The sequence below is a fragment of the Streptomyces sp. NPDC107522 genome, assembly GCF_055657525.1.
The window spans coordinates 171,885-228,637 of record NZ_JBVKAU010000013.1 but is presented as its reverse complement, the minus strand read 5'-3'; the positions used below and the strand labels follow the sequence as shown (position 1 = coordinate 228,637).

Genomic DNA, 56,753 nt, shown 5'->3' with positions numbered 1-56,753 from the left:
TCGTCACGCCGGACAGGGCCATCCTGCAGCCGACGGCCCCGTACAACGGTCCCTGGAGGGCCTCCGGCACATCGGAGACCGTGCGGAGCGCGAGCACGACGCCGGCGTTCTGCGAGCGCAGCCGCTGAATCCGCCGAACCGACTCGGGAGTGACGGTGCCCGTGGCGTCGTCGAGGACGAGGCTGACGAAGTGGTCGCCTGATCGTTCCCGTACGACCTCGGCGAACTGGGCCAGCACAAGCCTGGCGATCAGGCGGGAGACCTCCCCGTGACCGCGCTCGGGCAGGTCGATACGGACACGCAAGGGGTGGTGGGCGAGAGCGCGCAGCGAGAACGGGCGGCTCGTGCTGCTGCCCGAACCGAAGAACTCGGCGAAGGCGGGCCGGTCCAGCAGGGCGAGCCGGTCGGCGAGAACCGGACCGGGATCACCGGGCGCGCCCGTCTGCCGCCGACGGGCCTCGAGTTCGCGGCGCATCACCGCGTGCTGGTCGTCGGCCAGTCGGGCACGCAGATCGGAGAGGGCCGACTCATCCCCTTCCAGCAGGTTCCGCAGCACGGGCAGGGCAGGGAAGCGGCCGTATCCGGCCTGGTAGGGGCCGAGCAGCTGAGCGAGCGCGGTGGTCGCGCGCTCGGTGCCGACGATGTCGAGGTCTCCGGCCAGCGCCTCGGCGAGGAATCCGGCTGCCTCGTCGGGGTCTTCGGTGCCCGCGTACGGGTCGAGGTCGTGCACGGAAGCGGGGTCCCCGATACGCACCACGACGTCGTACGACGAGTCCGACCCGACCGCCGTGCCCGCGCCGCACACCACGACGACTGCGCACGTGCCGGTGAGGGCCTGGAGCGCCAGGGACTCGGCCACCGGGGCGATCACATGCCGGGTCTTGCCGGCGCCCGAGGGTCCGACGACCAGAAGCGACGTGCCCAGCGTCTCCGGTCCGAGGGCGGCGCCCACGCCGCCGTATGCCAGCGGGGTGCGCTCGGCGGGGGCCCATCGTCCGATGCGCACCTGACCGGTGAGCAGGTCGTGCCGGGCGGTGCGGCCGGACAGGTCCCGGGCGCCGGAGGGATGTGTGAACGCGGCGGAACCCTGCCGCAGGACCGTGTCCGTGAAGGCGGCCACCCGGCCCTGGCTCCGGGCGCGGACCCAGCCGTACTCGATGCGGGCGCAGTCCACGTCGTTCATCCGCCCTGCGAGCACCTCGGCCGTGAGTAGGTCGGCAGCCTGGTGCTGGCCGGCTGACCGCAGCTCGGGCCAGTGGGCACGGGGCTGTTCGTCGACCACCGACGGGCCTTGGTACTGCGTGGCACCCCCACGGGCCGCGAGCCAGGCCCGGGCCAGGGTCCACCAGCCACCGAGCAGGGCGAAGGGCCACAGGACGAGGGCGGTGATGAGGGTGTGGATCGCGATGTCCCATGGCGGACTGTAGACCTCGTACCCACCGCTGATCAGCACGATGAGGGAGAACAACGGGCTCACGACGGGCAGCGGGTCCCAGCCGACGCCGGGGAAAGTGTCCGGGTAGACGAAAGCGAGGGTGACGAGGGCGCCCAGCGCGGCATACAGGCCACGGGTCGGCTGCGGTTTGCGGACCACAAGATGTCGGACGACAGCGGGCCAGCTCCCCAGCCGGCCCACCGTGAAGACCAGTACGGCGAAGAAGAGGCCGTTGTACACGTCCAGGGCCTCGATGCCCGGGTACTGGAGTGTCTGACCCTCCAACTGCTTGGGCCTGGCGAGAGTGCCGCCCCACCACCAGTCCTCCGGGGTGAACAGCCGCAGGACCGTGAACTGCTGCGGGATCGCTCCGCGCTGCCAGAAGGACCACACCACAAGCGCCACGACCAGCGGAAGCAGCATGCCGACGACGGTCGTGGGATTGAGCCGCTCCGTGTTGCGCGCGGCCTTGGGCATCCGGTATCCGAAGCGCCAGATGCCGGGCTCGGTCTCGGGGCGGGCTTCATTCAGCCAGTCGGCCACAGACGTGGCCGGAGCGTGCGTCGGCCGTGACGGCACCGCCTCCGCGGGCATCGCCGGCCGCGGCACAGGCGTCGCGTGTGTACCCCGCGCGTCCTGCGTCCCGTCGCTGTCCATCGCCCTTGCCCCCTGACCAGCCGTTCCGTCCACCATCAGCGAGCCAATCTAACGCCCTTGCATGGGGAGTTCACCGCTTACACGGCCGGGCGTCTTCGCGAACGCCATGTCCACCACGGACAACATGTCCTCCTGACAACGCCCACATGGAGCATGCCCACCCCCCACTCCCCGCCCTAGCCTGCGAGAAAAGACAAGACAAGCGTCCGCAAAACCCCCAGGAGCCCCTCATGAGCGCACTTCCGCAGGAGCGCCGCGTCGTCACCGCCATCCCCGGCCCGAAGTCGCAGGAGCTGCAGGCCCGCCGTACCGCCGCGGTCGCGCAGGGCGTGGGCTCCGTGCTGCCCGTGTTCACCGCGCGTGCGGGCGGCGGCATCATCGAGGACGTCGACGGGAACCGGCTCATCGACTTCGGCTCCGGCATCGCCGTGACGTCCGTCGGCGCGTCCGCCGAGGCCGTCGTGCGCCGGGCCTCCGCCCAGCTCGCCGACTTCACCCACACCTGTTTCATGGTCACCCCGTACGAGGGCTATGTGGAGGTCGCCGAGGCCCTCGCCGAGCTCACCCCGGGTGACCACGCCAAGAAGTCGGCGCTGTTCAACTCCGGCGCCGAGGCGGTCGAGAACGCCGTCAAGATCGCGCGGGCGTACACCAAGCGTCAGGCCGTCGTCGTCTTCGACCACGGCTACCACGGCCGCACCAACCTCACGATGGCGCTGACCGCGAAGAACATGCCGTACAAGCACGGCTTCGGCCCGTTCGCGCCCGAGGTGTACCGCGTGCCGGTGGCGTACGGCTACCGCTGGCCGACCGGCCCGGAGAACGCGGGCCCGGAGGCCGCCGCGCAGGCCATCGACCAGATCACCAAGCAGGTCGGACCGGACAACGTCGCCGCGATCATCATCGAGCCGGTGCTCGGCGAGGGCGGCTTCATCGAGCCGGCCAAGGGCTTCCTCCCGGCGATCCGCAAGTTCGCCTCCGACAACGGCATCGTCTTCGTCGCCGACGAGATCCAGTCCGGCTTCTGCCGTACGGGTCAGTGGTTCGCGTGCGAGGACGAGGGCATCGTGCCCGACCTGATCACGACCGCGAAGGGCATCGCCGGCGGTCTGCCGCTCGCCGCCGTGACCGGCCGCGCGGAGATCATGGACGCCGCCCACGCCGGTGGCCTCGGTGGCACCTACGGCGGTAACCCCGTGGCCTGTGCGGGTGCGCTCGGCTCGATCGAGACGATGAAGGAGCTCGACCTCAACGCCAAGGCGAAGAACATCGAGGCGATCATGAAGGCCCGCCTCACCGCCATGGCCGAGAAGTTCGACATCATCGGCGACGTCCGCGGCCGGGGCGCGATGATCGCGATCGAGCTGGTCAAGGACCGCGCCACCAAGGAGCCGAACCCGGAGGCGACCGCCGCGCTCGCCAAGGCCTGCCACGCCGAGGGCCTGCTGGTCCTGACCTGTGGCACCTACGGCAACGTGCTGCGCTTCCTGCCCCCGCTGGTCATCGGCGAGGACCTGCTGAACGAGGGTCTCGACATCATCGAGCAGGCCTTCGCCCGCATCTGAGGTCACAGCAAAACCACTGGTGAACGGCCGGTCTCCGGTCCCGCCAGCCCCATCCGCCCCAGCCCTGGCACCCTCCGGGATTCCGGGGCTGGGGCGGCTGTCGGCAGAGCGTGTGAAGAAGGTGTGCGAGGTGGATGGCAGGACGCGATTCCGTCTGTCTTACGCCGTCGCCCTGTCGTAGGTTTTAACCAGATGAGAGATACACCCCGCCCAGAGGGGACTCTGGGTGACATCAGGCCGAGGCCTCCCCAGCTTCGACCTGGTCGTGCCCTCGCGCACACAACCGGGGCCTCCGGCTCCGGATCTCCTCACCGATCGGACAGTCGCCCGCCCCAAACCCCCCGGGGCGGCCGACCATCCGATCCGGACGGCCGCCTCGGAACCACCCCCCCTGTTCCGGGGCGGCCGACCTCCCTCTTCCTCCTTCTCGGCCTCCCGGCCCTCCTCTTCGCCCTGATCACCTGGCAGGTCGTCGCGGAAGGGCCGCTCGTGCGTGTGGACGAGCGGGTCAGCCGGGCCCTCATCCAGCCGGACCACCTCTCCGGACTTCTGTCCGACCTGGGCAGTGTCCAGGTCGCGGTCCCGGTCCTCGCCGTGGTTCTCGTCCACACCGCCCGGCGCTCCCGCCGCACTGGTACAGACCGCTGGTGGCTCCCGGCCACCGCGGCGGCCGTCCTGATGGCACTGGTTCCGGCCTTGGTCGTGCCCCTCAAGGAACTCATCGACCGCCCGGGCACCCCCGCCGTGCCTCCGGCGACCGGCTACTTCCCTTCCGGCCACACCGCCACGGCCGCCGTCGCCTACGGCTCGGCGGCTCTGCTCCTCCTCCCCTGGCTCCGCACCGCCCGAGCCCGGGTGACACTCGTCATCACCTACGGCGTCCTCGTCCTCGGCGCCTCCTTCGGCCTGGTCCGCCGCGGCTACCACTGGCCACTGGACGTCGTGGCCAGTTGGTGCCTGTGCACGGTGCTCCTGGTCTCGCTGTGGCTCTTCCTCAGCCGAAGCAGCGTCAGCCGAAGTAGCCGTCGAACGTCCGCTGGAACGCCCAGCCGCCGTACCGGTCCCAGTTGACCGACCATGTCATCAGGCCGCGCAGCGCGGGCCAGGTGCCGTGGGTGGTGTACGAGCCGCAGTTCGTCTTCTTCGTCAGGCAGTCGAGGGTCTTGGTGACCTCGGCCGGGGGGACATGGCCGTTGCCCGCGTTGGTCGAGGCCGGCATGCCGATCGCCACCTGGTCGGGGCGCAGGGGCGGGAAGACGTTGTTCGGGTCGCCCGCGACCGGGAAGCCGGTCAGCAGCATGTCGGTCATGGCGATGTGGAAGTCGGCACCGCCCATGGAGTGGTACTGGTTGTCGAGGCCCATGACCGGACCCGAGTTGTAGTCCTGGACGTGCAGCAGCGTCAGGTCGTCGCGCATCGCGTGGATGACCGGGAGGTACGCCCCCGCCCTCGGGTCCTGGCCGCCCCACTTGCCGGTGCCGTAGTACTGGTAGCCGAGCTGGACGAAGAAGGTCTCCGGGGCCATCGTCAGGACGAAGTCGTCGCCGTACTTGGCCTTGAGGGTTTTCAGGGCCGCGATGAGGTTGACGATCACCGGAGTCTTGGGGTTCTTGAAGTCCGTGTCGTCGGCGTTCAGGGAGAGCGAGTGCCCCTCGAAGTCGATGTCGAGGCCGTCGAGGCCGTACTCGTCGATGATCCTCGAGACCGACGACACGAAGGTGTCCCGCGCCGCCGTGGTCGTCAGCTGCACCTGGCCGTTCTGCCCGCCGATGGAGATCAGCACCTTCTTGCCGGCCGCCTGCTTGGCCTTGATCGCCGCCTTGAAGTCGGCGTCCGACTCGACGCCCGGGCACTCCGTGACCGGGCAGCGGTTGAAGCGGATGTCGCCGGAGGTGACGGAGGTCGGTTCGCCGAAGGCCAGGTCGATGACGTCCCAGCTGTCGGGAACATCGGCCAGGCGGGTGTAGCCGGAGCCGTTGGCGAAGCTCGCGTGGAGGTAGCCGACCAGGGCGTGGGCCGGGAGGTCCGTGCCCCCGCCGCCCGGCCCGGCGGTGGTCGTGGCGGTCACCGTGGCCGAACGCGGTGACTCCCCCGCGTCGTTGACGGCCGCGACCTGGAAGCCGTACGCCGTCGACGGGGTCAGGCCGGTCACCGTGGCTGAAGTTCCGGTCACTGTCTGGACCTTGGTGCCGTCGCGGTAGACGGCGTAGCTCGTCGCACCGGTCACCGCGGACCAGGACAGCGCGACCGAGGACGAGGTGACCGTGCCTGCCTTGAGGCCGGCGGGCACGGCGGGCGGCTGTCCGGTGCTCGCGCCCGGGCCGACCAGGGAGATGTCGTCGGCGTAGTACGCGCCGGTGCCGTACCAACCGTGGGTGTAGATCGTGACCTTGGTGGTGGACGGGCCCGTACGGAAGGTCGTGGTGAGCTGCTGCCAGTCGGGGGCGGACTGGGTCCAGGTGGAGACATCGGTGCTGCCGGTGCCACTCGCGCCGAGGTAGACGTAGGCGCCGCGGACGTAACCGGACAGTGTGTACTGGGAGTCGGGTTTCACAGTCACGGTCTGCGCACACCGGGCGTTGTCACTGCCGGCCGGTGTCGCCCGCAGTGCGGAACCGCCACTGCGCACAGGGTTGTTGACCGTCGTACCCGCCGTACAGGTCCAGCCGTCGAGTCCCGCCTCGAATCCGCCGTTCTTCGCAAGATCCACGTCGGCCGCACGGGCGACCGACGAGAGCGCGGTGATGCCGGGCACGGCCAGGACGGTGGCCGCGAGCACGGCGACAAAGGGTCTGGAGCGATCCACAAGTACCTCCGGAGCTGGGGGAATTGGAGGGGTGGAGCGCGCCCAATTTGGTCCAGACCAATCAGCCTGTCAAGACATCCGACGGTTCGGCAGCACACCTAGGGGCGCGGGGAACTGCGCGACCAGCCACGACGCCGCCGCAGCCGACAGGCAACCCATCGCGGCACCCCATCAGTCGTCGGCCAAGCCGGCGGCAGCCTCATGCATCGCCAGCTCCAGCAACGCCGGATCGATGAGGGTCCCCGACCCGTCCGGCGGAACCAGCCAGCGGATGCCCCCGGCGGACCGCCCCGGGTACGGCACAACGATCCACGTACCGGCCCCGGCCGTACGGATCCCTGTACCGAGCCACCGGGCAGCCGTGCCGGGCGGCACGAAGAACCCCATGCGCGCGTCACCGAAGTCGACAAGCACCGGGCCCAGTTGATCGAGGATCCTGGTGAGGACGTCGAGCGTGGGATAGCCCAGCTCGCTCGGCAGGATGAGTACGTCCCAGGCCTTACCTGCGGGCAGCAGCGCGACCCCGAGGGGGTTGCGCTCCCACTCCCAGCGGCAGGCTTCGGGATCGGGAGCAACGGATGCCAGCCACTCGACCGCCGTCTTCGCCCCTGTCATGACGGTGACCTCCCTTTCTTTCGTCGACGCTGGTCGCGTCACGAGAGAGAGGGAGGCCCCCTGCCAGGCATTACGCGGGTTTTCGCCACCAATTACAGGTGACCTGGGTCACATTCGGCCATGAGCCGTCAGCTGTCGAAGCCGAGGCCCAGCCTGTCCATCGCCTTCAGCCACAGGTTGCGGCGGCCGCCGTGCGCGTCGGCGCGGGCCAGCGACCACTTGGTGAGCGCGATGCCGGTCCAGGCGAAGGGCTCCGGCGGGAAGGGCAGCGGCTTCTTGCGGACCATCTCGAGCTGCGTGCGTTCCGTGCGCTCCCCCGCCAGCAGGTCCAGCATCACGTCCGCGCCGAACCGGGTCGCGCCGACGCCGAGACCGGTGAAGCCCGCCGCGTACGCCACCTTGCCCTGATGGGCCGTCCCGAAGAACGCCGAGAAGCGGGAGCAGGTGTCGATCGCGCCGCCCCAGGCGTGGGTGAAGCGGATGCCCTCCAGCTGCGGGAAACAGGTGAAGAAGTGCCCGGCGAGCTTGGCGTACGTCTCCGGACGGTCGTCGTACTCGGCGCGCACCCGGCCGCCGTACGGGTAGATCGCGTCGTAACCGCCCCAGAGGATGCGGTTGTCGGCGGAGAGGCGGAAGTAGTGGAACTGGTTGGCGCTGTCGCCCAGCCCCTGCCGGTTCTTCCAGCCGATGGACGCCAGTTGGTCGGCGGTGAGCGGCTCGGTCATCAGGGCGTAGTCGTAGACCGGGACCGTGTAGGCGCGGACGCGCTTGACCAGGTTCGGGAAGATGTTCGTGCCGAGGGCGACCTTGCGGGCGCGGACCTGGCCGTAGGGGGTGCGTACGGCCATGCCGGCGCCGTAGGGCTTCAGGGTGAGGGCGGGGGTGTGCTCGTGGATGCGGACGCCGAGCTCCAGGCACGCCCGCTTCAGGCCCCAGGTCAGCTTGGCGGGGTTGACCATGGCCACGCCCCGGCGGTCGTAGAGGCCCGCCTGGAATGTCGGTGAGTCGACTTGTTCCCGCACCGCTTCGGCGTCGAGGAACTCCACGCCGTCGGCCAGGCCCTGGCGTTCGATCTCCTCGTACCAGTCCCTCAGTTCCCAGGCCTGGTACGTCTCGGTGGCGACGTCGATCTCGCCGGTGCGCTCGAAGTCGCAGTCGAGGGAGTAGCGGGCGACCGCCTTCTCGATCTCGTCGAGGTTGCGGGCGCCCAGCTCCTGGAGCTTGTGGATCTCGTCCGGCCAGCGGGTGAGCCCGTTGGGCAGGCCGTGGGTGAGGGAGGCGGCGCAGAAGCCGCCGTTGCGGCCGGAGGCGGCCCAGCCCACCTCGCGGCCTTCGAGCAGGACCACGTCCCGCTGCGGGTCGCGCTCCTTGGCGAGGAGCGCGGTCCACAGTCCGCTGTAGCCGCCGCCGACGACCAGCAGGTCGCAGGTCTCGGCGGTGGTGAGGGCGGGTTCGGGGTGGGGCCTGCCGGGGTCGTCCAGCCAGTACGGGACCGGCTGGGCTTCAGAGAGTGCCTTTGTCCATCTATTGCCATGACTCATGGCGCTTGGGGCCATGATTTCAACTCCCTACAGGGGTTTATGCCTTTTGTTTGTTACGGCGATTGCTTACGGCCATGGAGGCCAGGACGAACAGTACGGCGACGACGAACATGGCCGTACCGATGACATTGATCTGAACGGGCGTTCCGCGCTGGGCCGAGCCCCAGACGAACATCGGGAAGGTGACGGTGGAGCCCGCGTTGAAATTGGTGATGATGAAGTCGTCGAAGGAAAGGGCGAAGGCGAGCATTGCGCCCGCCGCGATTCCGGGGGCGGCGATCGGCAGAGTGACCCTGATGAACGTCTGGAACGGGCCGGCGTACAGGTCCTGGGCCGCCTGCTCCAGCCTCGGGTCCATCGACATGACACGGGCCTTCACGGCCGTCACGACGAAGCTGAGGCAGAACATGATGTGGGCGATCAGGATCGTCCAGAAGCCGAGCTGGGCGCCCATGTTGAGGAACAGGGTGAGCAGCGAGGCCGCCATGACGACCTCGGGCATCGCCATCGGCAGGAAGATCAGCGAGTTGACGGCGCCCCGCGCGCGGAAGCGGTAGCGGACCAGCGCGAAGGCGATCATCGTGCCCAGCAGCGTGGCGCCGAGCGTCGCCCAGAACGCGATCTGGAGGCTGACCGACAGCGAGCCGCACAGATCGGAGACGCCGCACGGGTCCTTCCAGGCGGCCGTGGAGAACTCCTGCCACTCGTAATTGAAGCGTCCCTTCGGTTTGTTGAAGGAGAACACCGTCACGACGATGTTCGGCAGGAGCAGATAAGCGAGCGTCAGCAGTCCCGCGATGACGACGAGATGGCGCTTGAGCCAGTTGACGAAGGTCATTTAAACCAGATCCTCCGTTCCCGACCTGCGGATGTAGAACGTCACCATGACGAGGATGGCGGCCATCAGGATGAAGGAAAGGGCCGCAGCCGTCGGATAGTCCAGGATCCGCAGGAACTGCGACTGGATGACATTGCCGACCATGCGGGTGTCGGTGGAGCCGAGCAGGTCGGCGTTGACGTAGTCACCGGCGGCCGGGATGAAGGTCAGCAGGGTGCCGGAGACGACGCCCGGCATCGACAGCGGGAAGGTGACCTTGCGGAAGGTGGTGGTGGGCTTGGCGTACAGGTCGTGCGCCGCCTCGTGGAGCCGTGGGTCGATGCGCTCCAGCGAGGTGTAGAGCGGCAGGATCATGAACGGCAGGAAGTTGTACGTCAGACCGCACACCACCGCGAGCGGCGTGGCCAGCACACGGTCGCCCTCGGTCATGCCGAGCCAGCTGGTGACGTCCAGGACGTGCAGCGTGTTGAGGGCGCCGACGACCGGACCGCCGTCCGCGAGGATCGTCTTCCAGGCGAGGGTGCGGATCAGGAAGCTGGTGAAGAACGGCGCGATCACCAGGATCATGATCAGGTTCCGCCAGCGGCCCGCACGGAAGGCGATCAGGTAGGCGAGCGGGTAGCCGAGGACCAGGCACAGGATCGTCGCCGAGCCCGCGTAGAGCACCGAGCGCAGGAACTGCGGGTAGTACTCGGACAGGGCGTCCCAGTAGGTGGCGAAGTGCCAGGTGACCTTGTAGCCCTCCTCCAGGGAGCCCGTCTGCACGGACGTGGAGGCCTGGTAGATCATCGGCAGCGCGAAGAAGACCAGCAGCCACAGGATGCCGGGGAGCAGGAGCCAGTACGGGACGAGACGGCCGCGCTTGCGGGGCGGCTTCTTCTCCGGTGCCGTAGGGGAGAGAGGCGGTGGCGCCTCGGTGAGGGTCGCCATCAGACCGCCGCCTCTTCCTCGGTGCCCGCGTCGATGTCCTGGGCGGCGTCGAGGCCGAAGGTGTGCGCCGGGTTCCAGTGCAGGACGACGTCCGCGCCGGGCACCAGCCGGGGGTCGCGGTCGATGTTCTGGGCGTAGACCTCGAACTCGGGGCAGACGGGGCTGTCGACGACGTACTGCGTGGAGACGCCGATGAACGAGGAGTCCGCGATCTTCCCGGTGATCCGGTTGCGGCCCTCGGGGATCTCGCCCGCCTCGTCGGCGTGGGTGAGGGAGATCTTCTCGGGGCGTACGCCGACCAGCACCTTCCCGCCGGTCGACGTGGGTGCGGAACATCGCGCCTCGGGTAGCAGGAGCTTGCCGCCGCCCGCCTTCAGCACGATGTCGTCGCCGCTCTTGGAGTCGACCTCTGCCTCGATGAAGTTCGAGGTGCCGAGGAAGTTGGCGACGAACGTCGTGCGCGGGTTCTCGTACAGGTCGGTCGGCGAGCCGAGCTGCTCGACACGGCCCGCGTTCATCACGGCGACCGTGTCGGCCATCGTCATGGCCTCCTCCTGGTCGTGCGTGACATGGATGAAGGTGATGCCGACCTCGGTCTGGATGCGCTTGAGCTCCAGCTGCATCTGGCGGCGCAGCTTCAGGTCGAGGGCGCCGAGGGGCTCGTCGAGGAGGAGCACCTTGGGGTGGTTGATCAGCGCGCGGGCGACGGCGACGCGCTGCTGCTGGCCACCGGAGAGCTGGTGCGGCTTCTTGCGGGCCTGCTCGCCGAGCTGCACGAGGTCGAGCATCTCCTCGACCTGCTTCTTCACCGACTTGATGCCGCGCCGGCGCAGGCCGAAGGCGACGTTCTCGAATATGTCGAGGTGCGGGAAGAGGGCGTAGGACTGGAAGACCGTGTTCACCGGCCGCTTGTACGGCGGAAGCGCGGTCACGTCCTGCTCGCCGAGGTGGACGGTGCCGGAGGAAGGTTCCTCCAGACCGGCGATCATGCGCAGGGTGGTGGTCTTGCCGCAGCCGGAGGCGCCGAGCAGGGCGAAGAAGGAGCCCTGCGGGACGGTCAGGTCGAGCGGCTGGACGGCGGTGAAGCCGTTGTCGTACGTCTTGCTGATGCCCGAGAGGCGGACGTCCCCGCCGGTTTCGTTCTTGTTCGTCACGGTGGTCACGCCCCAGTCAGCTTCGCGAACTTCTCTTCGAACTCGGTCTCTTCCTTCGAGCTCAGCGAGCGGAAGGCGTGGGACTTCGCGGCCATGGCCTTGTCCGGGATGATCAGCGGGTTGTTCGCCGCATCCGCGTCGATCTTCTCCAGCTCGGCCTTCACACCGTCGACCGGTGTCACGTAGTTGATGTACGCGGCGAGCTCGGCGGCCGGCTTCGGCTCGTAGTAGAAGTCGATCAGCTTCTCGGCGTTCGTCTTGTGCCGGGCCTTGTTCGGGATGAGGAAGTTGTCGGTCGACGTGATGTAGCCGCTGTCCGGGATCAGGAAGTCGATGTCCGGGCTGTCCGCCTTCAGCTGGACGACGTCACCGGCCCAGGCGATACACGCGGCGAAGTCGCCGCTGCTCAGGTCGGAGGTGTAGTCGTTGCCGGTGAAGCGGCGGATCTGGCCCTTGTCCACGGCCTTCTGGATGCGGGCGACGGCCGCGTCGTAGTCGTCGGCGCTGAAGTTCCCCGGGTCCTTGCCCATGTCGAGCAGGGTCATGCCGATGCTGTCGCGCATCTCCGACAGGAAGCCGACGCGCCCCTTGAGCTTGGGGTTGTCGAGCAGGTCGGAGAGGGTCTTCACCTCGACACCGTCGAGCGCCTTCTTGTTGTAGGCGATGACGGTCGAGATGCCCTGGAAGACGTACGAGTGGGCGCGGCCGGGGTCCCAGTCGGGGTTGCGGAACTGTGCCGACAGGTTGGCGTAGGCGTGCGGCAGGTTGGCCGGGTCCAGTTTCTGGACCCACCCGAGGCGGATGAGGCGGGCGGCGAGCCAGTCGGTGAGGACGATGATGTCCCGGCCGGTGTCCTGGCCCGCGGCGAGCTGCGGCTTGATCTTGCCGAAGAACTCGACGTTGTCGTTGATGTCCTCGGTGTACTTGACCGAGATGCCGGTCCGCCGCTTGAACTGGTCGAGCGTGGGGTGGTGCTTCTCGCTCTCGTCCACGTCCATGTACTCGGTCCAGTTGGAGAAGTTGACCACCTTCTCCTTGGCCGAGTGGTCCTCGGCCGAGACGCCGCCCTCGGTGTTGCCGGCCGCGGGGATGCCGCAGCCGGTCAGCGCCCCCAGGCCGCCGACCGCGAGTGCGCCGCCCGCTGAGGCGCGCAACAGTGACCGCCGTGTCATGGCGGCCCGGCCGTTGCGGAAGCTGCGCCGCATGGCGGCCACTTGGGCCGGGCTCAGGCGGTCGGGCTCGTACTGCTCCATGCGCATGGTGCCCTTTCGGAGGGGGAACGGCCGGACGTGGTCGGGCGGCCGGCCGCGCCCGCTGATCTGGCTATCGGTCCCCGAAGATGGTGCGGTGCCAGTCCTTCCTGGCGACCGCCGTGTTGTCGAACATGACGTGCTTGATCTGCGTGTACTCCTCGAAGGAGTAGGCTGACATGTCCTTGCCGAAGCCGGACGCCTTGTAGCCGCCGTGCGGCATCTCGCTGATGATCGGGATGTGGTCGTTGACCCACACACAGCCCGCCTTGATCTCACGGGTGGCGCGGTTCGCCCGGTAGACGTCGCGGCTCCAGGCGGAGGCGGCGAGCCCGTACGGGGTGTCGTTGGCGAGCCGGATCCCCTCGTCGTCGCTGTCGAACGGCAGGACGACCAGGACCGGACCGAAGATCTCGGACTGGACGATCTCACTGTCCTGGGGCGCGTCGGCGACGAGGGTGGGACGGTAGTACGCGCCGTCCTTGAGGTCGCCCTGCGGCACCTCGCCACCGGTCACCACGCGCGCGTAGGCACGCGCACGGTCGACGAAACCGGCGACGCGGTCGCGCTGCACGTGCGAGATGAGCGGCCCGAGGTCGGTGCCCGGCGCGAACGGATCACCGAGACGGACGGTGTCCATGAGGGCGGCCGTCTGCTCCACGAAGGCCTCGTAGAGCGGCCGTTGCACATACGCGCGCGTGGCGGCCGTGCAGTCCTGCCCGGTGTTGATGAGCGCGCCCGCGACGGCGCCGTGGACGGCGGCCTCGAGATCGGCGTCGTCGAACACGACGAAGGGTGCCTTGCCGCCCAGCTCCAGGTGGATCCGCTTGACCGTGCCGGTGGCGATCTCGGCGACGCGCCTGCCGACGGCCGTGGAGCCGGTGAAGGAGGTCATGGCGACGTCGGGGTGGCCTACGAGATGCTCACCGGCCTCCCTACCCGTCCCGGTGACGATGTTGACGACCCCGTCCGGGATCCCGGCGTCGGTGGCGGCCTGTGCGAAGAGCAGCGAGGTCAGCGGCGTGAGCTCGGCGGGCTTCAGCACGATGGTGTTGCCCGCCGCGATCGCCGGGAGGATCTTCCAGGCGGCCATCTGGAGGGGGTAGTTCCAGGGGGCGATGGAGCCGACGACGCCGATGGGCTCGCGGCGGACGTAGGAGGTGTGGTCGCCGGAGTACTCCCCCGCGGACTGCCCCTGCAGATGCCGGGCGGCACCCGCGAAGAACGCGGTGTTGTCGATGGTCCCCGGCACGTCGAACTCACGGGTCAGCTTCAGCGGCTTGCCGCACTGCAGGGACTCGGCGCGGGCGAATTCCTCGGCGCGGTCGGCGAGGACGGCGGCGAAGCGGTGCAGGGCGTCGGAGCGCTCGCCCGGGGTGGCGGCGGCCCAGGCGGGGAACGCCTCGCGGGCGGCGGCGACCGCGGCGTCGACGTCATCGGCGCCGGCCAGGTCGTACGTGTACACCTCCTGGCCGGTGGCGGGGTCGACGACGGCGTGCGTACGTCCCGAGGTCCCCTTCGCCGGCCGGCCCGCGATGTACTGCGCGCCGTCCGCGAAGCGGTCCTGGGCCGGGAATCGTTCCGGGGTTGCGGTTTCCGGGGTGGCGGTGCCCGGGTTCTGCATGTCGCTCTCCTCCGTGTCCCCGTCGTGGGGCCGGCGTGGCTCAGGCTCGATTTGAGTGCCGATCCTGACAGAGGTAGAGGGCTCCAACAAGTGATTCCGTTGTTGCCTTTTGGTTACGCGACGGAATCTGTCGACCAGGTGTCGAGTCGGCCTGGGAAACGGGGGACGGATTGTCGGTGGTGCGTGCCAGACTCGGACGCATGACGAAGATCGATTCTTGGGACACCCTGATCAGGGAGGTCCGCGCGGGGGCGAGGGTCAAGTATCTGCACTTCTGGGGACACCGGCCGCTGCCCGACGGCCGGGTGGGGGCGAGCTGTCTGAGCCAGTGGTGGGTCTCGCCGTTCACGGTGGACGGGGTGGAGTACACGACGGCCGAGCACTGGATGATGGCCGAGAAGGCACGGCTGTTCGGTGACGCGGAGGCCGAGCGGCGGGTGCTGGACGCCGGGCATCCGTCGGTGGCGAAGAAGGCCGGGCGGCTGGTGCGGGGGTTCGACGACGCGATATGGGAGCGGGAGCGGTTCCGGATCGTGGTCGAGGGGTCGGTGCACAAGTTTTCCGCGCATGCGGATCTGCGGGGGTTTCTGCTGGGCACGGGGGATCGGGTGCTGGTGGAGGCGAGTCCGGTCGACCGGGTGTGGGGGATCGGGCTGGCGGCGGGGGATGACGGGGCGGGGGATCCGGAGCGGTGGCGGGGGCCCAATTTGCTGGGGTTCGCGCTGATGGAGGCTCGGGAGCGGTTGCGCGGGTAGGCGGTTTTCGCCCCCCGCCGCCCCTCCCCGTCCCATCCTCCAGGGGCTCTGCCCCTTCGACCCCGTGCCCTGGTGGCTGCCGCCCGCAGACCCCCGCTTCGGCCCCGAAAGGGCCTCGTCCTCAAACGCCGGACGGGCTGGATTGACGCGGGCCGGCGTCGAGAGGTGGCCGCCCCCTGTGGGTGGGTGGGGGTTCGGGATGGCGTGACCTCGTCCTCAAACGCCGGACGGGCTGAAGGGCCTGGACCGGCGCCCGTATCTACTGGCTGCCTCTCAGCGGAGCGCCGCGGCCGACGCCGGCGTCGCCGGGGAGGCTCCGTAGGAGTCGTTGTCGTTGCGGTCCGAGTTGATGGCCGCCGTGATGCCGATGGCGATCAGGACGATCACGATGGCGCCGAGGACGATGCCGATGATGCCCGTGATCAGACCGGCCTGCGCCTGGCCGTGGTTGTTGGCCTCGCCGCGCTCGGCCTTGCGGCGTCCCTTGATGCCGAAGATCACGGCGAGGATGCCGAGGACGAGGGAGACCACGCCGTACAGGCAGAAGAGGCAGCAGGACAGGATGCCGAGCACCAGCGCCGCGACGCCCATGCCGTTCTGCGGCTGCATCGGCATGCCGGGCCAGCCGTAGCCCGGGGGGTAGCCGGGGTAACCGTAGCCGCCCGGGGCTCCGGGGCCGGTGGGCGCGATCGGCGGGGGCGGGACGGCGGCGCCGGGCGGAGGGTAGGCGGGCGGGGCGTACCCCGGGGCGGGGGCTCCGTGCGCGGGGGCTCCCGGTCCGGCGCCTGTCGGGGCCGTGTCGCCGGGTGCGGCGAAACCGTCGGACGGCAGCGAGGTGACCGTGGCCTGGTCGTGGACGGACGGCGGCTGCGACGCGGCGCCGGGCGCCGGGTTCTTCTCCAGCGACGGTCTGTTCTCGGGCGGCGCCCACGGGTCGTGGCCTCCCCCGGCCTCCCCGCTGGGATGCGTTGCCTCCGCCATGTCACGTCCCCCTAGGTCGTTCGTGCCGCCATGCTACGGCCTGGCCACCAGCCCTTCACCGCCGGTGCCGGAGCTCCCCACGGCCGGCGTCCCGGCCGCTCCGCCCTGCCCCGCCCCGTCCTCGGCTCTGTCCCCGCTGCCTACGATGGCACTGCATTCGATCAGCCGATCACCCGCGTCCCGCCGAGCCGGCCCGCCCGGCCGCGGACGCCGTTCCCGGGGAGGAACCTTGACCGACCGTCTCGTAGACGCACGCGCCCCGCGTGACCTGCACGCCTTCATCGCGGGCCTGCCCAAGGCCGAACTGCACGTCCACCACGTCGGCTCCGCCTCCCCCCGCATCGTCGCGGAACTCGCCGCCCGCCACCCCGACTCCAAGGTCCCCACCGACCCCGAGGCCCTGGTCGACTACTTCACGTTCACGGACTTCGCCCACTTCATCGAGGTGTACCTGTCCGTCGTGGACCTGATCCGCACCCCGGAGGACGTACGGCTGCTGACGTACGAGGTGGCCCGCGACCTGGCCCGGCAGCAGGTGCGCTACGCCGAGCTGACCATCACCCCGTTCTCCTCCACCCGCCGCGGCATCGACGAGCGGGCCTTCATGGACGCGATCGAGGACGCCCGCAAGGCGGCCGAGGCCGAGTTCGGGACCGTGCTGCGCTGGTGCTTCGACATTCCCGGCGAGGCCGGCCTGGAGTCCGCCGAGGAGACCGCGCGGCTCGCCACCGACGACCGGCTGCGCCCGGAGGGCCTGGTGTCGTTCGGGCTCGGCGGGCCCGAGATCGGCGTCCCGAGGCCGCAGTTCAAGCCGTACTTCGACCGGGCGATCGCCGCCGGACTGCACTCCGTGCCGCACGCCGGTGAGACCACCGGTCCGGAGACGGTCTGGGACGCTCTCACCCACCTGCGCGCCGAGCGCATCGGGCACGGCACCAGTTCCGCGCAGGACCCGAAGCTGCTCGCGCACCTCGCCGAGCACCGGATCCCGCTGGAGGTGTGCCCGACCTCCAACATCGCCACGCGCGCGGTCCGCACGATCGACGAGCACCCGATCAAGGAGTTCGCGAAGGCCGGGATCGTCGTCACCATCAACTCCGACGACCCGCCCATGTTCGGCACCGACCTCAACAACGAGTACGCGGTCGCCGCACGTCTCCTCGACCTCGACGAGCGGGGCCTGGCCGATCTCGCCAAGAACGCCGTGGACGCGTCCTTCCTCGACGAGGCGGGCAAGGCGCGGATCGCCGCCGAGATCGACACGTACACCGCCGACTGGCTCGCCCCCTGAACTTCCCTGAGCCCCCTGAGCCCGCTCCCCCGCCACACCTGCACGCCGGCCCCCGTCCCCACCACAATGTCCCCATGGAGAACGTGACCGCCGTCGCCCACCGCGGCGACCCCTACCGCGTCCGCGAGAACACGCTCGACTCCCTGCGCTCCGCGCTGGAACTGGGCGCGGACGCGGTGGAGATCGACGTACGGCTCACCAAGGACGGCGTGCCGGTGCTGCTGCACGACGAGACGCTGAAGCGGCTGTGGGAGCAGGACCGGCCGCTGCTCGGGCTGTCGGCGGCCGAGGTGCGGGGGCTCACGGCGGGCGGGGTGCCGACGCTTCAGGAGGCGCTCGCGGCGTGCGACGGCAGCCGGGTGATGCTCGACCTGCCGGGCACGCCCGATGTACGGGCGGCACGCCGGGTCGTGGACGTCGTGCGTGATTGCGGGGCCCAGGACCGCGTGTACTACTGCGCGGGCCCCCCCGCGGCCATGCTCGCCGTGCGCGCCGCAGACCCGGCCGCCGAGATCGCCCTGACCTGGACGACCCTGGCGCCCCCGCGTCCGGCCCTGCTGGACGCGGTCCGCCCACGCTGGCTCAACTACCGCTTCGGCCTGGTCGGCCACGCCCTGGCCGAACGCGTCCACCGCGACGGCTACCTGCTCTCCGTCTGGACCCCGGACACCCGCCGCTCCATGCGCCGCCTGCTGGACCTCGGCGTCGACTCGATCACGACGAACCGCGTCGCCGTACTGCTGGCACTGCGGGACGCTCCGCTGGGTGGGCCGTAACCACGGAAGTGCCGCGATGTGTGGTCTGTCGGCCGCCGCGCCGTCGTGGCTGGTGACGCCCGCCCGGCGGAGCCGCATATCGATACAGCCCGGCCCCTTACGAGGTGCTCAGCCGGCCCCCGGGAAGGCCAACGGCGGCGCGATGGCCTGTGCGTCCGCCCCCTCCCCCACCCACAGCCCGATCAACAGCGCCGCCGTCGCCTCCAGCAGCCCGGCCCGGTCCAGTCCCCCGGCGTTCAGCGCCTCGCAGCCGAGGTCGTGCACGAGTCGTCGTACGACGGACAGGGCCCCCTCGTCGTCCCCGCACAGCGGCACCGCCAGCGGGCGGCCGTCGAAGACCGGCGGGGTCATCCGCCAGACGTCGACGTGACAGAGGTTGAAGGCCTTGACCACATGCGCGGCCGGCGCGGCGGCGGCGATGCGCTCGGCCGCGGCGGGGCCGCCCGCGGTGAGCAGCCCGAAGCCCGGACCCACCGGATTGGTGCAGTCGATCAGCGCCCGCCCCCGCAGTTCCGGTTCGAGCCCGGCGACCACCTCGACCACGGCCGCGTACGGCACCGCCAGCAGCACCGCGTCCGTCCCGAACTCGGCCGCCTCCCGCAGCCCGCCCGCCGAGCGGCTCCCGGTGAGCACCTCATGCCCGGCCCGCCGCCACTGCGTGCCCAGCGCATCCGCCATTCCCCCGGTTCCAAGAATTCCTATCCGCATGCGCAGCACAGTAGGAAGCGGCTCGGGCACCATTCGGTAAGTGACCACAGACCAGCCCACCGACCAGTCCTTCCTCGCCGACTGCCGCGCCCGCCTCGCCTTCGACCTGCTCGCCAACACGTGGAACGCCGTGGTCCTTTGGGCGCTGCGGCACGGGCCCGTGCGGCACGGTGAACTCCGTGACCGCATCGGCGGGATCAGCCAGAAGGTGCTGACCGAGACCCTGCGCCGACTGGAGTTCAACGGGCTCGTCGCGCGACAGGCGTACGGCGGTGCGCCGCCGCGCGTGGAGTACGAACTCACGGCGCTGGGACGGTCGTTGCTCGACCCGATCGAGGCCTTCGGCGCCTGGGCCTTCGAGCACGGCGACGAGGTGATGGCGGCCCAGGACCGCTACACGCGGGACTTCTGAGGCACGGTCGCCGCATCCGCCGGGGTCGCCCGGGTGACGTACTGCGGCACGGGGGTGTCGTCCTTGCCGGTGTCGCGGACGAGGCCGTAGCGGATCATGCCGTCGGGCGGTCCTTGGTCGATGTCCTTCTTCACGGCGTCCCAGTTCGACGGGAAGACGCTGAGGCCGTAGTCGGCGCCCCGCTCGTTGACGGTGAGGGTGACGCTGCCGTCGAGGTAGAAGTACTCGTTCTGCCACATCTGCTGGGTGCCGGGCGGCAGGACGGCGTAGCCGGTGGTCGTACTGCCCATGCCGGTGGCGGAGCTGTCGGTGCTGCTGACGCGGTCGTCCATGCAGCGGCCGCCGCCCGAGGCCACGTGGAAGAGCTTGCCCTTCAGACCGGTCCAGGCCGGCATGACGAGGCTGCCCGCCCGGTACTGCGGTGAGATCTGCCAGCGGACGAGGACGTAGCCCTCGCCGGTGAGCGTGACGCTGTCGCCGCGGTGGTTCATCACGGCGTGCGCGCCCCCGGTGCTGGTGATCCCGGACTCGGGGCGGTGCGGCAGGGCCGCGGGCCGGGCGTCGGGGTCGGGGGCCTGGTCGACGGCGTCGACGACCGTGCCGTACAGGTCGGCCTTCCGCGTCCGTGACGGCGACGGTGAGGGCGTCGCCGACGGTGACACGCGCGGCGTGGGCGACGGCGGGCGTGCCGTGCTCGCCGCGGTGGGGGCGGCAGCGCGGGGCGGCGGGGCGTCCGGGGGCTGGGTGACGACGTACGCGCCGCCCGCGACGAGCGTCGCACCGGCCGTCACCGCGACGGCGGGCTGGGTGAGCGCGGCCATCACCTTGGCGGACCAGCCGACGGAGGTCGCCGTGGCCGTCGCCGCGGCCGCCGTCTTGCCGCCGAGGGCGAGCGAGAGGGTGAAACCGACGGGGATCGGGGTGAGCGCGATGCCGACGAGGAGCCGTTCCGCCGGTACGACGGCCTCGCGGGTGTCGCCGCAGTATCCGCAGCCCCTGATGTGCCGGGCCAGCCGCTTGCGCCAGACCGAGTCGGGCCGGCCGTTCCAACGGGCGGTCAGCTCGCGCAGGTCGGGGCACGCGCCGTCCAGCGCCCGGACGATCCCGCGCGCGGTCTCCAGCCGTTCCTTCACGCGCTGGACGCGCACCGCGGCGTGCTGCCGGCTGATCCCGGCGGCCGCCGCCAGCTCGCGCCGGGTCAGCTCGCCCGCGACCTCCAGCCACCACAGCGACAGCAGCTGCCGGTCCTCGTCGTCCAGCCAGCGCACGGCCTCCGCGACCTCACGCCGCTGCCCTTCCAACTGGAGCCGCAGCACGGTGAGTTCGGCGAAGTCGGTGGCCTCGCGCGCGGCCGACTCGTCCAGCTGTGCGGTCTGCCTGCGGCGCGCCCGGTCCCGGATCTGCCGCATGGCGATGGCGACGAGCCAGGAGCGGAAGCTGTCCGGGTCCCGCAGCGAGCCGAGATTGCCGACGGCGCGCAGCATCGTCTCCTGCACGACGTCGTCGACGTCGGCATGGCCGTTCAGGGCGCGTCCGACCACGTTGTAGACCAGCGGCAGCCAGCCCTCGACCAGCTCGTCCAGTGCATGCCGGTCACCGGCCTGCGCCGCCGCGATGGTGGCGCGCCACTGCCGGCCGGCTGCCTCGTCCACGTACGTCCTCTCCCGGGTCATCTGCTGCCCGAACGCACCTTCTCAGCCCGACCTGCACTGTTGGCTATGTCGGAGATCACATTCCGCTTCGGGTGGGGGCGGGACATGGGACGACTCCGGGGTGTGGCGGATGGGGGGACGCGAGTGGAGACGTGGTGAAGGGGGAGGCGATAACACTTTTTCGCCAGCCGGGGCCCGTAAGGGCGATCCCTTACAACACCCTTGCCGCAAACGGCACTTGGTCCGGGCTCGCCCAGGGTCGGAGGCCCTCCTCAGAGACGATCCGGCCGAGGGCGTACCGCCCTCACGATGATCACGGACATCCCACCGACCCAGGAGCCGCAGATGCCCGTACGTCCCCTTCCCGCCCTCCTCACCTCCGCGCTCGCGCTGACCCTGACCGCGCTGCCGCTGGCCGGGACCGCCTCCGCGCGGCCCGCACCGTCATCGTCCTGCTCCCCGCAGGCGATCGAGGCCGCCACCGTGTCCGGCCCCGACGTCAAGGCCCTGTGCGCCGCGCTCGCCGGACTGCCCGACCGGGACGCGACGGCCGCGCTGATCCGCGTCGGAGGCAAGGGGAGCTGGCACGGGGCGGCCGGGGTGCGCGACATGAGAACCGGGGCGCCGGCGCTGGAGAACGCCCGCTTCCGGGCCGGTTCGACGACGAAGATCGTGACCGCGGCGATCGTGCTGCAACTGGCCGCCGAGAAGCGGATCTCGCTGGACGGCACGGTGCACGAGTATCTGCCGGGCCTGCTCACCGACAAGTTCCAGCAGCCCATCACCGTACGGCAGCTGCTGAACTTCACGAGCGGTCTCCAGCCGGGCGCGTCCCTCGGCGAGGACGTCGACGACGGCTACGAGCACCGCTTCGAGACGCTGACCCCCGAGGAGGTGGTGGCCGCGTCGGTCGCCAAGGGCCCCGACCCCGACCACGCCCCCGGTGAGCACCAGCGGTACGGCAACATCCACTACACCGTGCTGGGTCTGCTGATCGAGAAGGTCACCGGCGACTCGTACGCCCACCAGGCGGCCGTACGGATCTTCCGCCCGCTCGGCATGCGGCACACGTCCTTCCCCGACGGCCCGGACCCCCGCGTCCACGGTCCGCACAACCGCGGGTACGACTGGATCGACGGCAAGCTGGTCGACGTGACCGAGTGGAACATGTCCGACCGGTTCGCGGCCGGCGACATGATCTCGACGACGGCGGACCTGGAGCGGCTGCTGTTCGCCCTGTTCCGCGGTCAGGTCGTGCCCGAGCCGCAGCTGAAGGAGATGTTCGCGGTCCCGGACATCGAGGGGGCCACCATGGCGGCCGCGCTGGAGCGGTACGAGCTGAACGGGAAGGTGATCTGGGGCAAGACGGGCGCCCGCCCCGGCTACCACACCGTCGTCGCGGCCACGCGCGACCTGTCCCGGACGGTCGTCTACTCCGTCAACTCGACCGACGCGAAGGGGGACGGCCTGTCCATCGTCCAGCGCTTCGCCTTCCCTGCGTTCAACCGCTGACGGCGACGGCGGCCGGCGGCGCCGATGGCGACGTCAGCGCCTCCAGCCGCTTGATCTTCCTGCGCACGACGTACAGCGGGATCACCCCGAAGACGCCGAACGACATGTCGATCACCGACCACCAGAAGGGGATGTCGCGGATCGGCCCGCAGATCAGGGCGAGCGGGACGATGCCGGCGCAGGCGATCATCCCGAACTCGACGACCCAGATGTTGCGGACCGGGTCGCGGTAGGGGCCGTAGAAGGCGACCGCGATGACGAGGTGGGCGAAGGCCAGCCAGTCCGTGCCGTAGAGGAGGAACGGGTAGTCGGCGTCGGCGGTGTCGAGCCCGCGCCGGACGCGTTCGATCCAGTCCATGAGGCCGGGGAGGTGCTCCGGCACGGACAGGGCGCGCAAGAGGTCCTCGGTCCAGCGCAGTTCGTGGACGAGAGGGAAGGCCGTGGCGCCGCTGAGCACGAGGCAGACGACGAAGAGGGCCAGCCAGACGCGGATGCCCTTGAGCAGGGCGGCTCTGTCGCTCATGGGGGTAGCGTACGCCCGTCTTGAACATGTTCAAAAGTGTGGTGCCGCACACTCCCGCACCCCGACCGCCACTGTCCGGTCCGCGCCGGCCCTCCCCGTCACGCACCCGCCCTACGATGTCCGCGGCGAACGGAGGAGTCATGGCCTTGGACTTGAGCGCGCGGGCCTACCGGGCCCAGCGGTGGGCGGCGCGGACGGCGTTGGCCGCTGCGGGGCTCGCGGTGCTCGTGCCGCTCGCCTACGGCGGTGTCGGCGGCGTCCTGCTGCTGGTGGCCGGCGTCGCGGGCCTGGGGCTCAGCGCGGTGGCGGTGTGGTGGACGCTGACCCTGCGCGGCCCGGTGCGCTGGGTGGCGGCCACTCTGGCCGTGGCGATGCCGGCCGCGCTCGTCGCCCTGTTCGCGGCCACCCTCTTCTGGGCGCTGCTGGCGTCCGTGGCGCTGTGGACGGTGGCCGTCTGGAGCGGCCGGTACGCGCTGCGGGGTACGGGCAGCGCGCGGGTGCGGGTGATGCGGGAGCGCAAGGCGGCGCCACCGAAGCGAGCGTTCATGATCATGAACCCTCGCTCGGGCGGCGGGAAGGTTGGCCGCTTCGCGCTCAAGGAGAAGGCCGAGCGACTCGGTGCCCAGGTCGTCCTCCTCGACCCCGATCAGCCCCAGGACGTCACCGCTCTGGCCCGCAAGGCCGTGGCGGAGGGCGCGGACCTGCTGGGCGTCGCGGGCGGGGACGGCACCCAGGCGCGGGTCGCGGCCGTCGCCGCCGCGTACGACATCCCCTTCCTCGTGATCAGCGCCGGCACCCGCAACCACTTCGCCATGGATCTCGGCCTCGACCGCGACGACCCGGCCGCCTGTCTCGACGCGCTCGTCGACGGCGTGGAACTGCGCGTCGACCTCGGCTTCGCGAACGGCCGGCCCTTCGTCAACAACGCCTCCTTCGGGGCGTACGCGGCCATCGTGCAGAGCCCCGGCTACCGCGACGACAAGATCGGCACCAGCCTGGAGCTGCTGCCCGACCTGCTCACCCGGCAGCAGGGCCCACGACTGACCGCCCGGGCGGCGGGCACGACGCTCGAGGCTCCGCATGCCGTGCTGGTCAGCAACAACCCGTACCGCACGGGCGACCCCTTCGGGCTCGGCCGCCGCGACCGCCTCGACGCCGCCGTTCTCGGCGTCCTGGGCGTCAGGGTGGACAGCGCGGCCGAGGCCGCGGCGCTGCTCCTCGACCCCGCGCCGGACGGCCTCACCATCCTCACCGCGACCGAGGTGGTCATCGAGGCCGACCGCGCGGAGATCGAGGCGGGCATGGACGGCGAGGCCCTCGTGCTCCCCGCCCCGGTCCACTGCCGCATCACCCCGGGCGCCCTGCGCGTCCGCGTCCCCCGCAAGCGCCCCGGCGTACCGCAGCGCGCGCCACGCCTGAACTGGCGCCGGCTGCGCAAGCTGGCGGCGACGGTGGGGCGTACGGCGGTGCATCGCGGGGGGCCCTTCACCTGAGGCCTCTGACCTCTGAGCCTCTGAACCGCCACCCGGCAGCGGCAGCCGCAGGACACCTTGTCGATAGTCCCTCATCGGCGACTCCCCCATCCACGGCCCCGAGGGCATCCGCTTCTACACCCGCCCCAAGGTCGTCACCACCCGCCGGCCCCAGCCCAAGCAGCAGGTCAACGCCGGTTTCAACCTGACCCCTACAACCCCGCGATCCCGTTCCACCGCCGCGCGAACTCCACCCGCTCCCCGGCCGTGATGTCCCGCGCGATCGCCAGCCGTGCCCGCATCGCCGTGTCCGGGAAGATCAGCGGGTCCTCGGCCAGGGCGGCCGTCTCCTCGTCCTCGGCGGAGGCGAGCACGTCCCGGGCGGCCGGGACGGGGCAGACGTAGTTGACCCAGGCGGCCAGTTCGGCGGCGACCTCGGGCTCGTAGTAGTAGTCGACCAGCCGCTCGGCGTTGGTCTTGTGGCCGGCCAGGTTGGGGATCATCAGGGACTCCGACCACAGCTCGGCGCCCTCCTCGGGGACGACGAAGCGGATGTCGGGGTCGTCCGCCTGGAGCTGGATGACGTCGCCCGAGTACGCCTGGCAGGCGAGGACGTCCCCGCTCGACAGGTCCTTGATGTAGTCGTTGCCCGTGAAGCGCCGGATCTGCCCCCGGCGCACCTGCTCCTCCACCTGGTCGCAGACGGTGTGGAAGTCGTCCGCCGTCCACCGGGTGATGTCGACGCCGTTGCCCTGCATGAGCAGCGCGAAGGCCTCGTCCAGCCCGGAGAGCAGCGTCACCCGGCCCTTCAGGTCGCTCGCCCAGAGCTCGGACACGCCGCGTATCTCACGGCCCAGCCTGCGGCGGTTGTACGCGATGCCGGTGATCCCGGACTGCCACGGCACGGTGAACTTCCGCCCCGGGTCGAAGGCGGGCGAACGCAGCAGCGGGTCCAGGTACTCGGTCACGTTCGGCTGCCGTGCCCGGTCCATCTCCTGCACCCAGCCCAGCCGTACGAACCGGGCGCACATCCAGTCGCTGATGACGATGAGATCGCGGCCGGTGCGCTGATGGTTCATCAGAGCGGGGCTGACCTTGCCGAAGAACTCGTCGTTGTCGTTGATCTCCTCGACGTACTCGACGGAGATGCCAGTCCGCTTCTCGAAAGCCTCCAGCGTCGGCCGCCGCGTCGCGTCCTCGTCGTCCGTGTCGATGTACAGCGGCCAGTTGGCCCAGGTGAGCCGCCTGTCGGTGGCGGAGAGATCAGCCGCGGCCCGCTCGCTGGGCGGCACGTAGGCGGCGGGCACACCACAGCCGGCGAGACCGCCCAGCATCGCGCCGGAACCGAGCGCCCGAAGGAGAGTGCGACGAGAGGGCATGTCCCGGACGGTACTTGATCCGTCCGGGACAGCAACGCCCTGAGGGGCGCGGGGCTGTATCGATGTGCGGCTCCGCCGCGTGGGCGCGACCAGCCCCCACGCACCCGCACCCGAAAACGGCCCCGCCCCCAGCGGAGCGCTACGCGTCCAACGAAGTCATCACGTGCTTGATCCGCGTGTAGTCGTCGAACCCGTAGGCCGAAAGGTCCTTGCCGTACCCGGACTTCTTGAACCCACCATGCGGCATCTCCGCGACCAGCGGAATGTGCGTGTTGATCCACACGCACCCGAAGTCCAGCGCCTTGGACATCCGCATCGCCCGCCCGTGGTCCTTCGTCCACACCGACGACGCGAGCGCGTACTCCACACCGTTCGCCCACTCGACGGCCTGTGCCTCGTCGGAGAAGGACTGCACGGTGATGACCGGCCCGAAGACCTCCTTCTGGATGATCTCGTCGTCCTGCTTCACGCCCGAGACGACGGTCGGCGCGAAGAAGTACCCCTTGTCGCCGACCCGCTTGCCACCGGCCTCCACGCGCGCGTGCGCCGGCAGCCGCTCGATGAAGCCCTCGACCTGCTTGAGCTGGTTGGGGTTGTTGAGCGGGCCGAACAGCACGTCCTCGTCGTCCGGCTGCCCCGTCTTCGTGTCGGTGGCGGCCTTCGCGAGCGCGGCGACGAACTCGTCGTGGATGGCCTCGTGGACGAGGACGCGGCAGGCGGCCGTACAGTCCTGCCCGGCGTTGAAGAAGCCGGCGACGGAGATGTCCTCGACGGCCTTGGCGATGTCGGTGTCCTCGAAGACGACGACCGGCGCCTTGCCGCCCAGCTCCAGGTGGACCCGCTTGAGGTCCTTGGACGCGGACTCGGCGACGGACATGCCCGCCCGCACCGAGCCGGTGATGGACGCCATGGCCGGGATCGGGTGCTCGACCATCATGCGGCCGGTCTCGCGGTCACCGGTGATGACGTTGAAGACACCCTTGGGCAGGATCGAGCCGATGATGTCGGCGATCAGGACGGTCGACGCGGGGGTCGTGTCCGACGGCTTCAGCACGACGGTGTTGCCCGCCGCGATGGCCGGCGCGAACTTCCACACGGCCATCATCATCGGGTAGTTCCACGGCGCGACCTGCGCGCAGACGCCGACCGGCTCACGGCGGATGATCGAGGTCATCCCGTCCATGTACTCGGCGGCCGCCCGGCCCTCCAGCATCCGCGCCGCGCCGGCGAAGAAGCGGATCTGGTCGACCATCGGCGGGATCTCCTCCGACCGGGTGAGCCCGACCGGCTTGCCGGTGTTCTCCACCTCGGCGGCGATGAGCTCCTCGGCCCGCTCCTCGAACGCGTCCGCGATCTTCAGGAGGGCCTTCTGGCGCTCGGCGGGGGTCGTGTCGCGCCAGCCGGGGAAGGCGCGCGCGGCGGCCTCCATGGCGGCGTCCACGTCCGCCTGCCCGGACAGCGGCGCGGTCGCGTACGCCTCGCCCGTCGCGGGGTTGACCACGTCGGTGGTCCGTCCGTCGGCGGCGTCCCGGAACTCACCGTCGATGTAGTTGCGCAGACGACGCAGCTCGGTGCTCACTGCCGGCCTCCTGTCAGGTCTTCACTGCTGCTGGCTGTCAGTCCTGGTTGTCCAGTTACTGAGACACCCACCCTAGTCGGCAGACCCACGTTTTCAACACCCCCGATCGCGCCAAGGCTGCGAAATCCGCAAGTCTCAGTCGCGTAAACAACGAATTTCATCGATACGGCCTTGCGGAACTGTCGAGACGTCGTGCACAGTGACGTCGTGGCCAGTCGAAGCGCAGAGCACAGGGACTCCCGCGAGTCCAGGAACGGCGGTCCCCAGCTGGACGCCGTGTCCCTCGCCATCATCGAACAACTTCAGGAGGACGGCCGTCGGCCGTACGCCGCCATCGGCAAGGCCGTCGGCCTGTCCGAGGCAGCCGTGCGCCAGCGCGTCCAGAAGCTGCTCGACCAGGGCGTGATGCAGATCGTCGCCGTCACGGACCCGCTCACCGTGGGCTTCCGGCGCCAGGCGATGGTCGGGGTCAACGTCGAGGGCGACGTGGAGTCCGTGGCCGACGCGCTGACGGCCATGTCCGAGTGCGAGTACGTGGTGATGACCGCGGGGTCCTTCGACCTGATGGTGGAGATCGTCTGCGAGGACGACGACCACCTCCTGGAGGTCATCAACAAACGCATCCGGGCCGTGCCCGGAGTGCGCTCCACCGAGAGCTTCGTCTACCTCAAGCTCAAGAAGCAGACCTACATGTGGGGAACCCGATAACCGTGAGGACCCGATAACCGTGAGCACCGACACCCCTCAGGACCTCAGCAGGACCGCGTACGACCACTTGTGGATGCACTTCACGCGTATGTCCTCGTACGAGAAGGCTCCCGTCCCCACCATCGTCCGGGGCGAGGGCACCTACATCTACGACGACAAGGGCAAGCGCTACCTCGACGGTCTGGCCGGTCTCTTCGTGGTCCAGGCCGGGCACGGCCGCGTCGAGCTGGCCGAGACCGCCTTCAAGCAGGCGCAGGAGCTGGCGTTCTTCCCGGTCTGGTCCTACGCCCACCCGAAGGCCGTCGAGCTCGCCGACCGTCTCGCGGACTACGCTCCGGGCGACCTCAACAAGGTCTTCTTCACCACGGGCGGCGGTGAGGCGGTGGAGACCGCCTGGAAGCTCGCCAAGCAGTACTTCAAGCTGGTCGGCAAGCCCACCAAGCACAAGGTGATCTCGCGTGCCGTCGCCTACCACGGCACCCCGCAGGGCGCCCTGTCGATCACCGGCCTGCCGGGCCTGAAGGCCCCGTTCGAGCCGCTGGTCCCCGGCGCGCACAAGGTCCCGAACACCAACATCTACCGCGCCCCGATCTTCGGCGACGACCCCGAGGCCTTCGGCCGCTGGGCCGCCGACCAGATCGAGCAGCAGATCCTCTTCGAGGGCCCCGACACGGTGGCGGCGGTCTTCCTGGAGCCGGTGCAGAACGCGGGCGGCTGCTTCCCGCCCCCGCCCGGTTACTTCCAGCGCGTCCGCGAGATCTGCGACCAGTACGACGTCCTGCTGGTGTCGGACGAGGTCATCTGCGCCTTCGGCCGCCTGGGCACGATGTTCGCCTGTGACAAGTTCGGCTACGTCCCGGACATGATCACCTGCGCCAAGGGCATGACCTCGGGCTACTCCCCCATCGGCGCCTGCGTCATCTCCGACCGCATCGCCGAGCCCTTCTACAAGGGCGACAACACCTTCCTGCACGGCTACACCTTCGGCGGCCACCCGGTCTCCGCGGCCGTCGGCATCGCCAACCTCGACCTGTTCGAGCGCGAGGGCCTCAACCAGCACGTCCTCGACAACGAGGCCGCCTTCCGCGGCACGCTGGAGAAGCTGTACGACCTTCCGATCGTCGGCGACGTCCGCGGCAACGGCTTCTTCTACGGCATCGAGCTGGTGAAGGACAAGGCGACGAAGGAGTCCTTCAACGCCGAGGAGACCGAGCGCGTCCTGTACGGCTTCCTCTCCAAGAAGCTGTACGAGAACGGCCTGTACTGCCGTGCCGACGACCGTGGCGACCCGGTCGTCCAGCTCGCCCCGCCGCTGATCTCCAACCAGGAGACGTTCGACGAGATCGAGCAGATCCTGCGCGCGACGCTGTCGGAGGCGTGGACGAAGCTGTGACCCCCGGATCCACCGGATTGCCCAGCGGAAGTTGATCTTCCGTCTGGATGATCAACACCGGCCCCGGTGCCGCCCGTTCGAGTGAGAAACGGCGGCCCGGGGCCGTGTGCTGTCCGGGGTCCGGGTGACGGCTGCCTAGCGTGCCTGTGACCGATCGGCCGAGCCTTCGTTCCCCCGCACGGGGGATGAGGTACGGGAAACGGATCAGAAGCGAGGTGTACGTCATGGTGGCCCCGCCGGACAACGACGTGCTCTGGGCACGCGCCCTGCACTTCACGTACAACGACGGATCGCCCGCGCTCTGCGGCGTCTCGCTCGGGGTCCAGGAGGGTGAGGTCATCGCCGTCATCGGCCCGCGCGGCAGCGGCAAGACGACCCTCCTGCAATGTCTGTCCGGCCTGCTTCCCGTGCGGCGCGGCGAGGTCTGGTTCAACAGCGTGCCGGTGCACAAGATGCTCCCGATGGCCCGCGAGCGGCTCCGTCGCGACCGCTTCAGCTGGATCGACCCGGCCCCGTCCCTCGTCCCAGAGCTGAACGTCTGGGAGAACGCCGCCCTGCCCCTGATGCTGCGCGGCACCAGCCGCCGGCGCGCCAAGACGGCCGCGCTGGAGTGGCTGGAGCGCCTGGACGTCGGCGAGGTGGCCCGCAAGCGCCCGCACCAGCTGGTCCAGGCCGAACGCCAGCGCGTGTGCATCGCGCGGGCCCTGGCCCCCTCGCCCACGGTCCTGTTCGCCGACGAGCCGACGGCTCCCCTGCACCGCTCCGACCGCACGCAGGTGCTGCGGACCCTGACGACGGCGGCCCGCTCGCACGGCATCACCGTCGTCCTGGCCACCTACGACGCGGATGCGGCGCCCCTCGCCGACCGCCGGGTCACCCTCCTGGACGGACGGCGTGTGAACACGGTGCACCTGCCACCGGTCGGCGAGACGGAAGGCCGGGCCGCGTGCTCGCTCTCCGTCTGACCCGCGGCGCCCAGGCGGCCGTACAGCTGCGCCGCCTCCTCGTGGCGACGGCGTCCGCAGGCACCGGCTTCCTTCTCCTCTGCGCCCTGGGCTACGCCCTGTCCCACCCGGACTCCCCCGGCGCGTCCCTCCTGCGCCTGGCCTGGTGCGCACCCCCGCTGGCCGCCACGGTCCACTTCGCGGTGGCGGTGGCCCGCACCGACCCCGGCACCAGACCCCGCCCCGGCCTCTCCGCGATCGGCCTCGGCCCCGCCCACCTGATGGCCATCTCCGCGACGACCACGGCCCTGTCCTGCACCCTCGGCTCGACGGCGGCCCTGCTGTTCTTCCTCCACCTCCGGGGCGACCTGACAGGCATGCCCTTCGACGGCGCCGCCGCGGAGTTCCTCGCCGCGGACACCCCCCTGCCCCTCCCGGCCACCCTGACCCTGCTGACGCTGGTACCGACGATCGCCTCGGTGACGGTGGCCTGGGCACTGCGCCCGAAGGAGCAGCACGCCGAGACGAGGGCCGCGAGACGGTCGTACGGCCGCTTCGGCGGACACGGCAGATCACTGACCCGGGAGACGTTCGGGACGTACGGCAGGTTCGGGGTCCACTTGAGGAAGGGCGCACGCGGCGACGCCGCGCCCTCTGCGGGCAGCCGTGCCGCTGGGGCGGCTCCCGACCCGAAGAGAGACGGCACCCCGCCGGCGCGGGCGAGCGAACCAGCCCCGACACCAGCCTCAACCCCGGACGACCCAACAACGGACGGGGCCGAAGCAGTAGCTGACGCCTCCGACACCGACCCGTACGTCGCTCTCCCCCCAGCCCCCCGCAGACCCCCCACCGGCCTCCCCTGGGGCATCACCGTGATCGCCGCCGGCCTGACCGTAGAGGCCTACGCCGTCCGCGCAGCGAACGGCACCGCCCTGGCCATGCCCTCCGCCCTCCCCACCGGCCCCGCCGGCATCCTGATCGGCTGGCTCCTCACCGCCCTCGGTCTCACCCTCTCCGCCCCCGGCCTCACGCACCTGTGCGGCCGCCTCCTCCAGTCCGCCCGCCCCGGAGCCCTCCGCCTCCTGGCAGGCCGCGTACTCATGGCGGAAGCCGTCCGCATCGGCCGCCCCCTCGGCATCGTCTGCGCCGCGATCTCCGGCGCGTACGCCATGGCCACCCTCTCCGCGCTCGCCGCCACCCCCGCCTTCGGCCCCCTCACCCCCGTCGGCGTCACCTTGGTCACCGGCTGCACGATGGCCACCCTCCTCACAGCCGCCGTGGAGTCCAAGCAGGCCCGCTCCGACACCACGGCCGCGCTGCTCCGCCTCGGCGCCCCCACGTCGATCCTCCGCAGCGCGGCCGCCCTGCGCATCGGCGTCCTGGTGGCCTTCTTCGGCCCGCTCACCCTCGTCGTTGCCGAGCTGGCGGCACTGCCCCTGGCCCGCTGAGGCCCTCGAGCGACCCCGCCAAAAAATCTCGGAGAAAAAATCTCCGCCCGGCGATGAGTTCCGCCCGGCACCCCGGTCTACCCCACCGAACAGCAGCGAACCCGATGGGAGAGACCCCGATGACCGCGCCCACGTACCAGCAGATGATCTTCGTGAACCTGCCCGTGAACGACCTCGACGCCTCGAAGAAGTTCTTCACGGAGCTCGGTTACTCGATCAACCCGCAGTTCAGCGACGAGAACGCGGCCTCCGTCGTGATCAGCGACACCATCGTCGCGATGCTGCTCACCAAGCCCTTCTACGCGACCTTCACCGACAAGGAGATCGCGGACGCCACGAAGACCAGCGAGGTGCTGGTCTGTCTGAGCGCCGAGAGCCGCGAGAAGGTCGACGAGCTGGTCGAGAAGGCCGTCGCAGCCGGCGGTACCGCCTCGGCCAGGATCCAGGACATGGGTTTCATGTACGGCCGCGCCTTCGACGACCTCGACGGCCACACCTGGGAGGTCGTGTGGATGGACCCGTCGGCCGTCGAGGGCTGAGTCCGGCGCGCGAGGGAGCAGGCGGGCCGCATCCTGAAGGGGCGCGGGGCTGTAGCGATTTGCGGCTCCGCCGCGATGGGGGTCCCCCCGCTCGAGCGAAGCCGAGAGTGGGGGAGCGACCAGCCACGACGGTGCCGCAGCCGAAAGACGGCATATCGCGGCACGTCCAGCGGAGCGCCCTAGCATGGGCGGGTGCAGACGATGCCCGCCCATGCGGCCCACCACAACGACCGTGAGATAGAGTCGCTGGAGGAGTTCGACGCGACCGTCTCGGCGCGCGGCACCCTGGCCGGATTCCGGGTCCAGGCCGTCGACCTGACGGACCGTACGCGCGAACTGCTCGGCACGGACACGGCGGGCGCCGTCTTCCTCGGCTGCCCGATGCGCGAGGAAGCGGCCACGAAGATCCGCACCGACGGCGCCCTGGTCTTCCCGCCGGCCCCTGGTCTGCCCTTCGACCCGTACCGCGGCCTGGTCTACTCCCCGGACGAGCTCTTCGCGTCCCTGGCGGACGGTTACGAGGCCACGCCCGACGCCCGCGCGTACGCCTGGTTCCAGCAGACCAAGGCGGACGGCGACATCTACGCCTCCATGCTCCGCGCCGTCCACGACGACTCCGTCTCGGACGCGCTCGACGAACTCCTGTCCGGCGCCCGGGTGGTGGGCGTGATGGGCGGCCACGCGATGCGCCGCGGCACGGAGGCGTACGAGGGTGCCGCGCGGCTCGGCCGGGAGCTGGCCCGCGCGGGTTTCACGGTCGCCACCGGCGGCGGCCCGGGCGCGATGGAGGCGGCGAACCTCGGCGCGTACGCCGCCCTGTACGACGACGAGATGCTCGCCGACGCCCTCCAACTGCTGGCGAAGGCGCCCGGGTTCACGCCCTCGATCACCGAGTGGGCGACGGCCGCCTTCGAGGTGCGCGGCCGCTGGCCCAAGGGCGGCCGCTCCGTCGGCATCCCGACCTGGTTCTACGGCCACGAGCCGCCGAACCCGTTCGCCTCCCACATCGCCAAGTACTTCGCCAACGCCACCCGCGAGGACGGCCTCCTGGCCCGCTCGAACGCGGGTGTCGTCTTCCTGCCGGGCGCCGCCGGCACCGTACAGGAGATCTTCGACAACGCGACGCCGAACTACTACGAGTCGCGCGGGGAGCCCACCCCCATGGTCCTGGTCGACCGCACGCACTGGACGCAGAAGCTGCCGACCTGGCCCCTGCTCCAGTCGCTCGCGCGGGACCGCTCGATGGAGTCCCGTATCGCCCTCGTTGACCGGATCGAGCAGGCGCCGGAGGCGTTGAAACGTCTCGGCGGTTAATAAGAGGGCAAAGCCAACGGCTGCAGGGCGCCTACACGTTGACACTGCTTATGTCACGCTTATAAACCTGTGAGACTCCTGGGGACGGTGATGTCACGTCACCGGCTCCGTTCAACCCCCCTCAGTGGTGCAACTCGTAAGGACAAACGTGTCCATAAACCGCCGTACTGTCGCGCGTTCCGTGCGCGCTCTGGGTGTTGCCTCCGCCTCGGCAGCGCTCGCGTTCGGTCTCGCGGGCAACGCGCTCGCGTGCGACATCAGTGAATTCTCCGCCGAAGCCAAGTGCGACGGCGACAAGGGCGTCATCACCGTCACCGACGTGGACCCCAGCGGTGTCCCGGCGACCGTCAGCGTCTTCCTGCAGAACAACGGCGCCGACCTGAAGAAGGTCGGCGAGCAGGTGGTCAAGGGCTCGCGCGAGGGTGTCACCATCACCTTCGCCGAGAACTGGAAGCCGGACGCGGAGTACCGCGTGCACGTCAAGGCCGAGGGCTATGTCGACGAGGACATCAAGCCGAACCTGACGACGCCGTCCACGGCCTGCAAGAAGGAAGAGGAGGAGCCGCCGGCTCCGTCGGACACGCCGACCCCGTCGGACGACGCCTCGACCCCGGCCGAGGAGACCGACACCCCGACGCCGTCGGAGAGCGAGAGCACGGCTCCCGCGGGCACCGAGAGCAACGCTCCGGCCCCGGCGGACGCCGGTGACTCCAACCTCGCCGAGACCGGTGCCAACTCCAACACCGGCCTGATCGCCGGCATCGCGGTCGCCCTGGTCGCGATCGGCGGAGGCGCGGTCTTCTTCGGCCTGCGCCGCCGCGGGGCGAACAGCGACCGCTGACGCACCCGCAGACCAACACCGCCGCGGCCCGTCCCCGTTCTCCGGGGGGCGGGCCGTGGCATGTGCGGCCCGGCGTCAGCCGAAGGTGGCCCGCTCCAGCCAGAACTCCAGCACCTCCCGCTCACCGACGACCTCCAACCCGGGGCTGTCCAGCGGCAGTCGACGGTAGAAGGCGAGGAGTACGGAGGTGAGGGGCCCCCGGAGCGCGACGGTCGCCTTCTCATGACCGCGCCGCCAGGAGACGACCTCCCCGGAGAGGTCGATCAACCACTCCGCCTTCACCCCGGGGGTGTTGTCGGTGGCGTGCAGATGGATACTGCTCCCCGGCCGACGCAGCTCCCTCGCCGGATCGTCCGGCAACGTCCGCTGCGCCCACTCGACGATCTGCAGCCACTCGTCGATCGCATCGGCGGCCACATCGGCCGCGACCTCGTACGGCAGTCCGGCCGCGAGAGTGGCGTCCGCGCGGTGGACGGTGATCTCGTGCGTCATACGGCGGGCCCAGAACCCAGAGTTGAGGATGCCGGCCCACCCCCACACCTTCGCGTCCGGCCCGGCCTCCCGCAGCGTGCCGACGATCACCTCCCCGGTCTCCGCGAGCCAGGCGTCCAGCGCCGCGGCGTCGCCCTCGCCATCGGGACCGCCGGCTCCGGGCACCCGCTCCTCCGGGATCTCCTCCTCGGCACGGGTCCGCACCATCAGCTCCACCCAGCGCAGGGCACCGCCCATGTGCCGTACGAGCTGTTCCAGCGACCAGTCGGGGCAGGTGGGCACGGTGGCCGAGAGGTCCGCCCCGGAGGTCACCACCGCCCTCAACTGCCGTACCTGGAGGGCGATCTCGTCGCAGTAGCGGTCATGCGAAGGCAAGGTCATAGGGAGGACCCTAGGGGCGCCCGTCTCAGCCGAGCACGACAATTTCCGCCGCGTCGAACTCCACTCCGACCACGTCCCCGACCCCCGGCGCATCCCGCAACGCACACGCCGCCTCCAAACGCGGCGCATCCTCCGGCTGAAGGTGCACGGCGACATGGGTGCCCTTGAACGTCCGGGCGGCGACCGTGCAGCGCAACCCCGCGTCGGCGGCCACGAGCCGCACCCCGGCCGGCCGTACCAGCAGCGTCCGGGCCCCCTGCACGACACCTTCCCCCACCGGCAGCTTCCCCCACGGCGTGTCCGCGGCCTCCCCCACGACCGTCCCCTCGACCACGTTGTCGAACCCGAGAAACCGCGCGACGAACTCGTCCACCGGCCGCTGCCACACCTCGAGCGGCGTCCCGGTCTGCGCGATCCGTCCGTCCCGCATCACCACGACCCGGTCGGCCAGCGCGAAGGCCTCCCCCTGGTCGTGCGTCACGGCCAGCACCGTCGTGCCCAACTGCCCGAACAACTCCCGGAGTTCGACCACGAGCCGCTCCCGCAGCGAGCGGTCGAGCTGTCCCAGCGGCTCGTCCAGCATCAGCAGCCGCGGCCGGGGCGCAAGCGCACGGGCCAGCGCCACCCGCTGCTGCTCCCCGCCGGACAGCGAGGCGACGGCACGCCGGGCGGCCCCCGGCAGCCCGACCAGGTCGAGCAACTCCCGTACGCTTTCGGCCTGTTCCCTCTTCGAGGCACCATGCATCCGCGCCCCGAAGGCCACATTGCCGCCGACATCCCGCTGCGGGAACAGCTGATGGTCCTGGAACATCAGCCCGACACCCCGCCTGTGCGCGGGCACCCCCGCCTGATCCCGCCCGTCGAGCAACACCCGTCCGCCATCGAGGGGTTGCAGCCCGGCCACCACCCGCAGCAGCGTCGACTTGCCGCTGCCGCTCGGCCCGAGCACGCACACGATCTCGTGCTCGGCGACATCGAGGTCGACACCGTCCAGCACGGCCCGCCCACCGAACCGAACGGTCGCGCCCTCAAGACCCAGCAGACTCGACTCCCGGTTCAGCACCATCTAGAACTCCCCCGTCCGATCCGTACGAAGCCGCTCCAGCACCAGCAGCGCCACCGCGCACACGATCATCAGTACTGTCGAAAGGGCCATCGCCTGGCCGTAGTTGAGCTCACCGGCCCGTCCCAGCAGCCGCGCCACGGCGACCGGCAGTGTCGGATTGTCGGGCCGTGCGATGAAAACGGTCGCCCCGAACTCCCCCAGGGACACGGCGAACGCGAACCCTGCCGCGATCAGCAGCGCCCGTCGCACCAGCGGCAGATCCACCTCGCGCCAGACCCGCCACGGCGACGCCCCGAGCACCGATGCCGCCTCCCGCAGCCGCTGGTCCACGGCCCGCAGCACCGGCAGCATGGTCCGTACGACGAAGGGCACACCGACCAGCGCCTGGGCCAGCGGCACGAGAATCCACGTGCTGCGGAGATCGAGGGGCGGCTCGTCCAGGGCGATCAGAAACCCGAACCCGACGGTCACCGCGGAGACCCCGAGCGGCAGCATCAACAGCGCGTCGAAGCCCCGTACGAACCGTCCCGCGTCCCGCCGGGTCAGCGCCGCCGCGGCCAGACCGCCGATCAGCACGGCGATGAGGGTGGCGACGACGGCGTACTGGAGCGAGTTGCCGATCGCCTCGATCGGCGGCACGAGGAAGACCCCGCCGTCGGCGCTCGTCAGCGCCCGGTAGTAGCCGAAGTCCGGCGCGTCCAGCGACCGCTGCACCAGCACGGCGAGCGGCAGCAGCAGGAGTACGACGATGACGGCCAGGACACCGGCCAGCAGCGCCCACTGCCCCGCCCCGCGCGGCCGTCGCGCGGTCACGGACGGGTCCACCAGGCGCAGGGCGCTCTCCCGCCGCCGTACCGTCCAGGCGTGCACGGCGAGGATCGCGCCGACGGCCAGGAACTGGATGATCGTCAGGACGGCGGCCGTGGACAGGTCGAAGATCTCGGAGGTCTGCCGGTAGATCTCCACTTCGAGGGTCGAGAAGGTCGGCCCGCCGAGGATCTGGACGACGCCGAAGGAGGTGAAGGTGAACAGGAAGACCATGAGCGCGGCGGCGGCCACGGCGGGCGCGAGGGCCGGGAGAGTGACCTGGCGCCAGGCCTTCAGCGGCGACGCACCCAGCATCCGCGCGGCCTCCTCCTGCCGCGGGTCCAGCTGCGACCAGAGCCCGCCGACGGTCCGTACGACGACGGCGTAGTTGAAGAAGACGTGCGCGAGCAGGATGGCCCACACGGTGGTGTCGAGCCGTACGCCCCACAGCTCGTCGAGGAGCCCGCCGCGGCCGACGAGCGCGAGGAACGCCGTCCCTACGACGACCGTCGGCAGCACGAACGGGACGGTCACCACGGCCCGCAGGACCTGCTTGCCGGGGAAGTCGAAGCGGGCGAAGACATACGCGCCCGGCAGCGCGATCAGCAGGGTGAGCGCGGTGGAGGCGAGCGCCTGCCAGGTGGTGAACCACAGGACGTGCCGGATGTCGGACTGCCCGAGCACGTCCACCAGGCGCCCGAACTGCCACACCCCGTCGGCCTTCAGGCCGCGCGCGACGATCGCGGCGACGGGATAGGCGAAGAAGACCGCGAAGAACGCGACGGGCACGGCGATGAGGCCGAGCCGCAGCGCCGCGCTCCGCGCGTTCCTCTTCCGAAGCGGCCGGGGGGCTACTTCAGTACGAGCGAGGTCCACGACTTGACCCAGTCGTCACGGTTGTCGGCGATCTTCGCCGGGTCCATGGTCTCGGGATCCTCGGCCTGCGGGCCGTACTTGGTGAACTCCTCTGGCACCTGCGCGCCCTCGACCACCGGGTAGACGAACATGTTGAGCGGCATGTCCTCCTGGAACGTCTTCGTCAGCAGGAAGTCGATCAGCGCCTTGCCGCCCTCGGCGTTCTCGGCGTTGCTCAGCAGGCCCGCGTACTCGACCTGGCGGAAGCAGGTGCCGGTCGCCACGCCCGTGGGCGCGGTGGTCGGCTTCGGGTCGCCGTAGATCACCTCGGCGGGCGGGGAGGAGGCGTACGACACGACGAGCGGCCGGTCGGCCTTGGCCTTCTTGCCGCCGGCGGACCCGGAGAACTCCTCGTTGTAGGCCTGCTCCCAGCCGTCGACGACCTTGACGCCGTTGGCCTTCAGCTTCTTCCAGTAGCCCTCCCAGCCGTCGTCGCCGTACTTCGCGGCGGTGCCGAGCAGGAAGCCGAGGCCTGGTGAGGAGGTGGAGGCGTTCTCGGTGACGAGGAGGTTCTTGTACTCGGGCTTGATCAGGTCGTCGAAGGAGGCGGGCGGGGTCAGCTTGTGCTCGCTGAAGTACGCCTTGTCGTAGTTGACGCAGATGTCGCCGGTGTCGATCGGCGTGACCCGGTGCTCGTCCTTGTCGGCGAGGTACTCGGGCTTGATGCTTTCGGAGCCCTTCGCCTCGTACGACTGGAACAGGTCGTTGTCGAGGGCCCGCGAGAGCAGCGTGTTGTCGACGCCGAAGAAGACGTCGCCCTGCGGGTTGTCCTTGGTCAGGATCGCCTTGTTGACGGCCTGCCCGGCGTCGCCGTCCTCCAGGACCTTGACCTTGTAGCCGGACTGCTTCTCGAAGGCGGCGAGGACGCTCTTCGAGACGGCCCACGAGTCGTGGCTGACGAGCGTGACGTTCTTGCTCTTGGACTCGGCGTTGTCGCTGCCCGAGTCGGACGAACCGCACGCGGACAGCGTGACGAGGCCGAGCCCGACGGCCACGGCCGCGAACTTCTTGGTGGTGCTCACGAAATTCCTCCTGGGGTGGACCAGGAAGAGACGCGGCCCTGCCCACGAGTCCTTTCGGCTCCTGGGCAGGGCGCAACAGCTTGAGTGATGACCGAACTTCCTACCCAGAATGACCTGGGCGAGGTTCAGAGGGTCTGCGGCCGGTGCCGCACTCTCAGCGCTGTGGCGCTCCCCTGTCGGAATATGCAGATGTTCGTACGGGTGTACGCGCTCAGATTACCGCTCGGTGGCCGCGAGCTGACCGCAGGCCCCGTCGATCTCCTGACCACGGGTGTCCCGGATCGTCACCGGTACACCATGGGCGGCGATGGCCTCGACGAACGCCTTCTCGTCCTCCGGCCGGGAGGCGGTCCACTTCGACCCGGGCGTCGGGTTCAGCGGAATCAGGTTCACATGCACGGGCTTGCCCTTGAGCAGCCGCCCGAGCCGGTCACCGCGCCAGGCCTGGTCGTTGATGTCCCGGATGAGCGCGTACTCGATGGACAGCCGGCGCCCCGACTTGGCGACGTACTCGAACCCGGCGTCGAGCACCTCGCGCACCTTCCACCGCGTGTTCACCGGCACGAGGGTGTCACGCAGCTCGTCGTCGGGCGCGTGCAGCGAGATCGCGAGCCGGCACTTGAAGCCCTCGTCGGCGAACCGGTGGATGGCCGGCACGAGACCGACGGTCGACACGGTGATCCCGCGCTGCGACAGCCCCAGCCCGTCGGGCTCGGGATCGGTGAGCCGCCGGATGGCCCCCACGACCCGGTTGTAGTTGGCGAGCGGCTCGCCCATGCCCATGAAGACGATGTTGGACAGCCGGGCCGGCCCACCAGGCACTTCACCATCCCGAAGCGCCCGCATCCCGTCCACGATCTGATGGACGATCTCGGCGGTGGACAGATTCCGGTCCAGCCCCGCCTGCCCCGTGGCACAGAACGGGCAGTTCATCCCGCACCCCGCCTGGGAGCTGATGCACATGGTCACCCGGTCCGGGTACCGCATCAGCACCGACTCGACGAGCGTCCCGTCGAACAGCCGCCACAGCGTCTTGCGCGTGTCGCCCTGGTCGGTCGACAGATGCCGTACGACGGTCATGAGCTCCGGGAAGAGCTCCTCCCGCAGCTTGGCGCGCGAACCGGCGGGGATGTCGGTCCACTGCTCCGGCTCGTGCGCGTACCGCGCGAAGTAGTGCTGCGAGAGCTGCTTGGCGCGAAACGGCTTCTCGCCGATCGCGGCGACGGCGTCCTTGCGCTCGGCAGGCGTGAGGTCGGCCAGGTGCCGCGGCGGCTTCTTGGCTCCGCGCGGGGCGACGAAAGTGAGTTCTCCGGGCTTAGGCATGGCTCGTCCAGTGTCGCAGATCCACAGGTGTAGCCCGCTCCACCATGGATCGGGGTGAGCGGCACGACGAGATCGACGCGGAACTGAGGCAGATCTGCGCGTCGTAGGGTGCCGTACGGCTAGTCGGTGGTGCGCTCCAGCCGCTCCTTGAGGAGTTGCTCGTCGCGCGGCAGTTCCTTGCGGACCTGGGGGCGGACGACGAGAGGCACGAGGACCTTGCCGAGGCCGTGCCCTTCGAAGTCGATGTCGATCGTCACGCGGGAGCGCCGACCGTCGTCGAGCGGCTCGATCTCACCGTGGGCCCGCGGCCTGACGGGGCCTTCGATCCCGTGCAGAGCCCAGCTGTGCGGTGGGTCGAGTTCGGTGAACTCCACGGTCATCGGAACCTGGCGGCTGCCGATGCGCCGGGTGACCCGGACCCGGGAGCCGGTGTGCGTGGGCCCCTCGTCGAGGAGATCCGCGGAGACGGCACTCAACTGCCATTCCGGCAGGTTGGAGGGGTCGGTGACATACGCGTAGACCTCGTCCGGCGTCCGGTCGATGTCGATGACTTCTCGGATGGCGGTCATGTTGACCCCCTTTGAGGTGTCTGAGGGCGTACACGGGAAATCGTCCCACCAGATGCCCCGAGGCACCATCGCGCGGCAAGCGGCAGGGCCTCGCTGTGCAGCAAGCAAGGAGCCCCCGCTCGGCAACGAGCGGAGGCTCCCGACGTCCTTGCTTACGGGCCCGTCAGCCCGAGCCCACGAAGAGCACCAGCAGCAGCCACACCACCGGCGCCGTGGGCAGCAACGAATCCAGCCGGTCCATGATCCCGCCATGACCCGGCAGCAGCGTGCCCATGTCCTTGATGCCCAGGTCCCGCTTGATCATCGACTCGCCGAGGTCGCCGAGCGTGGCGCTGGCCGCGACCGCGAGGCCCAGCAGCAGGCCCTGCCACCAGGCGCCGTCGTCGATCAGGAACTCCATGCACAGCGCGCCCGCCACCATCGCGAAGCTGACCGCGCCGAGCAGGCCCTCGCGGGTCTTGCCGGGGCTGATGCGCGGGGCGAGCTTGTGCTTGCCGAAGCGCCAGCCGACGGCGTACGCGCCGGTGTCGCTGACGACCGTCAGGAGCAGGAACGTCAGGACCCGCCAGGCGCCGTCGTCGGCGGTGAGCATCATTGCGACGAACGTCGCCAGGAACGGCACGTAGAACGCCGCGAAGACGCCCGCGGTGACGTCCTTGAGGTAGTTCTCCGGTGGCTCCGTCATCCGCCAGACCAGTACGGCCAGCGCGGTCAGCGCCATCGCCACCCAGGCGCCCTCGGCGCCCCGGACGTACCCGGCGACGACCATGGCCGCGCCGCCGAGCGCGAGCGGGACAAGCGGCGCCTTGATGCCCTTGCGCTCCTCGAGCCGCTTGGTCAGCTCCCACAGGCCCACGACCACGGCGACCGCGATCACGCCGACGAACACGGCCTTGACGACGAACAGCGACGCGACGATCACCACGCCCAGTCCGACGCCGACCCCTATGGCAGCACTCAGGTCGCGCCCCGCGCTCTTCTTCTGCGGCTGAGGCGCCGGCTGCGAGGCGTCGGCCATGGGCTCCGGATTCTGCTGCGCCGCCTCGAAGGGCCGCGCCTGCGGCGTGTCGTAAGGCCGCGCATGCGGCGGCTGTTCGCGGAACAAGGGGCCGCTCAGCCGAGCAGCCCCCCGGTCGTCATCCTGGTCTCCGCCGTACGCGGGTCCCTCGGGCACGATGGGCATGGGGCGAGTCTGCTGCGCCTCAGGCGCATCGTACGTGGGACCCGCCGGGGCAGCCCCCTGGACAGGTCCACGCTCGGTGGCCCCCCAGTACCCGGCTTGCCCGGCCCGCGGCGGCGCCCCCCAGGAAGAGTCGTTCATCAGACCTCGAGCAGCTCCGCTTCCTTGTGCTTCAGGAGCTCGTCCACCTGGGCGACGTACTTGTGCGTGGTGTCGTCGAGCTCCTTCTCCGCACGGCGGCCCTCGTCCTCACCGATCTCGCCGTCCTTGATCAGCTTGTCGATGGCGTCCTTGGCCTTGCGGCGAACGGAGCGGATGGACACACGCGCGTCCTCGGCCTTGCCCTTGGCGACCTTGATGTAGTCGCGGCGGCGCTCCTCGGTGAGCTCGGGGAACACCACACGGATGATGTTGCCGTCGTTGCTCGGGTTGACGCCCAGGTCGGAGTCCCGGATCGCCTGCTCGATGTTGCGCAGCGCGGTCTTGTCGAACGGGGTCACGACAGCCATGCGCGGCTCCGGCACGGAGAACGAAGCCAGCTGGTTGATCGGCGTCGGCGCGCCGTAGTAGTCGGCCACGATCTTGTTGAACATCGCCGGGTGCGCACGGCCGGTGCGGATCGCGGCGAAGTCCTCCTTGGCGACCACGACGGCCTTCTCCATCTTCTCCTCGGCCTCGAGGAGGGTCTCTTCGATCACCACTTGCTCCTGCGTGTCTTGAGTAAAGGCCCGGCTGCGGTTCCTGGGTGGGGGCGGCGGCCGGCTGCGTCGCGTCTTCTTCCTGCACGGTTCCCGACCGGCAGGACATTGTCCATCCCCCGGTCAGGGTCCGTCCCGTCCGTCCCCCGGACGGGGTCGTTCTGGGGCGTCAGCCCTGGCTGCCCTGCTCACCCACAAGCGTGCCGATCTTCTCACCATTGACGGCGCGGGCGATATTGCCCTCCGCCAGCAGCTCGAAGACGAGGATCGGGAGCTTGTTGTCGCGGCACAGGGTGATCGCCGTGGCGTCGGCGACCTTGAGGTCGCGGGTGATGACCTCGCCGTAGCCGAGGGAGTCGAACTTGACCGCGTCGGGGTTGGTCTTGGGGTCGGAGTCGTAGACCCCGTCCACGCCGTTCTTGCCCATGAGCAGCGCCTCGGCGTCGATCTCCAGGGCGCGCTGGGCGGCGGTGGTGTCGGTGGAGAAGTACGGCATGCCCATACCGGCGCCGAAGATGACCACGCGGCCCTTCTCCAGGTGCCGTACGGCGCGCAGCGGGATGTACGGCTCGGCGACCTGGCCCATGGTGATGGCGGTCTGGACCCGGCTGTCGATGCCCTCCTTCTCCAGGAAGTCCTGGAGGGCGAGGCAGTTCATCACGGTGCCGAGCATGCCCATGTAGTCGGAGCGGGCCCGGTCCATGCCGCGCTGCTGGAGTTCGGCGCCGCGGAAGAAGTTGCCACCGCCGATGACGACCGCGATCTGCGCCCCGTCGCGTACGACGGAGGCGATCTCGCGGGCGATCTTGTGCACCACGTCCGGGTCGACGCCGAGGCCCCCGCCACCGGAGAAGGCCTCTCCGGACAGCTTCAGCAGAAACCGGCCGCGTACTTTGCCGTCGTCGCTCTTCTGGGCCTTGGTGGTCATCGAGATCCCGCCTTTGTTACGTGATGCACATACGAAGAAGGCCATTGCCGGTTGGGGCGTGTTTCGCATCCCATGCGCGGCAATGGCCTCCTCGTCAGATCTGCTGTCGTCCGTCACGCGCGCGTGCGTGGTGACGGCGTCCGCGGACGACTGCCCTCGACCCTATCGGGGTCGGGCGCCGATCGCGGTACGGACTCAGATGCCGACCTTGATGCGCGTGAAGCGCTTCAGGGTGACACCGGCCTCGTCCAGAACCTTCTGGACGGACTTCTTGTTGTCGAGCGCGTACGGCTGGCCGAGCAGCGTGGCGTCCTTGAAGAAGCCGTTGAGACGCCCCTCGACGATCTTGGCGATCGCGGCCTCGGGCTTGCCCTCGGCGCGGGTGGTCTCCTCGGCGATACGGCGCTCGGACTCGACGACCTCGGCCGGGACGTCCTCCTTGGAGAGGTACTTCGGCGCGAAGGCGGCGATGTGCTGGGCGATGCCCTTGGCGACCTCGGCGTTCGGCTTGTCGAGCTCGACGAGGACACCGATCTGCGGGGGCAGGTCGGGCATCGTGCGGTGCATGTAGGCGAGCACGAAGCCGTCGGCGAACTGCGCGAAGCGGTCCAGCACGATCTTCTCGCCCAGGTTGGCGTTGGCCTCGTCCACGAACGCCTGGACGGTCTTGCCGGCCTCGATCTCGGAGGCGAGCAGGGCCTCGAGGTCGGCCGGGGAGGTCTTGGCGACGTGCTCGGCGATCGCGGTGGCGACGGCCTGGAACTTGTCACCCTTGGCGACGAAGTCCGTCTCGCACTTCAGCTCGACGAGGACACCGGAGGAGTTGTCGTCGGCGATGATCGAGACCACGGCGCCGTTCTCGGCGGAGCGGCCCTCGCGCTTGGCGACGCCCTTCTGGCCCTTGATGCGGAGCGCCTCGACGGCCTTCTCGACGCTGCCGTCGGCCTCGTCCAGCGCCTTCTTGCAGTCCATCATGCCGGCGCCGGTGAGCTCACGGAGCTTCTTGACGTCGGCGGCGGTGTAGTTCGCCATGAGTCTGTGAATCTTTCTCGAAGTCTGGAAGATCGAAGATCTACGGGGTCTACGGCCCCCATGTAGTCGGGGGCCGCTGACACTCCGTCGACCTACGGGTGAACGGCGGGAGCGGAGTTCATGTCACCGCTCCCGCCGTCAACTCTGACGCTGACGGATCAGGCCTGCTCGGCGTCCGCGGCCGGAGCCTCGGCAGCCGGAGCGTCGGCAGCCGGAGCCTCAGCCGCGGGGGCCTCGGCAGCGGCCTCGGCCGGCTTCTCGGCCTCGTCGGCCTTCTTCTCACCCTCGAGCAGGTCGCGCTCCCACTCGGCGAGCGGCTCGCCCGCGGCCTTCTCGCCCTTGCCCTCGGTGGCGACACCGCTGCGGGCGATGAGGCCCTCGGCGACGGCGTCGGCGATGACGCGGGTGAGCAGGGTGACGGAGCGGATCGCGTCGTCGTTGCCCGGGATCTTGTAGTCGACCTCGTCGGGGTCGCAGTTGGTGTCGAGGATGGCGACAACCGGAATGTTCAGCTTCCGGGCCTCACCAACGGCGATGTGCTCCTTCTTGGTGTCCACGATCCAGACGGCGCTGGGCACCTTCTGCATCTCGCGGATACCACCGAGGGTCTTCTCCAGCTTGGCCTTCTCGCGCGAGAGCACGAGAAGCTCCTTCTTGGTCAGACCGGAAGCGGCGACGTCCTCGAAGTCGATCTGCTCGAGCTCCTTGAGGCGCTGCAGACGCTTGTAGACGGTCGAGAAGTTGGTGAGCATGCCGCCCAGCCAGCGCTGGTTGACGTAGGGCATGCCGACGCGGGTGGCCTGCTCGGCGATGGCCTCCTGCGCCTGCTTCTTGGTGCCGACGAACATGACCGTGCCGCCGTGGGCGACGGTCTCCTTGACGAACTCGTAGGCGCGGTCGATGTACGACAGCGACTGGAGCAGGTCGATGATGTAGATGCCGTTGCGCTCGGTGAAGATGAAGCGCTTCATCTTCGGGTTCCAACGACGGGTCTGGTGACCGAAGTGGACGCCGCTCTCCAGCAGCTCCCGCATCGTGACGACGGCCATGGCCGTATCTCCTTGAATGTTCTCGGTTGTGCCGCGGGGGCCGGACGGCTCCCGCGCCTGACGCCCACATGCGCCGTGCCACGAAGGACCGAGGGGCGCTGACACGGACCGTCTCCGGTGGCCGTATCGGGGCGTGCGAAGTCGACCCGGTGACCCGGATCGCCAGAAGAAGTGTACGGGACCGGCGGGGCAGCGGGTGACGCCGCTGTCCACAACCCGGGAGTTATCCACAGATCCCGGCCAAGATCGGCGAAAGTGCGGGACGGTTCCGGCATGCGAGAGACGCGATGCGCGAGGACGGCAAGGATCTGCGGGCGGCTGGTGTTGCTGCTGCTCTTGACGGCGGCCGCCCTGCTGACACCGGCCCCGGACCTGACCCCGACCGCCGCGCGGACGCCTGCGGCACGGGCGCCGGATCCCGCCGCGCCGAGCCCCACGGACGCCACCGTGCCCCCAGTCGGCCGAGCCTGGCCCGTGGGGCTACGGCCTCCGGTCCTCCGCGGCTGGGAACCCCCGGCGACACCGTACGGCCGAGGCCACCGGGGCGTGGACCTCGCGGCGCCACCCGGGACACCCGTACGGGCGGTGGCGGCGGGCCGAGTGTCATTCGCGGGGCGGGTGGCCGGAAAGGGGGTCGTGTCGGTGGAGCTGACGGCGACGGGGGATCCTCCGCTGCGGACCACGTACGAGCCCGTGCGGGCGTCGGTGAAGAAGGGTGACGAGGTGGAGGCGGGGGAGGTGGTGGGGACCGTGGAGGCCGCCTGCTCCCACTACCCAGGAACATGCGTGCACTGGGGCCTACGCAGAGGCGATACCTACCTGGACCCCCTGTCGCTGCTCCCACCGTGGCTACTGCACCGGGGCCCGTCGAGACTGCTGCCCGTTCTCGGGGTACCGCTGCCATCGTGACCGCGCGGCTCACCCGGCTACGGGCATCCGCACGGCTGCAGCGCCCACCCACACGACTGCGCAGCTGCGGGCGGTCGTGCCGCTGGGGCGGCACGGGTGGGCGCAGTGGCACCCCGTCACGCCGGGCTGCGTGGCGCCCCTCAGCCGCGACGCCGGGTGCCGATCAGCGTCGGGCGGCGCAAACCCGCCCTCGCCGACGTCAGCCCCGAACGCCCCGCAACGCCATGGCCACGGCCGCGTCCGTGATCGCCGAGGGCTCCTCCGCCGCCCCCAGCTCAATCCGCCGCACCGCCGCGTCCACGACGCCCTGCAGCAGCATCGCCGCCAGCCGAGGCTCCGCGTGCCCCATGTCCCGCAGCGCCTCGGCGATCATCGCGACCAGCCCACCATGCGCGGCCCGGATCTTCTCCCGAGCCCCGGCGTCCAGCTCACTCGCGGAGATCGCCACCACGGCCCGGTGCCGCCGATCCCCGACCAGCGCGAGCTGCTGCCGCACATACGCCTCGACCTTGCCCTCGGCCGTGGCCTCCCGCTCCATCGCCGCCGAAACCTCCGCGGCCCACACAGGAAAGTCGACCTCGCACAGTTCCTCGACCACGGCCGCCCGCGACCGGAAGTACTCGTACACGGACGACCGCGCAAGCCCCGTCCGCTCGGCGAGAGCCGGGAAGGTCAGCGCCTCCGTCCCGCCCTCGGACAACAGGGAACGAGCCGCGTCCAGCAGGGCGGCTCGCTGCATCGACCGGTGCTCGGCCACGGAGGCCGCTCGAATCCTTGGCACGCCAACCACTTTACGGACGCACCATCGCGGACGGGAGTCTCTCCACGGATCCCCCCACACGTCCGGCCAGGTCAACGCCCGAAGGGGCCGGCTCAACGCCCGAAGCCGGCCAGCTTCGCCCGCAGCTGCAGCACCGACTTGGTGTGGATCTGACTGACCCGGCTCTCTGTCACACCCAGCACGTTCCCGATCTCGGCCAGGGTGAGCCCTTCGTAGTAGTAGAGCGTCACCACGGTCTTCTCCCGCTCGGGCAACGTGTTGATCGCCCGCGCCAGAAACCGCCGCAGCTCCCGGTCCTCGGCCACCTCCACCGGATTGTCCGCGGCGGTGTCCTCCAGCGTGTCCATGACGCTCAGCCCGTCGCCGCCCTCGCCCCCGACGTGCAGCAACTCCTCCAGTGCCACCACGTTCGCCAGCGACAACTGACTGAAGACCGCGTGGAGTTCGTCCACCGCGATCCCCATCTCGACGGCCACCTCCGCCTCCGTCGGCGTCCGCCGCAGCCGCGCCTCCAGCGTCGCGTACGCCCGCTCCACGTTCCGCGCCTTCTGCCGCACGGATCTCGGGATCCAGTCCAGCGCCCTGAGCTCGTCGATCATCGCGCCCCGGATCCGCGTGATCGCGTACGTCTCGAACTTGATCTCCCGGTCGATGTCGAACTTCTCGATCGCGTCGATCAGCCCGAACACCCCCGACGACACGAAGTCCGCCTGCTCCACGTTGGGCGGCAGACCGACGCTCACCCGGCCCGCCACGTACTTGACGAGCGGCGAGTAGTGCAGGATCAGCTGCTCGCGCAGACGCTCGTCTCCCGTCGCCTTGTACGACCGCCACAGCTCGTCGAGTGTCGAGGGAGCGGGCGGCCGCACGCTGCCACCGTCACGGGCGGCTGGGGGGATCGCCGCCCGGTCGGACCCGGAGGTGTGCTGGGGCATTCGTTGCCTTGTGCCGTTCTGCCGTGAAGTGGGGCCGCCTGGGGGAGCTGCCCGGTCTGACGTGGTTCTGGTGCCGTTCGGGGGTCGAGGTGCCGTTCTGCGCCGGAATTCACGTGAGCGTAGCGTGACTGCGGTGTCGCGGTGCGCGAACGACGGAGCACAAGCCGTGCGCAGATACGTTCCGCTGGACGCCCCGCCGGGGCACGGCGATCGCTCTACGTGATCACCCGAACACCCCAACTGGGGGAATTCACAAGGGCATCCGTGTTCCCCCGTACGGCCGAACACGCTCGGTCAGCATGGACTCCGACCGGCGCGAACGGAGATCATCGCCTGGCGTGTCAACTTCCAGCCGTCGCCGTGTCGTTCGACGTAACCAAGTGAGCGAAGTTCGTACAGTCTCGCGATCGCGTCGTCCTCGGTGGTCTGCGCACCGCGCGCGACCTCGTCCGCCCGCGCCGCACGGCGGCCGGGCAGCGCGGCCAGTACTCGGCGCGCCGCCGGCTCCAGCAGGTCGCGCGGGAGGACGGGCCCGCGCCGCTCGGGCGCCAGCTCACCCATGTCGCCCACGAGTTCGACGACCTCCGCGGCGTCGGTGACCAGCACGGCGTCCGAACGCAGGAGGTCGTGCACGCCCGCGGAGAGGCCGCTGGTGGCCGGGCCCGGCACCCCCATCGTGTGACGTCCCAGCCGCTGTGCCGCCCGAGCGGTGGCGAGTGAGCCGCTGCGATGGGCGGCCTCGACGACGACCGTGCCCCGGGTCAGCGCCGCGATCACCCGGTTGCGCACGATGAATCTGCTGGGCGTCGGGTGATCCCCCGGTGGCAGCTCCCCGATCACGAGCCCCTGTTCCGCGATCCTGTTGATCAACTGGGTGTGCCCGCGGGGATAGGGCCGGTCGACCCCGCAGGCGAGCACGGCGACGGTGGCCCCGCCTGCGCCGAGGGCGCCCCGGTGGGCGGCGCCGTCGACCCCGTAGGCGCCGCCGGACACGACGACCCAGCCCCGCTCGGCAAGCCCGCCGGCGAGCGTGGCCGCCATGTGTGCGCCGTACTCGGTGCAGGCGCGCGCCCCGACTACGGCCACGGACCGCAACGCCCACATCCGCAGACTGGGCCGCCCCCGAACCCACAGCCCGACGGGCCTGCCATCCCCCAGATCATCGAGCTGTCCCGGCCACTCGACGTCCCCCGGACACACGAACCGCACCCCGGTGTCCCGGGCAACGGCAAGATCCCGCCCGGGCTCGGCTCGCAGTGCCCGGGCCCGCAGCCCGTCCCACCGCTTGTAACTCACCCCGGGCAGGGCCTCCACCCCCTCCCGCAGCCGCCGCACCACTTCCCCCACGCCGTACTCCCGCACCCACCGCCCGGCGACCTCGTCCCCGGGCTCGACGACCCGACTGAGAAAGACCCGACCGAGCCGCTCGTCGTCCGGATCCTCACCGCCGTTCACGTCAGCGCCCCGATGGCCATCGGCACGCCGCGGGGCACACCGGTGCGTAGTTGCAGGGCCAAGGCGACGTCCGTCGCGTCGGGCCGGTCGTGACCGACGAGGTCGGCGACGGTCCAGGCGACACGGAGGACGCGGTCGAGACCACGGGCTGTCAGTACGCCGCGTTCAAGGTTCCGTTCCGCCTCGTCCATGGCGCCGATCGCGGCGTACCAGCGGCTTCGCAGCTCACGTCCGGGGATCTCGCTGTTGGTCCGCCACGGAGTACCGGCGAGCCTGGCGGATGCCCGCTCGCGGGCCGCTCGCACCCGGTCGGCGACCACCGCGGTGGACTCGCCCCGGGCCCCGCGTTCGGTCAGCTGGGCGCGTGTGACACGGTCCACCTCGACCCTGAGGTCGACCCGGTCGAGCAGCGGCCCGGACAGCCGTGCCTGATAGCGGCGGATGGCCGAGGGCGGGCACTCGCAGAGGGTGTCCGTCTGCGAGAAGCGGCCGCAGGGACAGGGGTTGGCCGCGAGCACCATCAGGAACTTCGCCGGGAAGCGCACGACGCCTGCGCTGCGTGCGATGACGACGTGCCCGGCTTCCAGTGGCTGTCGCAGGGCGTCGAGGGACTGGCTGTTGAACTCCGGTGTCTCGTCCAGAAAGAGCACGCCCCGGTGGGAGAGTGACACCGCGCCGGGCCGCGCGATGCCGGCGCCTCCGCCGACGAGTGCCTGCATCGTGGCCGAGTGGTGCGGGGCGCAGTAGGGAGCCACGTCGATCAGGGGCTTGCCCGGAGGCAGCAGACCCGCCACCGAGTGCACCGCCGTGACTTCCAGGGACTCCTCCCTGCTGAGCCGGGGCAGGATCGCCGGCAACCGCTCGGCGAGCATCGTCTTGCCGGCACCGGGCGGCCCCTCCAGAAACAGGTGATGTCCGCCCGCCGCGGCGACCTCCACCGCCGTACGTGCCGAGATCTGGCCCACCACGTCGGCAAGGTCGTGCCCGTGGTCGGGCTGGGCGGCGCCCATGCTGTGCATGCCCGTGGCCGCGCCCGTCCCCGGCACGCGCAGACCCGCGAGCAGCGGATCCGGGCGGCCCTGCTCCTCGGGTTCCTCGTGGGGCACGGGTTCGTCCGCGAGGACAGCGATCAGCTGGCGCAGGCTGCGCACGCCCAGTACCGACACACCCGGCACCAGCGAAGCCTCGGGGGCGGCGCACTCCGGGACGACCACCTGCTCATAGCCGGCGTCGGCCGCGGCCAGCACCGCGGGCAGGATGCCGCGCACAGGACGCACCCGTCCGTCCAGGCCGAGCTCTCCGATCATCACGATGTCGGCGAGGACTCGCGGATCGATCCGTTCGGAGGCACCGAGGACGGCGCAGGCGACGGCCAGGTCGAAGCCGCTGCCCGCCTTGGGCACCGATGCCGGGCTGAGCCCGACGGTGAGCTTCTTCTGCGGCCACTCACCACCCGAGTTCACCACGGCCGCCCGCACACGGTCCCGGCTCTCCGAGAGACTCTTGTCCGGCAACCCCACCAGGGTGAACGCCGCCACCCCCGGCTCCAGGTCCGCCTGGACCTCGACCACAACTCCCTCGACACCCACCAGGGCCACCGAGCACGTACGAGCGAACCCCATGTCAGGCCACCCCCCGAGCGTGCTCGACCACCGGCGCGCCGCGGGCGGGCAGGACGACGCCCACCAGATCGATACGGACGCCTCCGGGTGGAGCCCCTCCGTGAGCGTGGATCCACCGTTCCGCGAGGCCGCGCAGCCGCTGCGCCTTCTCGGGCGTGACCGCGGCCATCGGATGCTCGTAGTCGCTGGTCCTGCGAGTCTTCACCTCACAGACGACCAGCACGTCGCCGTCCTTGGCGACAATGTCGATCTCTCCGGTCCTGCCACAGCGCCAGTTGCGCTCCAGAACAGTCATCCCGGCCTCGACCAGGCATCGCGCGGCGAGATTTTCGCCGTACTTGCCGAGTGCACTGCGTGCGTTCATGTCGGCACCACCTCCGGCGCCAACATTGAGGCCGGCTCAGCCAGCTATTGGATCTTGGTGGACAAGTCCGCGATTGTGGATAACCTGCTCACCCGTGCGAGTGAACATCACCCGCCCGGGAGCTCCAGGTCGCTCTTGTTCAGTTCCTCGATGTTCACGTCCTTGAACGTGAGTACCCGGACCTGCTTCACGAACCGCGCCGGCCGGTACATGTCCCACACCCAAGCGTCTGCCATGGACACCTCGAAGAACACTTCACCCTGGACCGAGTGCACCTGCATCTCGTAGTCGTTGGTCAGATAGAAACGCCGCTCGGTCTCGATCACGTACTTGAACAGACCGACGACATCGCGGTACTCCCGATAGAGCTTGAGCTCCATCTCGGTCTCGTACTTCTCGAGGTCTTCGGCGCTCATGGCGTGTTCCCCTTCAGCCGTGCGATCCCACCATTGTGCGCCAGTCCCGTCAGCACCTAGACAATTTCGGGGTCAAGGGTCACGGGCCCGGCGGGGGGACCTTCGTCGAGCAGCGTGCGCAGCAGCTCGGCGAGTCTGGTCGGATACACCGTCTCATGTGCCCGGGCAAGTTCCTGGCACGTCCACCAGCGCGCTCCGGCGACGCTGCGCCGCTCCAGCTCGGTGAGGCCCACGGCCCTGGTCGCCGTCTGCGTCGTGCGGGCCAGGAAGTACCACTCGTCCTGGTCCCAGCGCCGCCCCGCGAACGGGAAGGAGCACCTCCGCCGCCACAGCACGGGACCGAGTTCGACGTCCGTGATGCCCGTCTCCTCGGCGAGTTCCCGCAGCGCGGCCTCCTCGCGCGTCTCGTCGCCCTCGACGCCCCCGCCGGGCGTGAACCACCAGTCGTCGGCCGGGTCCTCCGGCTCGTGGCCGTGCAGCAGCAGAATCCGGTCCCGCGGGTCGAGCAGCACCACGCGCGCGACCCTGCGCAGCCCACCGTCGTACGAGTCGCCGTACGCGCTGTCTCCCATGCTTGCGCCGCCGTACGGACTCTCTCCCCTGCCTGAGCCGCCGTACGCCCTCTCCCCCGTGCCCGCGCCGCCGTACGAGCCGTTCTCCGCGCCTTCCCCGCCGTGCGAGTCGGTCGTCAGACGCGTCTCGCAGTACGGCCCCCGCCCCACGCCCGTCGCCTCAGCGGGCACCCGCGGGCTCCGTCCGGGCCGTGGAGCGCTTGCCCAACCTGTTCGCGACGGGTCCGTACGCCCCGCCGGCCAGCACCAGCACGCCGCCCACCACGACCAGCGCGACGATCGTCCGCAGCGGCCCCTGCGACGACAGCGCGCCGAGGGACTCGAAGCCCGTGGGCCGCTGCAGCATGCCGTCCATGGGCCAGACGACGGCCTCCACCCGGGCCGACACGGCACTGCGCGCCACGGTGCCCCTGGCGGCGTCCGTCAGGTGGGCCGTGGAGTCCAGGGAGCCGCTCCGCTCGTCACCGAGCAGGAAGAGCCTGCCCTTCGGTACCGTCACCTCCGGGAAGTTCTGGAGCTCGGCCAGGCCGTCGTCCGCCAGATACGGCTCGTCGATCTGCTTGCCGTTGACGGTCAGGCGGCCGCTCGTACAACAGGCGACCGTGTCCCCGCCGACGGCGACCACGCGCTTGACGACAGGCGCGTTGCTCACCCAGGTCTTGTCGGTGAAGACGACGACGTCACCGCGGCGCACCTCACCGCCGTCGACGCGCTGGGCCAGCACCCGGTCGCCCGCGCCGATCGTCGGCGCCATCGAACTGGTGGGCACGGTGTACGGCCGGTAGACCACCGCTCCCCAGGCGAACCCGCCCAGGAACAGCACCAGGCCCAGCGCCACGGCCAGCCCGGACAACCGCTGTCCGGGCCGGCTGCCCGCCGGGCCCCTGCTTGCGCCACCGGTACGCGGCGCCGTACGTGTCGTGCTCTCGCCACCCATGGGTCCGCACCCTACCCGGCGGTACCGACACCGGGCAGCCCCTCCCGGGCGCCCGACCTCACACGCTCGGCAAAGCTTTCCCAAGCTCGCTGCCCCAGGAAGGGGTCAACGGAAGGACGGGCAACTGGAAGGGCGTCGAGCGGTCAGCGGGTCTCGGCGGCCTTGATCCGCTGCCGGCGCCACAGCACCAGCGGCACCGCGCCGGCCAGCGCGAGCCCCTGGGGTGCGACCGTCAGCGCGGCGGAGCGGGCGCTCAGGTCCTGCTCGAAGGTGTCCGGGACGGGCAGGTTGTCCCAGCGGTTGATCGGCCAGGCGATCACGATGGCGCGGCCGACGACCTTGTCGACGGGGACCATGCCGTGGTTCTTGTCGGACTGGTTGTAGCGCGAGTCGCGGGAGTTCTGCCGGTGGTCGCCCATGACCCAGATGTAGCCCTCGGGGACCTTCACCTTGAACTGGCCGCCCTGGTCGTCCTGGCTGCACGGGGTGTTGCCCGGGTAGACGTACGGCTCGTTCAGCGCCTTGCCGTTGACCGTCAGCGGGCCGGTCTTCTTGCACTCGACGGTGTCGCCGCCGACGCCGATCACGCGCTTGATGAGGTCCTTCTCCTCCGCGGACGGCATCAGGCCGATCCAGCTGAGGAAGGTCTGCAGGGCGTTCGGGTCGGGGGTCGGCTCGCCCGCCAGCCAGTTGTCGGGGTCGTGGAAGACGACGACCTCGCCGCGCTCGGGCTCGGAGCCGAACCAGGGGGTGAGCTTGTCGACCAGGACGCGGTCGCCCTGCTGGAGGGTGTTCTGCATCGAGTCGGAGGGGATCGAGAACGCCTGTACGAGGAACGTCTTGATCAGCAGCGCGAGGACGAGCGCGATACCGATCAGGATCGGCAGCTCCTTCCAGAAGGAGCGCTGCTTCTTCGGCTTGGGCGCCGCTCCGCCCGACCCCTGACCGTCGGCCGGGGGCTGCCCGCCCGACCCTTCGCCGTCGCCGGCCGCTCCGGGGTGGTCATTCCCGGAGGTCACGGCGCCGTCCGCGGCCGGGTCGGCTGCCTCCACGGGGTGTCCGCGGTGCTCCTCGCCGTCGTGCCCGGACCGTGCGCCAACCGCCACATCCCCCACGCCAACTCCTTACTCTGTGCCGCTGCCTGCCCCATGCGCGGCGCAGGCCCACCACTCCCATAACGAGCGGGAGTTCCGCAGGGCTCGGGAGCTGGATCGTTCCGTTCGAATCGTCGGGAGCAACCCTATGCGACAGCTGGGCCGAGGCGGTCGACCCGGTCGCCGAGTCGGACACCGAGGCGTAGGTTTTCGGTTCGTCCAAGGAGGTCCAGTGACCGAGCGGCCAGGCGATCCACATGGCCTGTCCGACGACCTCGTCCTCGGAGACGGTGCCGCCGTAGCCCTGGCTCTGATGCGCCCGGGAATCCGCCGAGTTGGCCCGGTGGTCGCCCATCACCCACAGCCGTCCCTGCGGGACGGTGATGTCGAACTTCGTGTCGGACGGCGCGTTGCCGGGATACAGGTAGTCCTCGTTCAGGGGAATGCCGTTGACGGTGACCCGCCCCTGCGTGTCACAGCACTTCACCCGGTCGCCACCGACGCCGACGACGCGCTTGATGAGGTCCTTCTCGTCGTCGGAGGGCAGCAGGCCGATGAAGGTGAGCGCCTGCTTGACCTGCTTGATGACGACGGGATCCTCCTTCTTCACCGTCGTCTGCTCGCCCTTGAGCCAGCCGCCGGGGTCCTTGAAGACGACGACGTCCCCGCGCTGCGGCTTGGAGCCGAACCAGGGGGTGAGCTTGTCGACCAGGACGCGGTCGCCGATCTGGATCGTCTGCTCCATGGAGCCCGACGGGATCACGAAGGCCTGGACGAGGAAGGTCTTCAGGACGAGGGCTATGAGGACGGCGACGCCGACGAGGAGGGGTATCTCCTTCATCGCGGACCGCCTGCGGCGCCGTTTGACCTTGCGCTGGAGCTTGCGCCGCTCCGCACGCGTACGACCGCCGGCGGGGCTGGCGGCGCGCCGCGCACCGGTCGGGAGCAGGTTGTCGGCGGGATTGCTGGGCACGCCGCGGGGCTTGCCACGGTTACCCATGAGCACCCGCCCCTTCGGCCTCGGCAGCCGCAGGCACGCGCGCGTAGGCGTCGGGACGGTGCAGGCGGGTCCAGTGGGCGGTCGGCCATACGATCCAGTCGGCGCGGCCGATGACGTCGTCGACCGGGATCATGCCGCCGCCGGGCGAGCCCAGATGGTTGCGGGAGTCGCTGGAATCGCTGCGGTGGTCGCCGAGGAGGAACAGGGTGCCGTCGGGCACGACGACGTCGAAACGCACTGTGGACGCACTGTCGCCGGGGTACAGGAACGTCGACTCGTCGACCGACCGGCCGTTCACCTGGATCCTCCCCTCCTTGTCACAGCAGACCACGTGGTCTCCCCCCACACCCACAACGCGTTTGATGTAGTCCGCATCCCCGAAATACCCGGTTCCGTCGAACACGACAACATCGCCGCGCTGCGGCTCGGCACCGAAACGGTACGCCAACATATTTACGAGAACGCGGTCGCCGATCCTCAATCCGGACTCCATGGATCCGCTGGGAATCTGGAACGGCCGCAGGACGAACGTGTTGAGCAGCAGCAGGAGAACCAGGAAGACCA

At 70.2% G+C, this 56,753-nt stretch carries 53 protein-coding genes and 1 pseudogene (2 of these 54 cut by a window edge); 17 read left to right on the top strand and 37 right to left on the bottom strand.

What is annotated here, in order from left to right; translation table 11 throughout:
- Positions 1-2,092: the 5' portion of a type IV secretory system conjugative DNA transfer family protein gene (locus tag ACZ7L6_RS32775; protein WP_471930196.1), read on the bottom strand. Its footprint begins 296 nt before the window's first position; the window shows 2,092 of its 2,388 coding nt (coding positions 1-2,092); the start codon lies at positions 2,090-2,092; its stop codon lies beyond the left edge, outside the window.
- Between the two features lie 230 nt (positions 2,093-2,322).
- On the opposite strand from ACZ7L6_RS32775, the gene gabT reads away from it, so the two are divergent.
- Both gabT and ACZ7L6_RS32765 read left to right on the top strand, forming a co-directional pair.
- The gene (gabT, locus tag ACZ7L6_RS32770) at positions 2,323-3,657 is read left to right on the top strand and encodes a 4-aminobutyrate--2-oxoglutarate transaminase (protein WP_471930194.1); all 1,335 of its coding nucleotides are present in this window, start codon (positions 2,323-2,325) and stop codon (positions 3,655-3,657) included.
- Between the two features lie 222 nt (positions 3,658-3,879).
- Complete coding sequence (locus tag ACZ7L6_RS32765) at positions 3,880-4,728, top strand: phosphatase PAP2 family protein (RefSeq protein ID WP_471930210.1); 849 nt, start codon at positions 3,880-3,882, stop codon at positions 4,726-4,728.
- On the opposite strand, the gene ACZ7L6_RS32760 is transcribed toward ACZ7L6_RS32765, so the two are convergent.
- The 8 genes from ACZ7L6_RS32760 to ACZ7L6_RS32725 all read right to left on the bottom strand — a co-directional run bounded on the left by ACZ7L6_RS32760 (position 4,667) and on the right by ACZ7L6_RS32725 (position 14,415).
- Positions 4,667-6,463 (bottom strand): chitinase, encoded by a 1,797-nt coding sequence (locus ACZ7L6_RS32760; RefSeq protein ID WP_471930192.1) that lies wholly within the window; start codon positions 6,461-6,463, stop codon positions 4,667-4,669. The genes ACZ7L6_RS32765 and ACZ7L6_RS32760 overlap by 62 nt on opposite strands.
- Before the next feature lie 171 nt (positions 6,464-6,634).
- The gene (locus ACZ7L6_RS32755; RefSeq protein ID WP_471930190.1) at positions 6,635-7,078 is read right to left on the bottom strand and encodes a hypothetical protein; all 444 of its coding nucleotides are present in this window, start codon (positions 7,076-7,078) and stop codon (positions 6,635-6,637) included.
- Positions 7,079-7,206: 128 nt separating this feature from the next.
- Entirely contained in the window at positions 7,207-8,634 is a 1,428-nt protein-coding gene (locus ACZ7L6_RS32750; protein WP_471930188.1) for an NAD(P)/FAD-dependent oxidoreductase, read from the bottom strand.
- 22 nt (positions 8,635-8,656) lie between these two features.
- A complete protein-coding gene (locus ACZ7L6_RS32745) occupies positions 8,657-9,457 on the bottom strand; it encodes an ABC transporter permease (protein WP_471930186.1) in 801 nt (266 codons plus the stop codon).
- Positions 9,458-10,387, bottom strand: a complete 930-nt coding sequence (locus tag ACZ7L6_RS32740; protein WP_471930184.1) for an ABC transporter permease — start codon at positions 10,385-10,387, stop codon at positions 9,458-9,460.
- The gene (locus ACZ7L6_RS32735) at positions 10,387-11,550 is read right to left on the bottom strand and encodes an ABC transporter ATP-binding protein (RefSeq protein WP_471930182.1); all 1,164 of its coding nucleotides are present in this window, start codon (positions 11,548-11,550) and stop codon (positions 10,387-10,389) included. The genes ACZ7L6_RS32740 and ACZ7L6_RS32735 overlap by 1 nt, the downstream gene beginning before the upstream one ends.
- Positions 11,547-12,794: a polyamine ABC transporter substrate-binding protein gene (locus ACZ7L6_RS32730; RefSeq protein ID WP_471930180.1), complete on the bottom strand. Its 1,248-nt coding sequence runs from the start codon at positions 12,792-12,794 to the stop codon at positions 11,547-11,549. Before ACZ7L6_RS32730 ends, ACZ7L6_RS32735 begins: the two co-directional genes overlap by 4 nt.
- A 70-nt stretch (positions 12,795-12,864) precedes the next feature.
- Positions 12,865-14,415, bottom strand: coding sequence for a gamma-aminobutyraldehyde dehydrogenase (locus ACZ7L6_RS32725; RefSeq protein WP_471930178.1), 1,551 nt, complete (start codon positions 14,413-14,415; stop codon positions 12,865-12,867).
- Positions 14,416-14,585: 170 nt separating this feature from the next.
- Here ACZ7L6_RS32725 and ACZ7L6_RS32720 point away from each other — a divergent pair, with 170 nt between their 5' ends.
- Entirely contained in the window at positions 14,586-15,170 is a 585-nt protein-coding gene (locus ACZ7L6_RS32720) for an NADAR family protein (RefSeq protein WP_471930176.1), read from the top strand.
- Between the two features lie 273 nt (positions 15,171-15,443).
- Here the strand turns inward: ACZ7L6_RS32720 and ACZ7L6_RS32715 are convergent, their stop codons facing one another.
- Positions 15,444-16,151: a DUF4190 domain-containing protein gene (locus tag ACZ7L6_RS32715; protein WP_471930174.1), complete on the bottom strand. Its 708-nt coding sequence runs from the start codon at positions 16,149-16,151 to the stop codon at positions 15,444-15,446.
- A gap of 229 nt (positions 16,152-16,380) precedes the next feature.
- On the opposite strand from ACZ7L6_RS32715, the gene ACZ7L6_RS32710 reads away from it, so the two are divergent.
- Positions 16,381-17,442, top strand: a complete 1,062-nt coding sequence (locus ACZ7L6_RS32710; protein WP_471930172.1) for an adenosine deaminase — start codon at positions 16,381-16,383, stop codon at positions 17,440-17,442.
- 74 nt (positions 17,443-17,516) lie between these two features.
- A complete protein-coding gene (locus tag ACZ7L6_RS32705; protein ID WP_471930170.1) occupies positions 17,517-18,218 on the top strand; it encodes a glycerophosphodiester phosphodiesterase in 702 nt (233 codons plus the stop codon).
- 108 nt (positions 18,219-18,326) lie between these two features.
- On the opposite strand, the gene ACZ7L6_RS32700 is transcribed toward ACZ7L6_RS32705, so the two are convergent.
- On the bottom strand, positions 18,327-18,926 hold the full coding sequence (locus ACZ7L6_RS32700) for an NADPH-dependent F420 reductase (protein ID WP_471930168.1): 600 nt from the start codon (positions 18,924-18,926) through the stop codon (positions 18,327-18,329).
- A 40-nt stretch (positions 18,927-18,966) separates the two neighbouring features.
- On the opposite strand from ACZ7L6_RS32700, the gene ACZ7L6_RS32695 reads away from it, so the two are divergent.
- Positions 18,967-19,338, top strand: coding sequence for a winged helix-turn-helix transcriptional regulator (locus tag ACZ7L6_RS32695; RefSeq protein ID WP_471930166.1), 372 nt, complete (start codon positions 18,967-18,969; stop codon positions 19,336-19,338).
- On the opposite strand, the gene ACZ7L6_RS32690 is transcribed toward ACZ7L6_RS32695, so the two are convergent.
- Entirely contained in the window at positions 19,320-21,011 is a 1,692-nt protein-coding gene (locus ACZ7L6_RS32690; protein WP_471930164.1) for a sigma-70 family RNA polymerase sigma factor, read from the bottom strand. The genes ACZ7L6_RS32695 and ACZ7L6_RS32690 overlap by 19 nt on opposite strands.
- A 324-nt stretch (positions 21,012-21,335) precedes the next feature.
- Here ACZ7L6_RS32690 and ACZ7L6_RS32685 point away from each other — a divergent pair, with 324 nt between their 5' ends.
- On the top strand, positions 21,336-22,502 hold the full coding sequence (locus ACZ7L6_RS32685) for a serine hydrolase domain-containing protein (protein WP_471930162.1): 1,167 nt from the start codon (positions 21,336-21,338) through the stop codon (positions 22,500-22,502).
- Here ACZ7L6_RS32685 and ACZ7L6_RS32680 read toward each other — a convergent pair.
- Positions 22,492-23,025, bottom strand: a complete 534-nt coding sequence (locus ACZ7L6_RS32680) for a hypothetical protein (RefSeq protein WP_471930160.1) — start codon at positions 23,023-23,025, stop codon at positions 22,492-22,494. The two genes, ACZ7L6_RS32685 and ACZ7L6_RS32680, sit on opposite strands and share 11 nt — an antisense overlap.
- A 140-nt stretch (positions 23,026-23,165) precedes the next feature.
- Between ACZ7L6_RS32680 and ACZ7L6_RS32675 the strand changes: the two genes are divergently transcribed.
- Together ACZ7L6_RS32675 and ACZ7L6_RS32670 are read left to right on the top strand one after the other, a co-directional pair.
- Positions 23,166-24,518: a diacylglycerol/lipid kinase family protein gene (locus ACZ7L6_RS32675; protein WP_471930158.1), complete on the top strand. Its 1,353-nt coding sequence runs from the start codon at positions 23,166-23,168 to the stop codon at positions 24,516-24,518.
- A 67-nt stretch (positions 24,519-24,585) separates the two neighbouring features.
- Positions 24,586-24,768: pseudogene (locus ACZ7L6_RS32670) on the top strand (hypothetical protein); the annotation flags it as partial.
- On the opposite strand, the gene ACZ7L6_RS32665 reads toward ACZ7L6_RS32670, so the two are convergent.
- Together ACZ7L6_RS32665 and ACZ7L6_RS32660 are read right to left on the bottom strand one after the other, a co-directional pair.
- Positions 24,710-25,876: a polyamine ABC transporter substrate-binding protein gene (locus ACZ7L6_RS32665; RefSeq protein ID WP_471930156.1), complete on the bottom strand. Its 1,167-nt coding sequence runs from the start codon at positions 25,874-25,876 to the stop codon at positions 24,710-24,712. The pseudogene ACZ7L6_RS32670 and the gene ACZ7L6_RS32665 overlap by 59 nt on opposite strands.
- A 139-nt stretch (positions 25,877-26,015) precedes the next feature.
- Positions 26,016-27,455 (bottom strand): gamma-aminobutyraldehyde dehydrogenase, encoded by a 1,440-nt coding sequence (locus ACZ7L6_RS32660; RefSeq protein ID WP_471930154.1) that lies wholly within the window; start codon positions 27,453-27,455, stop codon positions 26,016-26,018.
- A gap of 192 nt (positions 27,456-27,647) precedes the next feature.
- Here ACZ7L6_RS32660 and ACZ7L6_RS32655 point away from each other — a divergent pair, with 192 nt between their 5' ends.
- The 7 genes from ACZ7L6_RS32655 (at position 27,648) to ACZ7L6_RS32625 (ending at position 34,642) form a co-directional block, all read left to right on the top strand.
- Complete coding sequence (locus tag ACZ7L6_RS32655) at positions 27,648-28,163, top strand: Lrp/AsnC family transcriptional regulator (RefSeq protein ID WP_398823138.1); 516 nt, start codon at positions 27,648-27,650, stop codon at positions 28,161-28,163.
- 19 nt (positions 28,164-28,182) lie between these two features.
- The gene (locus ACZ7L6_RS32650; protein ID WP_471930152.1) at positions 28,183-29,556 is read left to right on the top strand and encodes an aspartate aminotransferase family protein; all 1,374 of its coding nucleotides are present in this window, start codon (positions 28,183-28,185) and stop codon (positions 29,554-29,556) included.
- A gap of 224 nt (positions 29,557-29,780) precedes the next feature.
- Complete coding sequence (locus tag ACZ7L6_RS32645) at positions 29,781-30,521, top strand: ABC transporter ATP-binding protein (protein WP_471930150.1); 741 nt, start codon at positions 29,781-29,783, stop codon at positions 30,519-30,521.
- Positions 30,503-31,948: a hypothetical protein gene (locus ACZ7L6_RS32640; RefSeq protein WP_471930148.1), complete on the top strand. Its 1,446-nt coding sequence runs from the start codon at positions 30,503-30,505 to the stop codon at positions 31,946-31,948. Before ACZ7L6_RS32645 ends, ACZ7L6_RS32640 begins: the two co-directional genes overlap by 19 nt.
- 119 nt (positions 31,949-32,067) lie before the next feature.
- On the top strand, positions 32,068-32,487 hold the full coding sequence (locus ACZ7L6_RS32635; RefSeq protein ID WP_471930146.1) for a VOC family protein: 420 nt from the start codon (positions 32,068-32,070) through the stop codon (positions 32,485-32,487).
- Positions 32,488-32,679: 192 nt separating this feature from the next.
- A complete protein-coding gene (locus ACZ7L6_RS32630) occupies positions 32,680-33,801 on the top strand; it encodes an LOG family protein (RefSeq protein ID WP_471930144.1) in 1,122 nt (373 codons plus the stop codon).
- 181 nt (positions 33,802-33,982) lie between these two features.
- Complete coding sequence (locus ACZ7L6_RS32625; protein ID WP_471930142.1) at positions 33,983-34,642, top strand: LAETG motif-containing sortase-dependent surface protein; 660 nt, start codon at positions 33,983-33,985, stop codon at positions 34,640-34,642.
- Between the two features lie 75 nt (positions 34,643-34,717).
- Here ACZ7L6_RS32625 and ACZ7L6_RS32620 read toward each other — a convergent pair whose 3' ends face one another.
- The 11 genes from ACZ7L6_RS32620 to rpsB all read right to left on the bottom strand — a co-directional run bounded on the left by ACZ7L6_RS32620 (position 34,718) and on the right by rpsB (position 46,104).
- A complete protein-coding gene (locus ACZ7L6_RS32620) occupies positions 34,718-35,515 on the bottom strand; it encodes a maleylpyruvate isomerase family mycothiol-dependent enzyme (protein WP_471930140.1) in 798 nt (265 codons plus the stop codon).
- Positions 35,516-35,540: 25 nt separating this feature from the next.
- Positions 35,541-36,581 (bottom strand): ABC transporter ATP-binding protein, encoded by a 1,041-nt coding sequence (locus ACZ7L6_RS32615; protein ID WP_471930138.1) that lies wholly within the window; start codon positions 36,579-36,581, stop codon positions 35,541-35,543.
- Positions 36,582-38,183: an ABC transporter permease gene (locus ACZ7L6_RS32610; RefSeq protein WP_471930208.1), complete on the bottom strand. Its 1,602-nt coding sequence runs from the start codon at positions 38,181-38,183 to the stop codon at positions 36,582-36,584.
- Between the two features lie 56 nt (positions 38,184-38,239).
- Positions 38,240-39,325: a thiamine ABC transporter substrate-binding protein gene (locus ACZ7L6_RS32605; protein WP_471930136.1), complete on the bottom strand. Its 1,086-nt coding sequence runs from the start codon at positions 39,323-39,325 to the stop codon at positions 38,240-38,242.
- 216 nt (positions 39,326-39,541) lie between these two features.
- A complete protein-coding gene (gene rlmN, locus ACZ7L6_RS32600) occupies positions 39,542-40,648 on the bottom strand; it encodes a dual-specificity RNA methyltransferase RlmN (protein WP_471930134.1) in 1,107 nt (368 codons plus the stop codon).
- Between the two features lie 119 nt (positions 40,649-40,767).
- A complete protein-coding gene (locus ACZ7L6_RS32595) occupies positions 40,768-41,217 on the bottom strand; it encodes an SRPBCC family protein (RefSeq protein WP_471930132.1) in 450 nt (149 codons plus the stop codon).
- A gap of 163 nt (positions 41,218-41,380) precedes the next feature.
- Entirely contained in the window at positions 41,381-42,538 is a 1,158-nt protein-coding gene (locus ACZ7L6_RS32590) for a phosphatidate cytidylyltransferase (RefSeq protein WP_471930130.1), read from the bottom strand.
- A complete protein-coding gene (frr, locus tag ACZ7L6_RS32585) occupies positions 42,538-43,095 on the bottom strand; it encodes a ribosome recycling factor (RefSeq protein ID WP_062709224.1) in 558 nt (185 codons plus the stop codon). Before frr ends, ACZ7L6_RS32590 begins: the two co-directional genes overlap by 1 nt.
- 169 nt (positions 43,096-43,264) lie before the next feature.
- Complete coding sequence (gene pyrH / locus ACZ7L6_RS32580; RefSeq protein WP_398823184.1) at positions 43,265-44,023, bottom strand: UMP kinase; 759 nt, start codon at positions 44,021-44,023, stop codon at positions 43,265-43,267.
- Between the two features lie 195 nt (positions 44,024-44,218).
- The gene (tsf, locus tag ACZ7L6_RS32575) at positions 44,219-45,055 is read right to left on the bottom strand and encodes a translation elongation factor Ts (RefSeq protein WP_398823188.1); all 837 of its coding nucleotides are present in this window, start codon (positions 45,053-45,055) and stop codon (positions 44,219-44,221) included.
- 158 nt (positions 45,056-45,213) lie between these two features.
- The gene (gene rpsB, locus ACZ7L6_RS32570) at positions 45,214-46,104 is read right to left on the bottom strand and encodes a 30S ribosomal protein S2 (RefSeq protein WP_471930127.1); all 891 of its coding nucleotides are present in this window, start codon (positions 46,102-46,104) and stop codon (positions 45,214-45,216) included.
- A gap of 273 nt (positions 46,105-46,377) precedes the next feature.
- Here rpsB and ACZ7L6_RS32565 point away from each other — a divergent pair, with 273 nt between their 5' ends.
- Positions 46,378-47,013, top strand: coding sequence for a murein hydrolase activator EnvC family protein (locus ACZ7L6_RS32565; RefSeq protein WP_471930125.1), 636 nt, complete (start codon positions 46,378-46,380; stop codon positions 47,011-47,013).
- 199 nt (positions 47,014-47,212) lie between these two features.
- Here the strand turns inward: ACZ7L6_RS32565 and ACZ7L6_RS32560 are convergent, their stop codons facing one another.
- From ACZ7L6_RS32560 to lepB (ACZ7L6_RS32510), 11 genes are all read right to left on the bottom strand, one after another.
- Positions 47,213-47,770 carry a TetR/AcrR family transcriptional regulator gene (locus ACZ7L6_RS32560; RefSeq protein ID WP_471930206.1) on the bottom strand — a complete coding sequence of 186 codons (558 nt, stop codon included), beginning with the start codon at positions 47,768-47,770 and terminating at the stop codon, positions 47,213-47,215.
- 116 nt (positions 47,771-47,886) lie between these two features.
- Complete coding sequence (whiG, locus tag ACZ7L6_RS32555; RefSeq protein WP_003997555.1) at positions 47,887-48,729, bottom strand: RNA polymerase sigma factor WhiG; 843 nt, start codon at positions 48,727-48,729, stop codon at positions 47,887-47,889.
- A 294-nt stretch (positions 48,730-49,023) separates the two neighbouring features.
- On the bottom strand, positions 49,024-50,184 hold the full coding sequence (gene dprA / locus ACZ7L6_RS32550) for a DNA-processing protein DprA (RefSeq protein ID WP_471930123.1): 1,161 nt from the start codon (positions 50,182-50,184) through the stop codon (positions 49,024-49,026).
- Positions 50,181-51,806 carry a YifB family Mg chelatase-like AAA ATPase gene (locus tag ACZ7L6_RS32545; RefSeq protein ID WP_471930121.1) on the bottom strand — a complete coding sequence of 542 codons (1,626 nt, stop codon included), beginning with the start codon at positions 51,804-51,806 and terminating at the stop codon, positions 50,181-50,183. Before ACZ7L6_RS32545 ends, dprA begins: the two co-directional genes overlap by 4 nt.
- Position 51,807: 1 nt before the next feature.
- Positions 51,808-52,170, bottom strand: coding sequence for a YraN family protein (locus ACZ7L6_RS32540; RefSeq protein ID WP_471930119.1), 363 nt, complete (start codon positions 52,168-52,170; stop codon positions 51,808-51,810).
- 107 nt (positions 52,171-52,277) lie between these two features.
- Positions 52,278-52,586 carry a DUF2469 domain-containing protein gene (locus tag ACZ7L6_RS32535; RefSeq protein WP_003965949.1) on the bottom strand — a complete coding sequence of 103 codons (309 nt, stop codon included), beginning with the start codon at positions 52,584-52,586 and terminating at the stop codon, positions 52,278-52,280.
- 56 nt (positions 52,587-52,642) lie between these two features.
- A complete protein-coding gene (locus ACZ7L6_RS32530; RefSeq protein ID WP_471930204.1) occupies positions 52,643-53,158 on the bottom strand; it encodes an NUDIX hydrolase in 516 nt (171 codons plus the stop codon).
- Between the two features lie 160 nt (positions 53,159-53,318).
- Positions 53,319-54,095 carry a signal peptidase I gene (gene lepB, locus ACZ7L6_RS32525; protein WP_471930116.1) on the bottom strand — a complete coding sequence of 259 codons (777 nt, stop codon included), beginning with the start codon at positions 54,093-54,095 and terminating at the stop codon, positions 53,319-53,321.
- Positions 54,096-54,238: 143 nt separating this feature from the next.
- A complete protein-coding gene (lepB, locus tag ACZ7L6_RS32520) occupies positions 54,239-55,210 on the bottom strand; it encodes a signal peptidase I (protein ID WP_471930114.1) in 972 nt (323 codons plus the stop codon).
- Positions 55,098-56,189, bottom strand: coding sequence for a signal peptidase I (lepB, locus tag ACZ7L6_RS32515; protein ID WP_471930112.1), 1,092 nt, complete (start codon positions 56,187-56,189; stop codon positions 55,098-55,100). The genes lepB (ACZ7L6_RS32520) and lepB (ACZ7L6_RS32515) overlap by 113 nt, the downstream gene beginning before the upstream one ends.
- Positions 56,182-56,753 carry the 3' portion of a signal peptidase I gene (gene lepB / locus ACZ7L6_RS32510; RefSeq protein WP_471930110.1) on the bottom strand. The gene runs 175 nt beyond the window's last position, so the window shows 572 of its 747 coding nt (coding positions 176-747); its start codon lies off the right edge, out of view — the gene reads right to left on this strand; it ends in the stop codon at positions 56,182-56,184. Before lepB (ACZ7L6_RS32510) ends, lepB (ACZ7L6_RS32515) begins: the two co-directional genes overlap by 8 nt.

Excerpts from the sequence above, each read along its gene's own strand:
- gabT (WP_471930194.1), top strand. The coding sequence starts at position 2,323 with ATGAGCGCACTTCCGCAGGAGCGCCGCGTCGTCACCGCCATCCCCGGC.
- ACZ7L6_RS32755 (WP_471930190.1), bottom strand. The coding sequence starts at position 7,078 with ATGACAGGGGCGAAGACGGCGGTCGAGTGGCTGGCATCCGTTGCTCCC.
- ACZ7L6_RS32750 (WP_471930188.1), bottom strand. The coding sequence starts at position 8,634 with ATGGCCCCAAGCGCCATGAGTCATGGCAATAGATGGACAAAGGCACTC.
- ACZ7L6_RS32745 (WP_471930186.1), bottom strand. The coding sequence starts at position 9,457 with ATGACCTTCGTCAACTGGCTCAAGCGCCATCTCGTCGTCATCGCGGGA.
- ACZ7L6_RS32740 (WP_471930184.1), bottom strand. The coding sequence starts at position 10,387 with ATGGCGACCCTCACCGAGGCGCCACCGCCTCTCTCCCCTACGGCACCG.
- ACZ7L6_RS32730 (WP_471930180.1), bottom strand. The coding sequence starts at position 12,794 with ATGGAGCAGTACGAGCCCGACCGCCTGAGCCCGGCCCAAGTGGCCGCC.
- ACZ7L6_RS32725 (WP_471930178.1), bottom strand. The coding sequence starts at position 14,415 with ATGCAGAACCCGGGCACCGCCACCCCGGAAACCGCAACCCCGGAACGA.
- ACZ7L6_RS32715 (WP_471930174.1), bottom strand. The coding sequence starts at position 16,151 with ATGGCGGAGGCAACGCATCCCAGCGGGGAGGCCGGGGGAGGCCACGAC.
- ACZ7L6_RS32705 (WP_471930170.1), top strand. The coding sequence starts at position 17,517 with ATGGAGAACGTGACCGCCGTCGCCCACCGCGGCGACCCCTACCGCGTC.
- ACZ7L6_RS32700 (WP_471930168.1), bottom strand. The coding sequence starts at position 18,926 with ATGCGGATAGGAATTCTTGGAACCGGGGGAATGGCGGATGCGCTGGGC.
- ACZ7L6_RS32690 (WP_471930164.1), bottom strand. The coding sequence starts at position 21,011 with ATGACCCGGGAGAGGACGTACGTGGACGAGGCAGCCGGCCGGCAGTGG.
- ACZ7L6_RS32685 (WP_471930162.1), top strand. The coding sequence starts at position 21,336 with ATGCCCGTACGTCCCCTTCCCGCCCTCCTCACCTCCGCGCTCGCGCTG.
- ACZ7L6_RS32680 (WP_471930160.1), bottom strand. The coding sequence starts at position 23,025 with ATGAGCGACAGAGCCGCCCTGCTCAAGGGCATCCGCGTCTGGCTGGCC.
- ACZ7L6_RS32675 (WP_471930158.1), top strand. The coding sequence starts at position 23,166 with ATGGCCTTGGACTTGAGCGCGCGGGCCTACCGGGCCCAGCGGTGGGCG.
- ACZ7L6_RS32665 (WP_471930156.1), bottom strand. The coding sequence starts at position 25,876 with ATGCCCTCTCGTCGCACTCTCCTTCGGGCGCTCGGTTCCGGCGCGATG.
- ACZ7L6_RS32645 (WP_471930150.1), top strand. The coding sequence starts at position 29,781 with ATGGTGGCCCCGCCGGACAACGACGTGCTCTGGGCACGCGCCCTGCAC.
- ACZ7L6_RS32635 (WP_471930146.1), top strand. The coding sequence starts at position 32,068 with ATGACCGCGCCCACGTACCAGCAGATGATCTTCGTGAACCTGCCCGTG.
- ACZ7L6_RS32620 (WP_471930140.1), bottom strand. The coding sequence starts at position 35,515 with ATGACCTTGCCTTCGCATGACCGCTACTGCGACGAGATCGCCCTCCAG.
- ACZ7L6_RS32615 (WP_471930138.1), bottom strand. The coding sequence starts at position 36,581 with ATGGTGCTGAACCGGGAGTCGAGTCTGCTGGGTCTTGAGGGCGCGACC.
- rlmN (WP_471930134.1), bottom strand. The coding sequence starts at position 40,648 with ATGCCTAAGCCCGGAGAACTCACTTTCGTCGCCCCGCGCGGAGCCAAG.
- ACZ7L6_RS32595 (WP_471930132.1), bottom strand. The coding sequence starts at position 41,217 with ATGACCGCCATCCGAGAAGTCATCGACATCGACCGGACGCCGGACGAG.
- ACZ7L6_RS32590 (WP_471930130.1), bottom strand. The coding sequence starts at position 42,538 with ATGAACGACTCTTCCTGGGGGGCGCCGCCGCGGGCCGGGCAAGCCGGG.
- pyrH (WP_398823184.1), bottom strand. The coding sequence starts at position 44,023 with ATGACCACCAAGGCCCAGAAGAGCGACGACGGCAAAGTACGCGGCCGG.
- tsf (WP_398823188.1), bottom strand. The coding sequence starts at position 45,055 with ATGGCGAACTACACCGCCGCCGACGTCAAGAAGCTCCGTGAGCTCACC.
- rpsB (WP_471930127.1), bottom strand. The coding sequence starts at position 46,104 with ATGGCCGTCGTCACGATGCGGGAGCTGCTGGAGAGCGGCGTCCACTTC.
- ACZ7L6_RS32565 (WP_471930125.1), top strand. The coding sequence starts at position 46,378 with ATGCGAGAGACGCGATGCGCGAGGACGGCAAGGATCTGCGGGCGGCTG.
- whiG (WP_003997555.1), bottom strand. The coding sequence starts at position 48,729 with ATGCCCCAGCACACCTCCGGGTCCGACCGGGCGGCGATCCCCCCAGCC.
- ACZ7L6_RS32545 (WP_471930121.1), bottom strand. The coding sequence starts at position 51,806 with ATGGGGTTCGCTCGTACGTGCTCGGTGGCCCTGGTGGGTGTCGAGGGA.
- ACZ7L6_RS32540 (WP_471930119.1), bottom strand. The coding sequence starts at position 52,170 with ATGAACGCACGCAGTGCACTCGGCAAGTACGGCGAAAATCTCGCCGCG.
- ACZ7L6_RS32535 (WP_003965949.1), bottom strand. The coding sequence starts at position 52,586 with ATGAGCGCCGAAGACCTCGAGAAGTACGAGACCGAGATGGAGCTCAAG.
- ACZ7L6_RS32530 (WP_471930204.1), bottom strand. The coding sequence starts at position 53,158 with ATGGGAGACAGCGCGTACGGCGACTCGTACGACGGTGGGCTGCGCAGG.
- lepB (WP_471930116.1), bottom strand. The coding sequence starts at position 54,095 with ATGGGTGGCGAGAGCACGACACGTACGGCGCCGCGTACCGGTGGCGCA.
- lepB (WP_471930112.1), bottom strand. The coding sequence starts at position 56,189 with ATGGGTAACCGTGGCAAGCCCCGCGGCGTGCCCAGCAATCCCGCCGAC.